This is a genomic window from Bacillus sp. IS1 (assembly GCF_032461585.1).
Lineage (GTDB): Bacteria > Bacillota > Bacilli > Bacillales > Bacillaceae > Bacillus > Bacillus velezensis.
The window spans coordinates 917,496-972,486 of the sequence record NZ_JAWCWR010000001.1 but is presented as its reverse complement, the minus strand read 5'-3'; the positions used below and the strand labels follow the sequence as shown (position 1 = coordinate 972,486).

Here is a 54,991-nt window from a genome sequence, read left to right as displayed (position 1 = left end):
GTGCACGTTCATTCCGGGGATAAAAGGATCGAGATCCGTTTGTCAGAAATGCCTTTAGACAACGGCATGTATGTAAAAGCGGATAAAATCAATCTCGACACGGATGAAATTGAATTTTCCTATTATCATCCGAAACAATAAGTTTTCATAAAAAAACACAGATCCTTTCAGGGATTTGTGTTTTTTCGTGTCAGCGTTTTTTGTCTAGCTTGCTGAACAGTTTGATTAACGTTGCAAGCTCTTCATCAGAGTAGCAGTCAAACCGTTTAAAAAAGTATTCTGTTTTTTTCTGGTTGAAATGATCGACAATTTTCTCCCCGGATTCCGTAATATGGATTCTGATAATTCGCCTGTCCTCTTTAGAACGGATGCGGGTGATCCATTCCTTTTCTACTAAAGCATCGGTCACTGCGGTAATGTGGCTTGCGGAGACCTCAAGAATGGGGGCGAATTCCGTTACTTTTTTAGGCCCTTGTTCACTGAGAATCCGCAAAATGGTGAATTCGTTCCTGGACAGCTCTTTATCTAGAATTTCATTAACTTCATTTCTGATTTGTTTAAACACTTTTCGAAGCAAAGCTTCCATATCATACATCATTTGTGTCCTTACTTTCAAATCATGAACCTCCAATATGTAGTCAGCGTGGCATTCGTTTAGCTTCCCCTGAAAGCAGAATTATTTTTATTCTGTTTATACATGCTATAATATAATAATACCACGTATGAACAAAGGAGGGCACCCGTATGTCAGAAAAAAAAGAAATCGCCACATTTGCAGGCGGCTGTTTTTGGTGCATGGTGAAGCCGTTTGACGAACAGCCCGGAATTGAAAAGGTGGTATCCGGCTATACAGGAGGCCATACTGAGAATCCGACTTACGAAGAAGTGTGCAGTGAAACGACCGGACACAGAGAAGCCGTTCAAATCACATTCCAACCTGACATTTATCCGTATGAAAAGCTTGTCGAGCTGTTTTGGCAGCAGATCGACCCGACTGATGCAGGCGGGCAGTTTGCAGACCGCGGAAGTTCATATCGGGCGGCGATATATTACCATAACGATGAACAAAAACAAATCGCTGAAGCCTCAAAAAAACAGCTTGAAGAAAGCGGCATATTTAAAAAGCCGATCGTGACAGACATTTTAAAGGCTGAGCCTTTTTATGAAGCGGAAGGCTATCATCAGCACTTTTATAAGAAAAATCCTGATCACTACGGGCGCTACCGTGTAGGTTCCGGACGTCAAGGCTTTCTGGATGAGCATTGGAGGGACAGATAGATGGCTTTTAATAAAGAAGAAAAAATCAAATCATTAAACCGCATGCAATATGAAGTCACACAAAATAACGGAACGGAGCCGCCGTTTCAAAATGAATTCTGGGATCACAAAGAAGAGGGGCTGTATGTTGATATCGTATCGGGAAAGCCCTTGTTTACTTCTCTGGATAAATTCGATTCTCATTGCGGCTGGCCCAGTTTTACAAAACCGATTGAGGAAGAAGAGGTTGACGAAAAACTGGACACAAGCCACGGGATGATCCGCACGGAAGTGAGAAGCAAAACAGCTGATTCCCACTTAGGCCACGTATTTAATGACGGTCCGGGGCCAAGCGGTCTCCGTTATTGCATTAACTCTGCGGCACTCCGGTTTATTCCGAAAGACAAGCTGAAGGAAGAGGGCTATGAAGCCTGTCTGAATTTATTTGAAAAATAGAGCTCAGCAATGAGGCCTGCCTATCAGACAGGCCTTTTTTCTATGTTTTTTTTTCTTCATGTAATCGTTCAATAATCTTTACGATTGTGTCTTTTGTGATGAGCGGCGCCTGATCGGATTGATATCTGGGGAGATTGACCTTCCGAAATTCCGGATGTTTGGCGGGTTCCGGCAATATTGCGTAAAGATTGCCCCATTCATATAAAGATTCCGTCTCATGAGGAGAGGTCAGTTCTTCATGAAGCTTCTCACCGGGGCGTTTTCCCACTTCAACAGCGGCGGGGCGCGGCAGTCCGTGCCGGAACGCATATTCTTCAAACCCGTGAAGCAGTTCTTCGAGCCTCAGGGACTCCATTTTAAAAATAAACGTTTCTCCGCCCTTTGTGATCGCCGCAGATTGCAGGGTGAGCGTTGCGGCATCATCAATCGACATAAAAAACCTCGTCATGTTTTTATCCGTAATGGTGAGCGGGCCGCCTGCCATCAACTGTTCAAATAAAATAGGAATAACAGAACCGCGTGAACCGAGCACATTGCCGAAGCGGACCGAACAAAACACCGTACCGCGGTTTTGAACATGATGATTTGCCTGATGAAACAGCTTCTCGGACAACAATTTCGTAGCTCCCATTGTGTTTACCGGGGAAACGGCTTTATCGGTTTTTTAAGATATTTACTGTATTTTGAGGGACTATCAGTGACGGTGAGGTCGAAAACGAAAAATTAAACCTCAGGATAGGGGTGATTTCAAACTGAGCCGGATTTGGCCCTTTTCTTTTTTGTGTCATAGTAACGATAACATCTTTAAAGACCATTCTTAATAGCGCGTTCTTTTTCTCTGTGCTTGATTCAATGTGATATTGATCAATTATCTTATTTATGTTGTTTCTGACTGTATTACTGTCTATTTCAGATTGCGCTTCTTGAGTTCCATTGAGCTCATGCTTGGCAATCTGGAGTTCTTTAAATGCTTCATCTAAAACAGCTTTTCTTTTCAAAAAAAGTTCATCAGTGTAAATGCCGCTTTCATATTTCTCGAAGATAAAATTCTCTTTGTTTTTTAACTCTTGTTCTTTTTGTGAAAGATGTTCAGACATTTGCTTTTTTGTTTTCACATTACTATTTACGTCTTCGTATTTAGAAATCATTGAAATGATATGTTTTGTTAAAGTCTTATTATCTAAGTTGCTTAAAGAAGAGAGGTAATCCAAAATGGCATTTTCAACATCGTTATATCTCACATAAGTGCATTTATTCTTTTTGCAAGTGAGTGATTTAACGTGATACACACTTTTCGTGCCGTTTTTGTTTTCTCGCGTTCGCCTAGTTTCATATTTAGATAATGGTTCACCGCACTTAGAACAAGTGCATACGCCTGCCAATTCACTTAATTCCAATGCATTTTTATTAGGCAGCAGGGGGACTTTGTTTGCAATTTTCTCTTGTGATTGTTGAAATTGTTCTTGATCTATTATAGGGGCATGTGCATCCGATACTACAATTTGTTCCTTTTCAGGTCTAATTGTTCGTTTACCGTCTTTTGTTTTTTCCCTAACCTTATATTTAACAGTTCCGATATACGCTTCGTTTTGCAGAATTGCTTTAATTGTGTATTGATTCCAGCGCTTTTTTCCTGATGGAGTAGGTATTTGTAATTTTGTTAAGTGAGAAGCAATCGCTGTATAACTATAATCTTTTCCATTCAACCCATTTAAAAAGATGTTAAAGATGAATTGAACGACTTTTGCTTTTTCTTCGACTGGGACTAGTTTGGATGTTTTTTTGTTTAACCGGTATCCATAAGGCGCTAGTCCGGAAATCCATTTACCTTGTGCCGCATATGTGTATTTAGCGCCTGTCATACGCTCTCTGGTCATTTCAAATTCTTCTCTGGCCATAAACAATTCAAAACGAATCTGACGCATGTCTGCAGGGTTCCGGGGGTCATAAACTTTATATGGTGTAATGATAATCAATCGCTTGCTTTGAAGAAGGTTAACAATTTGTCCCGCATCACTGTAGCTCCCGCGGCTGAGTCTTGTTATTTCTTTAACAGCAATTGCCTGGTACTTGCCTTCCTCGAGGTCTTTAAGACATTCTTTAAAAACAGGGCGGCCCTCAATGCTTTCCCCAGACCCGATTTCCATTTTTAATTCATAGGGGATTTCAATCGACTTCAGTATTTTATTCATGAGTTCATTTTGTTCTGTTAGCGTATCTTCGCCTGTTCTTTTTTCCCGCTCCATATCCTGACGAGAGCGTCTGAGATAACCCAAAATATTTGTAATGTTGTAAGAATGAACGATGTTTTTTAACTCCAAACAATCAGCACCTCCTTTTTATTATATTTGCTGTAAAAACAGAAGTATTCGTACAATATTCTGTCTGACATTGAATACGAAAATAACCTAAATTCTGAAGATGAAACTTTTCTCGTCCAGTTGTCAGGTGCATTTTGTAATTATGAAAATGATAAAGCGAAAGAAATGAATAAACAACTATTCATTAACCGATACGGTGAAGAGCTTGGAATTAGCTCAATTAAAGGAGATAATCGATCAGAATATGAAGAAATTATTCGTACTTATGAAAAGAATAATTACAAGCAGAACGAAATTAATATAGATGAACTGCTGCAAGCATTATTTGAGACAGAGATGATGTTATCTTTAAAAGAAAAGTTTTGATAAAATCCCAATTGGTGTATCATAGGGGTTTAATCAGCCACTATAGGCCACAGAGTCCCTCACGCGCGAATGTATCCAAATAAAAAAGAAGCCTCAGAGGACTTCAAAATAATTAATTCTTCTCACATGCAAAGTTGTCATTATCCCGATCCATCTTAGATGTATAAGCAGGGTGAGTGCTTGGTACACCATGCGGATATTTCTTTCTCAGCTCTGTGCAGTTTGCAAAGTGTTCTGTTCCTCCAGCAGAATGAAAGTGAGCGAATTTAAGTCCGATGACAATTACAAGAATCTTTCAGAAGCAATAAGGATTTCACAAGGCATTATACATAAATCCTCTCACGATATGGTTTCAACCGACAGGAGAAAGGATTTCATGAAAGCTACTATTGAATTAAATCCTAAGCCTATTGGAAATCCGATAAATGAAAATAATAAAGCTGATTTCAAATAAAACAGCAGTTTTAATTAGATAAGATCTCGCTGTATAATAAAGGAAACGGTAAGGTGGGGGAGTCATGAAAATCTTAAACTTTAAATTTGATAATTCTTTCTTTGAATTACATGCAGCGTTTACTACTAATTTGGATCTTCTAACTGATTATGATATCCAGATGGATATGCTCATGATGAGTAAAGCGATACTCAAAACAGCCGGCTATAAGATCAGCTTCTTAATCCAAGATACATACATTAGAGATGAAGATAACAACTCAGTTTATTGTTCTTATCACTTTGAAGATTAAAGAGGACATATTCCCCTAGAATTGGAAGATTTTTAATAAAACTTAATTGGAGCGAAAAAATGAGTAGTTTATTTATTATAGGCAATGGTTTCGACTTAGCACATGGTTTACCGACAAGGTATAAAGATTTCTACAATTATTTATTGAAGACATATCCTGATGCAGAAGGCTTAGATCCTTCATTTGGTATTCAAACGATCCAGATGCCTGATGGTTCAGAGGAGTTTAACACAGATGAACTTGTTGCTTTTCTTATCAATGTCATCTCAGAAGTTAGTGGAGAAGACTGGAATGACTTTGAATCTAGCCTAGGTAGACTAAATTTTGATAACGACTTATACGTTATGGAAACTTTATTCGAAGATGAAAATGATGACTCTTCTCTTTTTAGAATGGCTTATAGAAATGAAGATGCTGCCGCCAACTTTTACTTGGCAAGTTTAAAAATAAAAGACTTGTTTTCGGAATGGATTAATACTATTGATGTCTCTGATGTAGAACCAAAAGATTCTTTTGAATCTCTGATAAACTCCTTAGAAGACACTTTTTTAACTTTTAATTACACGCCAGTGTTAGAAGAGGTATATGAAGCCTATGACGTATACCCGATACATGGGCAACAAAACAATGAAATAATAATTGGACACGGGGAAGATGATAAGGAAATAATAAATTCATTTGTCGGTTCTGAATATTCATTGGCCCAAATTCATTCAGCATTAAGAAAAAATACAAAAGAAATAATAGAACGTGCACAAGAAGAATTCTATGAATTGCTGCCTGGTGATATAGAAAAAGTATACTCATATGGTTTTTCTTTTTCAGATGTTGACCTTCCATACATTAGAGAAATTTGCAAAAGGTTAGATACAGAGAATATTACATGGTTTTTAAATGATTTTAATTACGAAGAAACTGGAGAATTATTTAAGAATAAAATTAAAGAATGTGGTTTTAAAGGTGAATTTAGTGTGTTCAGTGTAAAAGAAAACTCACCTTTAGAGAAAACTAAATCTAAATAAAACATGGATTTTAAAGTGATTTTAAGGAGGCATCTAGATTGATGTTGAAGAAGCTTTTAACATGAAAGGGGTTATAAACATGCAACTTTTAAGGATCTTTATTGTTCATATCTTGTCTGCGTTAATAGCTGCAGCTGTTTATGTTTACTGTATTGATTATGATGGTTACTATCCATATATCTTAATAAGTGCCATTCTCTTTATCTTTTATTTAATCTTTGCAACACCTGTTCAATACTTTTTAAATCGTAAGCCAAAAAGATTTCACCTGAAATATTTATTCATATACTTATTCTTTTCCTTTTTAGTATGGTTAGTCATCGCTATAATCACTGATCCAAAGAACACATTAGGAATTTTATTAGGATATGAAATTTATTTATTTAGTATCTCATTTGCTCTGGTCTTTTGGATTTTGGATTCTATTCTTGTTCAAAAGGGTGAAGTTAAGAAAAATTAGTTTGTAATACCCTTTTCGCAAATGAAAAATCCCCCGCAAAGGGGGATTTATTACAAGGAACCCCAGATGGATCGTCCACCAGTATGCCCAGTCTTTTTATGAATGTTCTTATCTACTAGCTGAAGCCTTCCTCTGTTTTCATGATGATGCCATAAGTAGCCTCTAGGGGTCTTTCCATTTTTAATATCTTGTATTTGGTATTTGTTAAACTTTTTTGCGTGTTCCCAAGTGTTAATTGCTTGTTTCAAAGCATAATTTGCATTCTTAAACTGAACAGCGTTTGATGATTTAATTTGCCCTAATGTCAAATTATAATTATATTTTGCTGCAAAAACAGGAAAACCTTTAGAATTAAATTTCACTCCGGTTTTTGGATGCTTTTTGCCGGCCAACTTACCATTTCTTACAGTTATCTTCTTTGTTGTGGATTTGAGTGTCTGTTTAACTAATAATTTACCCCCAACACGGCTAACAATGGCAATTGCCGGAGGAAGTAACCAACCGAACTGAGCATGAAGTTCTTCATCAGTTCCGGTTGCATCCACTTCGGGAGCAGTCTTTTCTTCAGTTCCGTTAACAATGTTTTCATCAAAAACTTTGTCAGATACATCCTGGGCTTCTTCAGATATAGAATCATCAGATAAATCATCTTCTAAATCACCCTCATAGACGGGTGCATTAGCTAAATCTGAATAATAAGGATCTTCTATTACATCTGAATAGTCTTCATAGTTTTTTTCTTCATAGCCAGCCTCATCATCTGAAATATCATCAGTGGAGGTATGTACAATGTCTGGACTATGATTTTCTTTGCTGTTTGTTGTGTGTGCTTCTGCAAAATTAGGAAGGACGAATGAGGTAAATAGAAGCAGTGGCAGAACAAGACTTATAATTCTTGTTAAATTTTTCGTATCTCTCCTCTTTCTGTTAGTATTTTCTTCACTTAACATCTTAATATATTTTCAGGAAGAAATAAACAGAAAGAGGATAAAAAGTAAAAAAATTAAAGGAAGTCCTTGATTTGTGTCAAAATATTATCGACATCTTCATTCTTTTGTTTGCTTAAGTTAGCTACAATCTCATCAATACGGTCTTTAAGAATTGTTGTTTTAATATGGTTATCATACGTTGTGGCTAGTGTCATTAATAAATCTGCTAGTTCAAAAGCTTGTTCTTCGTTTAAGATATATGATGACTCTTTAATCTGATTTATGACCCATTCTAGGTCATCTGTGTCTTTTATGGGGGAGTATGCCACCCTATAAATATCCAAAGGGTTCTTTTCTTTTAATATTGTTGCAACCTCTTTACTTGTTATTGACTCAGAATTACTCAATGAGGCATTTTGAATTTCTGAGTCTTCATTGTTAGCTATTTCAGTGTCCATATCGTAATGATGCGTATACAGTTTTGACAAAAATTCATCAAACGATTTTGCTAGTTTGAAATCCTGATCAACCTCCACATCGAAGTAGTGAATTGAAGGGTTTGAGTTTGTTTCTCGATAATCCATTGCTACCCAAGTATGTCCGTCTCCATGGATAAGGAGCACATTTTCAGGTAAATCCCATTCCTTTATTAGGTATGAACTGTCTAGTATCCCAGGGTCTTCACCTAGCCCTAGTAGGTAATCAAACTCAATGTGATCTTCTGCCCATGAATTTTGAACAGTTGTGGGGAATGCATTATAATTTATCATCCCTCCATTTTGCTCAAGTATAAGCTTCTTGTACGACTCAGGTAGAATGATATTTAACCTGTTCTCGGTATGTTTGATCATCTCTTCAGTTACACTATCAAGTTTATAAGGATCTTCCTCAGTTGCTTCCCAAAAATTACGCACTGTTTTTCCTCCTTAAAAGCAATACCGCAGTATAGTTCGCATAGCTATATATGTTTTTCGACATTAAAGTAGATATACCTGTAATATTGCGAAAAAATTATAAAGGGGAAACCACCTCCCGATGTGGTATTATTTGGAATAAGGGGGGAGGGGAAAATGAAAAAGCTAATCTTTTTGGCTGTAATTTGCTTTGGTTTTATATTGAGTTTTAACACACCAAGTACTGAGGCGAAGCTTACATTAGACTACAAAAATGTGAATTTTCACATGAGTGAGGATACAGAGAGTTTTTCAATGGCAGATTATTTTGATCGGAATTATGATCGCACTTGGCTCTTCTACAAATTCACAATTAGCAATGCTGAGGGGTGTACTCTAAATATGAAAATCAGTAGGATAACTCTTGCAGGCTGGGTATTTCCACGTAGTGAGAAGCAGTTTGTTGGGAACTATGCTGACTATACTGCTACAGATAGAGTAGAAGGAGATGCCAATCGCAATCATGTGTTAAAGATTACAAAGAATCCAGGCTGTGGAGATGTGTGGATTAAAGGTGTTTATGGATTTGAACATGAAGATTCATTTGACTGGTAAGTTTAGTACATTGTCAAGGTATATCCTTGACCTTTTTTATGCATATGATGATAATTTAAAGTGATCATACATAATGAATGTGGGGTAGTTAAATTGATTAAATCAAATTTAAAGCCGATAATAGACGAAAGGAATATCAGTATTCGAAAGCTGTCCAATGATATTGATCATGGTTTTAACACAGTCAGGAAGCTGTATCATGACGAAATGGAGCGGTACCCAAGGGATCTGTTGGATAAAGTCTGTACATATTTAGACATTGAGCTGCATGAGCTGTTGATTTACAAAAAAGATTAAAAAGATATTGATCACTTAAAATGATCATGGTATACTAAAGTTACAACAAAAGTAAATACTTACAAATTTTCTAGGTCTACATAAAATCATTCTTTTAACGACTACGAGGGATAAGATGAACAATAAAGCGCTTATTAAAAAAAATATTGTTGAAAGTATATTTTTTGCTTTTGATGAATCTGGGACAAGAATGGGAGACGCATGCGTTTACACCTCTTATCTAACAAAGGATTTATTAAAAGACAAATATAATATTAATGCAAAATTAAAAGCAGGATCAGTTAGAATTCCATCATTACAAGTTCATTACAAGTGGAATCCTCCATTTGAATTCCATATGTGGGCATTTCTATACGGCGAGATAATAGACATCGCAGCCTCTAAGATAACAGAAAGAGAAAAATTTTAAAAAATTAAAAAATCTAAAAAACTTTCAAACTTTAAACAAATTCCGGTTATTTGGCAAGCGTATCCCAGCGATGGAAAAACCTATACTGCTGTAAAGAACGGTGTAGAATTAATAGAGTCTCCAGTTAATGAAACGGCATATAAAGAGTTATACCGATATGCAAGTGAGTTTATTGATCAACGACATAGTTAATGGAGATAAATTATGACCTGGGACTTGCTTTATTGTTTTTTCAAGCACTATAACAATTAACTCAGCTTTTTTGTATAGCGATGTATGCGGTGTTTTTCCATTATTGTTTTCCCTCTAGAATAGCTTTTGCATATGTGTCCACGAAAAGAAAAACATGGATCGAGTAGTGTATTTTATTTAAATCATGAATTTGATAATGTTCACGGTAAGTATTAAGACAGATGTTCCAAAGAAGATATATCCATAGCTCTTTTGCTTCTTTGAAAGTAATTCCAACCCGACTATGATAAAAAGAACTGCAACTAATACCTGAAGAGAAAATAACAGGATTCCACTTTGATTAAACAGGGAATACACGGCTAGTAGTAATGCCATAAATGAAATGAAAATTTTTGAAGCCTTTAACATGAAAACACATCCTTAGGTAATTTGATTAACCTTAACACGTTACGGACTTTTTTTGGAGAGGCGTATGTATCAAGAACAAAGAAGTATTTTTGGAGGGGAGTGTACATGATTAAGGTTTACACAATAGGTCATGAGATACCAGAAAAGATTAAGTCCTACATCACTGAATGGAATTATTGGTCTTGGATTGCTGCATCAAATAGTGAAAAGGGCAATAAAAGTGCAAAGCGGCTTATTGAAAAGATTGAATCGGATCCAGACAAAATTGCGGAATATAAAACTGAAGACGGAATTGAAGTATATGTAAGCTACATGAATCCAGTGAAATAAAAAAGAGCATTTAGATACTCTTCTTCATACCACACACCTACGACACTCGTGTAAAAATACACCACTCTTCACTGAACTCTTGAATAAAGTATAATCACAGTTGTCACAGCATCTTATTTAACATCGGGATACTCCTTATAATCATACACAACTGTTACATCGTAGCCATTAGTCTCAAACTCTTTCTTTTCCATTAAATTTCACCTCACAAAGTATTTAACACTACTATAATACCAGACGATATATATAAGCAGGGTTTTAATTTGATTGGAATAGCATATTTCTTAATACTCTGGCTTGGTGTTGGCTTTCTAACGGGATTTAAGGCCTTATTTGTTGATCAGGTTTATGATGAAGAGTTTAAGCAGGAACTGATTGATTCATTTTCACCGGGTATGGAGCAGAATATGATTGAACTGTTCTTTAAGAATAAAATAAATATCATGGTGTTTTACATATTAATTGGATTGCTGCCACTGGCCATAAAAATTGAGGGTCTGCTGGAGAGGAGTTAGCTATGCCGGTTATCGATACCTTTTTTGTATTCAATTTGAAAATGATGATTACTTCAAGTCATTTAAATTAGAAGGCAGTGGTTATACTCAAATCGCTGCTGATAAAGGTCTTTCAGGATTGCGGCCCATTACACCGGGACACTCCTCACCTAGTAATAACTTCAATTTGTCTTATGGCGGAAGTGGCTTTAAACTCTGTATGTAGCTCGTTTGATATCACTTATGTTGAATGGAAGAGACTTTAACCAGATATAAGGAGATGACAGATGGAAAAAATATTCAAATGATGATAGAGTAAGGCATAGGAAAAATTAACTAACCAAAAGTGAGGGGTTTAAATTTAGAAAAAGTGTCAAAATTGCTCCAGGAGTTAAACTGAACATTAACTCAAAAAGTGTCGGCATCAGTGCCGGTGTTAAAGGGGCACGTATATCAACAAACACTAAAGGTAGAACCACAACCACTGTAGGAATTCCAGGTACGGGTATTTCTTATAGTAATACCGTGAATTCTAAAAGGTCTAAAAATAAAACAATATCTTCAGATCAGGCAAGAGTTCAAGCTACTTCATTCCCAAACCCTATTCAGGAAGTCTATAGTTCCTTGAGTAAAAAATATAAAAAACCATCTAAAGATCTTCAAAAAATATTTAGTCATGCAGCCAATCGAATAAATCAAGATCAAATAGTGACTTTCGTTAGAGGGAATCTAAATGGTTTCATGGGAAATGCCGGCGTTCTTTTTGCAATGCCAGATAGGTTATTGCATTATGGTGATAAATATGCAAAGTACGAGATTGTGGAATTTGATTATAATCTGATTGATCATGTAAAAGTTAAAAGTGGGCTAACGGGTTATAAACTAATCTTTGATTATGCCGGGAAAGAAATTTCAGTTTCAACAATTGATGAAGGAAGCATTGACGAAATTTTCGCATATATCCAAGAAAAGATAGCAGAGCAATCAAATCAAAATATGAATGATGTGTCTTTTTCAAGCTCGAATGTCCCTGAACAAATTAGACAATTTGCTGAGCTTAGGGATCAAGGAATAATAACCGAAGAAGAGTTCGCGAAGAAAAAAGAGCAACTGCTTGATATTAACTAATGAATTTTTAAGTGAACTTAGACTTTAAAGTAAAGTAGGTATATATTCAATGGATGAAATAAAGCAAATAGGCTACCAAGATTTTTTTGATGTAATAAAAAACGAAAAATTTGGTGTGGGTTCATTTAAAGAGTTTGTCAATTCCTTATACGGGGAGACAAATTTTCTTGATTATAAGGAGAAGATAATTGAAGAATTTAAATTAGCAAAGCTTCTCCTTGCAATGGCGAATTCAGGTGGAGGAATGATTGTTTTTGGTATTGAAGATAAAGAATATAAGCCAGTTGGGCTACAATTAGATGACAACTTTAGAAGAAATTGAGGAATTATGTACCTGATGAGCTTAAGTTTTTTTCTCAACTTTTAAAATACTCCGACGAAGATGTTTACGGTGATTTGAAAGGAAAAGCTTTTTTGGTTGTATACATTCCAAAGCAATTGAGATACATTCCATTCTTAGCAAAGAAAGAAACAACAGGAATCAAAGTAAACAGAATTTATGTTAGAAGAAACACGTCTGTTGAAGAGGCAAACAGCCATGAAATAGAGGAAATGGTCAAAAAACGAGTTCATAGTACGTATCACGATCTTTCATCGTTAACTTTGAATGAGCATATAGAACAATTGAGATGTTTATATGGGAATATTAATAAATATAACAACAAAAGTTATGCTTTTACATCTCTCGCACAAACATTTGCAGCACAGCTTTACACTAATAGAAAAAATCCACATTATCCGGCTGAATCTTTTGATAAGTTTATAGCAACAATGATTGATAAAAAGAAAAGAAGAATTGAAGGTATTTTGGAAGTAGCAGAGCAATTAAATTTTTGGAGAAATTAGTACAAAAAATTGAGGGGACAAGAGAGTGCCGTAGTCTTGTCTCCTTAAAATACGAATTTAATTAGAGGGATCTGAATTTTTCTTAGGGAGAAGACTTATGGATTTACTTAATTTACATTATATCTACAATTATAGGAGCTGCTGGGTTCATAAGTTTAGCAACTACGTTTACAATTTAGAAGGGTATAACGAGAAAGGATAGAAAAAGATGGTCTCTTTCTTTGTTGAAAAGCCTTATCAAGAAGGGGATATTGTACGTGTGCCGAGGAGCCATGACGGATATACTGGAGAACCTGAAGCTATTAAATCCGATAAAACTGCCAGAAAAGATCAAAGACCGATTTAATCTAGAGAAATAACAACGACCCGTATTAAAGGAATGATGAAATTGAACAAAGAGAATATCAATCGGAACTTTATTCCGATCAGGTCAAAGGTCGGAACACTCTTCCGAATCTAGTGCGCTGCTGTCCACTCTATATATTGTATATAGTGTATCTCCTTAGAGCAAACGAACAAATTGCCTTTTGGATCAAAACAGACATTTCCTTTTGCTGGGTGAAGAATCGTTCAGTCTACAAAAATGCAGAGTGAGACCAAGGTGAGCGATACCTAAATTTTCGAAGTCGCGTTTTTCGAACTAACTCAATTTGATTTTAGTCAATGAAACGGTTCTTTTGCATACCCTCAGGTGAAGGTATGTTGATTTGTAACACTACTTTAATTATGTCGGCAATGATGGAGTCTTGTTTTGTTACTCCATAACTAATTGTTCAGCGGGTCTTTTCGTGTACCATGGAGTCACACAAACATTTTAAACTACTTAGAAACAACAAATATCAATCAGAAAACTAAATCCCATGAAGTTTGATATGACAAGGGTTTGGGCAATTATTTAGGATTGTTAAAGATTAGTCAGAATACGTGTCTCGTCCTTAACAGGGTAGAGGTCTCTGGTTCGAGCCCAGTCGGAATCATCCATGGCGGTTAGAGGCGTTATATCAACGTTTCTAGCCGTTTTTTATTGCGTTGACTTAGTCGATGACTTAGGCGTATTAAGGCACAGGGTAGCGGTGGGCCGTTACCGTGTTTGAACGTTTCTTATTCTATTAAACTGGAATAGGAGGCGTTCTTTTTTTATGGATGATGTTCGGAAGGGGAAACCGATTAAACGAATATGCAGGCGTAAACTTCGTGATTTCGGTGAATTAGACATAAAAGATAAATTACTGAATAAGTCCTTCGCTCTCCAAGGTGTTATACATTACTCGCAGTGTTTTTAAGGCGTATTTATCGTGCTATCTGATAGACCTCGCTTCTTTTCCTCATCCGATATATAAACGTTCCCCTTAAATTGCACCCAATCATCGCGCATATAGTTTTTTTGTAGTGCCGTAATCTCGATCAATAGCCGTAGGAGTCGGACTATGGGTTGAGTAAAAATAACTATAGGAATAGCATTAACTCTCCTATACTATGGTAAAATTTAGAGTGTTGAGCGTCGGAAAAAGGAGAATGATATGAAGGTGTTTGAAGCGAAGTCATTACTTTCTGAAGTGGATAAAAGAACCAAAGAGTACAAGGAACTAAGAACGCAATTTATCACTCTCAGGAAAGCCTATCAGTGAATGGCTGACTTAGACGATAGTGAGTTTTCAGGCAAAGGCGCTGACAACATTAAAGCCTTTTTTCAAGATCACGCCGGCGTCACAGACAGCTGGCTTGATCTGATCGATATGAAAATCGCATTTCTCACAAGCCTTCCCGGCAAGGTCGAAGACGCCGGACTTTCCAATTCGCATGTGGAGGAATCATTTCTGGAGCATGAGCTCACCCACGCCCTCAGTAAATCAAAGGCGATTATGGAAGAGCAGAAAAAGGACATGCGCTCCATCCTCGGAGAGATCGAAGGCATCATCTCGCTCGAATTGTTTTCAACCGAAAGCACAGATCAGAAGCTTTCTTCAGCTGACAAAAAAAGAAGCGAAACGATACATAAGCTCGGCAAACTTGATCACGATCTAACGAAAGAATACGCAGAAACCGAAGCAAACGAACAGTTCATCCAAGCCGACTTTCAGCAGCTCCAAAACGCCACGGGCAAAGGAAAAAGCGCCACGCCGCTTCACTACAACGCCAAGGCGTACCGTGAAAGCGACATCCATAAGAAGAAAGGCGATATCGCAAGACATTCGGATGCTTATTTGACGATTAAAAAGGAAGAAGCGAAAGAGCGGGAGATTAAGGACCTAAAGAAAAAGCTGGCCGATGGTGTGACCGATCCGGATGAGTATTTGGAAATCGCGAAGAAGATCGGATATGAAAACCTTGAACCTTCTCAGCAGCAATATGTGATCCAGCTTGAACAAGCAAAACAGATGGAAGAAGCCGGAGAAGTGACTTGGGATATATTAAAAGGAGCTGGCGTTGGTTTATATGATGTCGGGAAAGACACGGTCAGCGCTGGGTAACGCAGTAATTCACCCGGTTAAAACATATGATGCTGTTAAAGCGGCAATTGAAGAGTCGTATCAAAAGGATATGGTGAACGGGGATGCTTACTCCAGATCAAGATGGGTGACATATGCAATTGGTTCAGCAGCTGTGGCTGTCGTCGGAACAAAAGGCGCAGGAGCCGTTAACAAAGCTGATGCGGCGGGGAAGGTTATAAATAAGGCAGGACAGGCAGGGAAGAAAATTAAAGACGTTAAACTTCCAGATCTGCTTCCTTATAACTCTAAGTATGACCTTGCTCTGACCGATAACGTACCATACAATGTGGTTGACAGCCAAAACCTTAAAAATGAACTATTAACTAATGCGAAGAAATTAGATGAGAGCAGAAAGCCATTTACAGGTAAGGAATTAACTCTCCCTTGGCTAAATAAAGAGAAGTATGGCGCCTTTGAAGTAAGGGAAGGTAAAAGCTTCAGGTAAAACTAAAGATGTAAGTCGAAGAGTATACACGTTGAAAGATATTGATATAAACAAAGTTGATGCTGAAAGCGGAAAAACAAATTTACAACTTATGAAAAAAGGTGACGCTCCTTTTGCTAATGATGGCACAAAAATCAACTTACATCATTTAATTCAAGAAGAGCCAGGAACGATGGTGGAAATTCCAGCTTCTGTTCATCAAAATAATAAAAAAGTTCTCCATGGATTGAAAAAAGGTGGGGAAAGTTTTAGAAATGACAGGGAGTTGCGGAATCAGTATAAAAGCTTCCAACGAAGATATTGGAAATGGAGAGCGAGCCAATTTGAGAAAGGAGAAATGTAACAATGACTTATCATGAAATTGAAGAATTTATTAAAGAAAACGCTGAAGATGATGACTTTACAGGCGGAATAACTGAAGAAAAAATCAAAGAGATACAAAATCGTTTAAATGTAAAACTTCCCGAGAGTTATAAGTGGTTTTTAAATAAATATGGCTCCGGTGGAATTTACGGGGTAAATATACTTGGCCACGGAAAAGTTTCTGCAAGGGTTGTTACAGTTACTGAGGAATATAGAACTCATTATAATTTAAGTGACGGTATTATCGTTATAGAAGATGTAGATGAATTCTCTTATTGCCTTGATACAAACAAAATGGAAAACGACGAATGTCCAATAATTGTTTGGGCAAATGAAGCCGGTTATGGTGACAAGGTTGCAGATAACTTTCTGCAATTTTTCTTGGAAGAGCTTGAAGAAGCAAAAGAAAATTGGGAAGAGGACGAAGATTGGGACGATTAAGTAGAAGTATTGCAAAGTTAAGCTCTCTTTTTGAGAGCTTTTTTTGTATGAAATAATGAAATAAGATACTGTTGATTGAAAAGAAACTGTTTTTCCATCTATTATATTTGGTGGAATTTAAGTTGAATATCTCGCTGGAATTACCGATAAATAACATGTGAAATAATACCAAACGGAAGGAGTTTGTTATACAAAGGTGAAGCAAACATATACAAATATGATGCTATACTTGGGCAAAACAGGATAGTGATAGGATGGGACAAATACATTGAAATTCCAATGAACGAACTTCCTTCAAATGAGATTCAAGTTGAAGGTCTTGGGGAAAACATGAAAATCATTTATAGCAACGTTGTAAAATTCGAGAGAGGATGAATGTTATGGAAGGTCTAAATAACTCTTACAATATCACGAAAGATCCGAAATTTTTAGCGTTTTGCAGTTTAGCGACAGAAGGTGCAGGAATTAGTTCGAATCAGCAATGTTCAATTGGTTTTAATGAATTCAAAGAAGCGCTGGAGAATGGCAAAGTAGTTGATAATAAAAACCTTAAAAGCAGTTCAGAGTTAAATCACCAGTTTGATTACTGGAAGTCCAGAATAACTGGGGGACGAGCTGTAACTGAAACTGATAATCAAGTGTTAGATATCATCAAACAAGCATACAATCTTGGAATGGTGACGAAAGATAATATGCTTTTGAGAAATCAAGCCATTAACGCGTATAAAACATCTATTTAATTTAAAATTAAAGCCCCTTATTCAGGAAGGGGCTTTTGCTTTGCAACTTATTCTTTATGTTTAATCTAAAACCATAAAGTCCTGCACTTTTGTTTCTTCTTCAGGCAAATCAAATTCATTAAGTTTCTTTTTAGTACGGATATCAAAAATCCCCATATAGCCACCAATGCCTTTTTTATTTTCCTCTTGTGAAATCACATAAAGTTTTTGATCTTTAAACTTTGCATTCATATACGGAAATTGTAAATCGAATTTTTCAAAAGAAAAATCTTGATCGTACTCAAGTAAGCAGGCGTATCCGGATTTATTAATATATGTAACGTAAAATTTACCGCTTTTTTTGTCGTAATACACAGCGTCCGCTTGTTCGAGATCATCAGGATATTTTATGGATTTTGATTTCCATGATCCTTTTTCGATTACAGTTAGTTCATGTTCTGAGCTAGCCACAACATATTTTTCAGAGTGATCAAATACATCTCCATAGGAAGCTAATCCAATCGTTTTAATAATCTCTTCTGTTTTTCTATCAATGACGTACAAAGACATTCCTTGAATGACGTAAATATACTTATCATCGCTTTCTCCCATGGTTACGAGGGAGGGCAAAGTCAGGCTGTATTTTTTATTGAACTTTTTATCATTTACTTTCAGTTCATTTCCATTGGTGTCGACATTATAGGCTTTTACAGAAATATCTTCTCCTTGATACCAAAAAGCAAATGGATTGGATAATTTATGTTCTTTAATGGTGTTGTTTTTTAATGTGTAATAATATGGTTCATGTTCAGCTAACAAGACGATATCGTCTGAAGAGGGGGTTTTTTTCTGGATATATGGTATATCCGGTCGTTTATTGAATTTTTCTCCTTGTGATGTGGATATGAGTACGCTTTTTTGATGAGTGGATTTGAATAGATAAAAAAGATTTTATCCTCGGTTGGATTAATTTTAGAAGTACTTACAGAGTGTTCACCTTTATTTATAAAGAATGCATTGATCAACAATATAACTATTGCACCAACTAGAACTCCTGAAATCCCATATAAAACATAAGACTTTTTCATATAACGCTCCTTATCTTTTATATAAAATAAAAAGACACTTGCAGAATAAATCTGCAAGTAAAATGATTAGTAGCTAACAGTTTTTGATGAACGATCAATATCTGCAGGTGTGACAAGTGCGCCTTCATTACTGTCTAGGTCGGTTCCTTTTGTGTTTTTGTATGATTGCCACACAAGTTTAGAGCAATAGTATTTATTTGTGCTTTTTTGGTTGCAGCCACTGAATAAGGCTTACCTGTTTTACTACTAGCATATCTCTGAGCCTTTACCTTATCATAGATATCTGCGCCCTTAACATACTGTTTCTTTTTGCTTTTGAATCGCTTACTCCAATTGTTCTGATAATTCCTTACACCCTTTCCGGCCCATGCTTCCATAATTTTGTTATGGACGGGATAAGAAACAAATACGGATCTAAAGCGATCTTACGAGCTGTTTCTTATAGCAGGTTTGACGGGGGAACACAAATCATAAAATAAAAAGCCACTCATATGAGTGGGCTAAGTTAATTAATTTTTAACCTCCGACTGGCCTTTCAGCTACCTGGATGTTAGATGGTGAATCAGTACTCAATTGCGTTAAAGCTACTCCACTTAAAATTACAGTTAAAATAGATACGCAAAGCATAATTTTTTTCATAAGATTCCCTCCACCTGATTCATTTTCTGTTCAGCCCAAATTTTTTCATTGAAAAAGCTTGTTGCTTCTTCAAAAGCACCTATTGATTCAAACCTTTTTGCAGCTATGTAGGACAATTCATCTACACTTTCAAGGTCATTTTGTTGTTTTAAAAACTCAATGTAACGGATGCAATTATTGAAGTTGTTTTTTAATTCACCACAATATAGGTTGTATAGGATGCTAATTTTGGCTTCGTATACCTTATTCTCCATTAATATGAGTCTTTCCTGTGCTTTATTGTAAAAATTAATGGCTTTCATTTTTTCGTCAATTTTAAATAGCTCCTTAATCATCATGAATAAAGAATTTATATAATAATTTGAATTCATCCAAGATTCATTTCCAATAGCTTTTTCGAGAGATTTAATGCACTTATCAGGTTTGTCCCAATCAGAATACACGATACTAAGGTTGTGATATAACTGAGCTTCCAAATATTCATCCTTTGTTTCTTGTAAAATGTCTATTGCTTCTAAATAATATGTTTCTGACTCTTCAAACCGTTTCATATCGGAATAGTTTGCAGCCGCAATCATTGTTGAAGTTGCCAGTTTGCATTTATAGTCAGGGTGTCGCTTATATATTGCAATTGCATTCTTGATATAGTGTTGTGCCACAATGCTTTGTTTAACAAGAGTGTATAAGTAGGAGACCTTGGAGTAGAATTCAGCTGCTTCAATTTCATCCGGAATTTCTGCAAGCTTTTTCTCAGCTAATCCATATAAGTTAATTGCTCGATCATAATTTTTGTTGTATGCCTCGTACATTGCTTCAAATAAATAAAAGTTATATTCCAATTTATCGTTCGTTCTTTTTATGAAATTTTCATTCTCTTCAGTGAAATAAGTGTGCTTTTGTAATGGCTCTCCGCGTGAAGAATGTAGCAACATTTTGTGTCTTTCTTCTAATAAACTGTAATATGCAAGAACTTCTTGATCTTCTTCCATGTCATCGAACAGGCTTTTTATCTCTGAGTAATATTTTATTGACTCATTTACCTTTTGTTTCTTTATAGCAATGTACCAATCATTCAGTGTAGTAGCGACAACTTCTGAAGCGATCTTGCTCATCCAAACCCCTCTTTCTGAAAATTTCCAAAATCCCTTGAAAATAATCATAACATGTCATTGAAAAAAATGTAAAAGGATGTAGAGTTTTTGTGGTTTCTAATTTGAAAAAACGGAAAAAATACACTCCTCGTTAGAGAAGGGTACGTGATCAGTTTGCTGTTGCTTTCAGAGAAGCAAGCCACTCATCTAATGTTCCGGAGAAACCTTGTTGAACAGCTAATTCATATGCTGATTTTCCATCTTTACCGGCAGCACCAGTAGCTCCAGTAATGCCTTTTTCACCTTTTAATGAAGATAACCATTCAAAAGTGATGAATATTCAAGGCGGGAGTAAGGGAAATTAACAAAAAAATGTGAGGGAATGTAGATGAAACGATTTACCTTGGTTATACCTTTATTGGCTGCTGTTATCGCCTCTCCAACTCAAATGAAAGCAAGTCCAATGCCTTGTACTGCAGTACTCGAACCGGTGAATCAAAAACTGAAAAATGCGAAGGGCGCGGCACTAATCTATAAAGTGCAGTTATACCCGCCAAGTGCTGCAAGAACGAATATGAGTATTCTTGCTGTCCACCTTCCTCAACCATCTTATTATGGAAGCTACGACGGTTATGAAGGATTTGCCGCCAAAACAGGGGAAATCAGTTGGCGATTTAAACTATATCCGACTCCCGAGGAAGAGAGCCCTAATTGGGCTGGAAGGATTGATTCCATATCAGCTGAAATGACAAATGTTAAAGTGCAAGTACGCCTTTCAAATTCTAAGACACAAAAGTTGGGGCCGAGTGTATTAACAAACAATATTCAATCTTGCTATTAGAAATGTAGAGCTCTTATCAAAGAGAGCGATGCGACTGGATCTTTTGAAAAAATTCTGGTGAAAAATGAAAAAGATTCCATAAAGGTGGAGTGCAAAAGGCAACGGTATGAATGATGAGGAATTAAGAATCGTTCTGAAATCAATTCATCATTGACAGAACAGAGCCGGTAAAAGTCGATATTGCGTTTGATTTTGTACAAGAAAGACGGCATAAAAAGAAATGGTTAGCTAAAAAAAGGCAAAGAGTCAACGCTCTTTACCATCAGGTGTTTTCCTTAAGCGGTCTGCAATATGCTTAATTAAACTCAGCGCAGCAGTCACTAATCCAATAACTAAAACAATTTCAAGTAAGAGGATAAATCCAAAATTTAAACCGCGACTTTCAAAGTAATCACCAGTAAAAGAGAGCAATTGATAAATACCAAGCATTAGCACAATAAAGGAAGCGCCTATAATCGCCAGAGACTTTTTAGAGAACTCCTTAGTATGGTTAAAATTATAAACCAATAAGAACAAAAATAGACAAGCCATGGCGATCTTATGAGTCAATGAATCACTTGCTGAAAACCCTTGCACAAGTAAGGAGATAATTAATCCGGTCATTCCGATTATTTTGTTCAATATATCACCTGCTTTGTATAAGTATGACTTAGATGTCAGCTTACCAATTAAAGGTGATATTCTCAACATAATGCAGTTTAAAGTTAACTTAAAATGTGATTATTTTAAGAAAGAGGTTGAAATATGCTCGGTTGTCAAAAAGGGGAGCAAGTAAGGTCTTTGAGAATGGAGAAATGGGAATTATATTGTGGACGACAATTCGAGGTTCTGTAGGTGTTGAATGGGACTCTGGTGAATATGGTGAATACAATGATAAAGTCGATGAGCTATTAATGTTAGCAGATTAATATGTTTTCCGAAAGTTAAACGAAAGCAGTTCATTAAAGGAAGGGTTAGACAATGATTAAAATACCGCTATTCCAAGATGAATATTGCAATGGTGAATGGTTGAAATTGATAGGCTATTAAATGGTTTCATAAAAGCAGAGTTAATTAATATTGAAGTGATTGATATCAAATACATTTCACTAAATACTGTGTGAACTCATAATACAGCTCTGCGTATATATAGAGAAAGGACTTAAGATCACTAGGACGTGAAGATGAAATCATGATTTTAAACGGAGTAAGAAGAAGAAATGAAAACCTATGTAGCAACCAAGGAAACTGAGTACTTTACCAATGAATCAATTAAAGAGGTGCTTTATGCTGGTGACAATAAAGAAGCTGTCTTTAGCAAAATTGATGGCACTTCAGGCAACAGGATAATTTTAGATGTTTGTTTTGATGGCTTGAGGATTAAATCTTTTATCAGAATTCATAATGATGATTGGCGAGTAGCTTTTGATAAATTGGGCAGCACAAAGAAAGAAGTTGAAGACTACAATGCCAAACTAATTGAGGCAAAATTTCTTTTAAATGTTGGAGAGAGCTGAACAAGTCTAGATAAAAGAAGAAGGATTTTATCTAGACTTGTTTTTTGTGTGGGAGCAGCCTTGAATATTCGATTGTATTACCAATATATCATAATTTTTACAAATAATCCATTTCTGTCTTACGATAGTTTTTAACGAATACAAAAAAGCCCCACGAATGGAGCTGCTAAATTACGTTTTATTGAACATAGCCAGAAAAGTCGCTCGGAGCAGAGAAAGATAGATAGTAAAGCGCATTGGCATCTAGATTTTTTATTGTTCCTGTAGCTGTACCATTAGCATTTACAGTTAGTGTTTCAGTAGCAAAAATCCAGTCGGAATCATTCCAAACTTTCACAGTTAGTTTAGTTCCAATATTGTTTGTAATTGAATAGCTTATCGTAGATTTGCCTTGAAAATAACTGTTTGAATATAATGTATTGCCAGTTGCTTGTCCAGCGAATGTCAATTTGTTTTTCGTAAGATTTACAACGCTATTTGAATTAGGAGGGTTAAGACCAAAAGCTTTAAATTCACCTTCGACAGAGCTAGTAAGCTTAGTTGAAAACCTAGAATTGTCGGTCTCAGCAGATGCGGCAGTGGCAATGCTCAGAGAAAGAATGGCCACCATGGTGCAAATAATAAAACTAAACAACTTTTTCAAATTAAACACTCCTTTATTTGTAAATTCAAGTAAATAATAACACTTAATTTTAGGAGGTCAATAGGTTTATTCAAACTGGAATGAATCTGTCACAAAATATGAAGAGCATTTTGGTGAATTACAGCTAAACGATTTGGATAACTTATTGTATTACGTACTTGACTTTAAAAGGCTAAGCATTAAGGAGTTATGTAATGGAGAGATTATACTCTCCAAGATTCAAAGGAATGTATGCGGAGTTCCATGTAGTCCTTAAATCTATAATCACTTTCAGCCAGCTATAAGAATGTTTATTAATCTCATATGGGGAGTTAGCTTTTTTAATACGATTCCTTCAAGATGCTTTTCTTTGGCAGATTAAAGTAAGCTAAACCGTTTCCCTGCAGACCTTCAATAACAAATACATTGTAATGTTCAAGGTTAATGTCTAAAAGCATGTTTTTTCGTTCAGTGAGCGGCTTATTAGCAATTGAATGCCCATTAATATAAATTACATCGACTACACAGTAAACGACCTTATGGGCAGATTTTTTAGACATAAAGCGTCCCATTACAGTCTCAAAGTCAGGAACACCACCTTGGGCTGCAAAAACAACAGTACCATTGAGCATATCAAGATTCGAGAGTTCTGGGAACTTGTTTGTTACTTTATTGTTGTGACGAAGTATAAAGCTGGAAGGTTCAGTGTGAGCTTTAGGGGCTGAATTTCTTAGAGAAAGCACTGTATGAAGAGGGATTTTAATTAAATAAAGCAGACATTAAGCCTGCTTTATCTTTTTGAACATTAATATGCATTATGTTCTCACCAAATGCCCGTCCTTAAGATTTTAAATTCTGGGCACGATCAGACTTTTTAGGGAAAATACATTCTAACAAAAGAAAAAATAAAGTTAATCCTAATGATAATTTAAAATTGTCGCTGTTCCCAATTGAACATAAGATACCCACTATATAAATGAATAAAAACCTAAACAATGAGGCAAATATAAACTTGAAGAAGTTATCCCCAATGAGATGCCTTCCAACAGCCACAAAAATATTATCAAAAGTAAAAGAATAAACAACCATACACACACTTGTTATAACAATCTGTTTAAATTCTATTTCTAATTCAAAGAAGCTTACAAGCACATTTGCTGATCCTGTTGCAAATAAGATTATCACCATTATGACTGCAGTAGGAATGAGTGATAAAACCAAAGCTCCTATTACTGTAGATAATAAAAATTTTTCATTTGTGTTTTTTTCTGCAGCTTCTTTCTTTTCTCCTCTGTACATAAAAATAAAAAAGACGATGAGAGATAAAAGATAAATTGATAACGTCATAACAAGCAGATTCATGGTGATCTCTCCTTACCTAATTAAAACAAAAGAGTGAAGGTTGTAAGCCTCACTCTCTTGTTTTTAATGTATAGTTATACCAAAAAGAACACAACAACCTTCGCAATTAACTGTGCATCAGCTAATGGAATTCCGGCTTTCACTAAGGCCACAGTAACAGCTGTTTCTCCGAAATTTGTAAGTTCATCTATAACGTCCGCCGCTTTGTGTCCCCACTTAGAACAAGCATCACCAGCTTTTTGAGCCCATTTATATGGGATCTTTTTAATAAGGTTTCCTAAAGCGGGGCCACCAACCCTAAGTGCTTTTACTAATATTTGTTTAGCGAAAGGAATGCCCTGTGTATGTACTTCAGAATTTGAAGCTAAAGGAGCCTGTACGCTATTTTGAACTACAGGTGCTTTTTTACTTTCTGCTGCACTTGCATAGCCAGGAGAAACAACTGATATAGCCAGCACAGTCAACGTGAACACCATGATAAATGAAATAAGTTTTTTCTTCATTTCTTCACCATCCTTAAATAACCATTAGTTTAATATATTTACAACTATATTGGATATTTGTAATAAAATCAATATATTACCTAAAAATTTTCAGTTATAAAAGAAGGAACAAGAATTTTAAAAACATACTTTTGTTATTATACGAGACACAACTTTTTTAAAAAAGAACCGAAAGTCTCATTGGGGATGCCCATTTTATGCCGTGGAGAAGATTCAATAAAACTGTAGTTTTAACAAAAACAAATATTTTCAGGGTAACGTCTGAGTGTAATATCATTAAAACACTCAGAGGGGGAATTAGGTTTGAGAAACACCATTGACAAGATTGGAATTTTACTGAAGTGGTTTGCTTTATGATTTTGGGGCAGGAGTTTATGCGAAAGAGCTAACTCAGACTAGGAATGATACTGAAAGCAACGTCTACCATCAATCAATATACTTAAAACCGCCTCAATTATTAAGACCCCTAGTTTTTCGACAACTGCAGATGATTGGGAGGATGCCGGAACTACATACAGGATACCAAATTTGACAAGTACTCAACTGCCGCTCTCGTTCAAACATAGGATTTGCTTTTAAAGTTGCCTACAGGGGGATGGTCATCTTATTTAGCTAGATTAGCTAATATGATCATTCTAGGTGAATATAAAATTGTTTACTTTAAGGATAAGAAGGAATTTAAGATGGCAGTGGCAATTTTAATGACAAAACACCATGTAACGATTTATGAAGATAAGGATAGAAAGAAAAAATCGGGAGTGACAGCTTTATCATCACAGACAAAAGCGGCTCAAAAGCTGCTGCAATGTGATAAAAAATAATCCTGCCTTAGGTGGGAGGATTATTACATGCTGTTTATTATGCTGTAAACAAACGCAACAATAAATAATGGATAAGAGATAATAGCAATTAGTTTTGAAGATTTGCTCTTTTTTTCAAATGTGTATATTAGTGCAAATCCTAAAAAGAATATTGTGATAAACCAAGAAGAATAGGACGGGTACAATGCAATATGTAAGACAATAAGAGTGGATAACCCAAAAGAAGAGTTTAGTTCTGATCGTTTTTCAAATAAACCGCCTCCTTACACATATTCTCCCCATATAAAAACACTTAAACATTATATTAAGTCAGCATATGATTAAATGATAAACATTTTAAGTAAAGAACAAGATAAAGTAATCCGGCATTTCAAGGACAAGCTGAACATGTCTGAAAAACTGTACAAATCCTTAGTACATTTAAACTGCTTATAGATAAGCAAAATGATTAAGCGGAAAGGCTAGATAGACTTATAAGTCAGACCTTACCTAAACATTAGATCGCTTAAAGAAGGTGATGTGGTTGATCAGCCAATTGAATATTTCATGATGCAATTGTGCGGTTCTATAATGGTGAAGACCTCGCCGTGTTCCATTTGTCTAGGGGGAATTTGTTTAAATTCATAAACATGAGGCGTTTTAGTCTGTCATTTCCTAAAACAGTGTTTTATCCTTGTTACAAATATGCAAGAAGGGCGGTTTGAACTTGTATAGAGTGTTTATAATGCTGTTAGTTTTGTTATGTATAACATTAGGGTGTCAAAACCAATATAGCAAACATTTTATGGAGGCTGAGCAAACCATGGTCGGCTATGTCATTTTAAAAGGAGAGAATCAAGCAATTCTCATACCTAATGAAAAAGCTGATGTTAAAGACTATGAAAATCTTAGTGAAAAAGAGATTATTGAAAAGTATAGATCGGATATAGTTTTACTGGGACTTAGTGAACTTAACAATAAAGATGACTTGAGCAAAGGACAAAAAATTCGTATTTGGTATAAAAAATTAAATGAATCTTCACCTCCAAAAACAAACATCTCAAAGTTTGAAAGTATTTAGTACATATTCTTTCATTCCTAGGAATGCCGCTGCAAAACTGAAGCGGCATATTGAACAGAAATTAATGTCTTCAAACCTCACCTCATTCGCGGTGGCTTAATCCTGCGCCAAGATTTATTTGACGATTGTTGACTCAGGTGCAGAGAAGGCACATGTCAAGAATTCATTTTTGAATTACTGGGCACCTTGAATAAAACCAGCATTCCCGTATTCATATGCGAAGAGATCGGTACTGAACGCTGGATAAAGAAAAAAGTTAACCATACATTTGAACAAGCTTGCGAAGCTTTGATAAAGAAAGAACAGTCAAGAGACGAACCATTACATACATATAATACTCCTGTGAAAGCGGGGGTGTAGTTTTGGAACCTTACCAACGTTATGAGGAATTAAAGAAGAAAACAATAAAGGTTGTCCATAAAGATAATTACAGTATCCGCTATATAGATCAGGATGAAGCGAGTAATGACTTAGATGAATTTTATAAACAATTTGCTCAGCATTTATTGGAGGCTGCTTTGGAAAGGAGTGCAGAGTAAGCTTCTTTTTTTGATTTGTTTGTAGTAAGTATCTTAATAAACGGCTTTATCGGTACTGATATTAATCACATGCGTCACCTCTTGCAGCAAAGCGGCTTCTGCGACATTTTGTCCGCCGATAAGGTTGGTTTGAATGGCTTCAAAGGGATTATCCTCACATGTCGGAACCTGCTTCAGCGCAGCTGTGTGAAAGACAATATCAACACCTTTCATCACTTGGTTGACTCTTCTGTAGTCACGAACATCGCCGAGCACAAACGACAGTCTTTGTTCATCCGCGTATTTTTGTTTCATCACATATTGTTTGCTGTCATCTTTGCTGAACACAATGACTTCTTTAGGGGTTAAGAGCAAAAGGCGTTTTACTATTTGGCTTCCGATTGATCCTGTCCCGCCTGTGACGAGAACAGTTTTATCGTGAAAAAACGGTTGTAGCTCTACTGCTTGCTGTTTAGGCATGGCTTATCCTCCAACTCTCGTTTCTCTACCATGCATCATATGTTGAACAATTTCAGCGAGTTAATGAAAGAAACCAATAAATCAAAAATTAGAGAAAAACATTAATCTGATGCGCTTTCACTTCGCTTTACCCGATTAATAGAATAGAAATACAAATAAAACATTGTACTAAATATTCATTTTAAATATTTGCTCATGTCAATTTTTTCTCTCCATAAATTCTCATATTCGTACAATCTTCACAAAAACTTAACACTGAACTTCCTGTATGTATTTTACAATTAAAGTGAACGTTCATTAAAAGGAGGAAGGAAAATGAATCATTCAAAAACACTTTTGTTAACCGCGGCAGCCGGATTGATGCTCACATGCGGTGCGGTTTCTTCCCAGGCCAAGCATAAGCTGTCTGATCCTTATCACTTTACCGTGAATGCGGCGGCGGAAACGGAGCCGGTTGATACAGCCGGTGATGCAGCTGATGATCCTGCGATTTGGCTGGACCCCAAGAATCCTCAGAACAGCAAATTGATCACAACCAATAAAAAATCAGGCTTAGTCGTGTACAGCCTAGAGGGAAAGACGCTTCATTCCTATCATACCGGGAAGCTGAACAATGTTGATATCCGCTATGATTTTCCGTTGAACGGAAAAAAAGTCGATATTGCGGCGGCATCCAATCGGTCTGAAGGAAAGAATACCATTGAGATTTACGCCATTGACGGGAAAAACGGCACATTACAAAGCATTACAGATCCAGACCGCCCGATTGCATCAGCAATTGATGAAGTATACGGTTTCAGCTTGTACCACAGTCAAAAAACAGGAAGATATTACGCGATGGTGACAGGGAAAGAAGGCGAATTTGAACAATACGAATTAAATGCGGATAAAAATGGATACATATCCGGCAAAAAGGTAAGGGCGTTTAAAATGAATTCTCAGACAGAAGGGATGGCAGCAGACGATGAATACGGCAGTCTTTATATCGCAGAAGAAGATGAGGCCATCTGGAAGTTCAGCGCTGAGCCGGACGGCGGCAGTAACGGAACGGTTATCGATCGTGCCGACGGCAGGCACTTAACCCCTGATATTGAAGGACTGACGATTTACTACGCTGCTGACGGGAAAGGTTATCTGCTTGCCTCAAGCCAGGGTAACAGCAGCTATGCGATTTATGAAAGACAGGGACAGAACAAATATGTTGCGGACTTTCAGATAACAGACGGGCCTGAAACAGACGGCACAAGCGATACAGACGGAATTGACGTTCTGGGTTTCGGGCTGGGGCCTGAATATCCGTTCGGCCTTTTTGTCGCACAGGATGGAGAAAATATAGATCACGGCCAAAAAGTGAATCAAAATTTTAAAATGGTGCCTTGGGAAAGAATCGCTGATAAAATCGGCTTTCACCCGCAGGTCAATAAACAGGTTGACCCGAGAAAACTGACTGACAGAAGCGGAAAATAAACATGAAAAAAGCAGCTTATCCAAGCTGCTTTTTTTGATGTGAAGAGCGTTTCATGAGAAAGTCCTGGAACGGATAGCCGCAAGCACAGCCGGCAGCCGGTCATACGTGTACGCCGGTACTGTCTCTTGGTAATTAAGCGCCGCGATTTGTTTACGTTCACCCGGGTTTGCCATATAAAAATGGATCTTATCCGCAAAATCCGCAAGCCCGCTGTAAGAAACAAAGGATGAAAACGGGGGCGCGGGAGAAAGGTCTGTCAGCTGAAAGGCCTGACAAGCCGCAATGTCTAAGCTTCTCGTATTTAAACTGATATTTTCGATGCCGCGTCCGTTCTGATTGAGCGCAAACCGATAAGAACGGTGAGGGTTTAAGACCACGTCTGCGCTGTTGTAATATAATGCGGCATGTTCGGGTGCAATCCATTCATCCATTACGAGCACATTTTGCTGCCTGGCGATTTTTTTAGGCAGATGTCTGCGCCATCCCTTCCCGATAATACGAAGCGTATACGGAAGCTTCGCCGCTGCTTTCACCAGTTCAACGCGGTTCGGGTAAGGGTATCCGATCAGAAGCAGATTTGTGTGAAGAGAGGCTTCAGCAGGTTGTTTCTTAAAAAGCCGCTGATTAACGGGGATCGGGACATAATATACGTGCTGTAAGCCCATTTGCCGGTAAGCATCAAGCGCGTTTTGTTCTATCGTCAAAACGGCATCGGCGAAAGGGGCGATTGTCATGCTCACATCGAAATAAAAAGGATCCTCCGTCATCCATAGATAAACGGGAATCTGTTCTGTCTTCAGCCATTGAAGCCATTCAGACGGAATACGGTCTCCCGTCATCATCAGACTGATGTCTGGTTTGAATGCCCGTATACTGCGGATGGTATCTTCCTCAAACTCAGAAACAGAAAAAAAGCGGACGGAAGACTGTAAAAAGCCTTCCTCGATCCAGCGGTCAAAATACGTGTATATGCCTTTATATCCTGAACGGATATATAAAACGTTCATATGCTGTTACGAAGTGAACGTGACACTTTCAACTTTGTCGACGTCAAGCAATGTTGTAGCAGAGCCTGCCGGTGTAACGGAATTTTCCTGCGTAACAAAAACGATTCCGTGAATTTCGTCAAAGGCAACAAATTGAACCGGGCCGATCATGTCTCCTGAATCCATCACAATGCTGATGACAGTGCCGGGCTGAATTCTTGCAAAAATCCATCTCGCCGCTAATGAAATACCGCTTCCCAATACAGATTGTGCGCTGAGACTGTCTTTCGCCGCTGCTTCATCTACTTTTGCATCAATTGCCGATTCCAATAAATCTTTTACTTTGTTTTCCACATTATCTCCTCCATCTGTGCCGCCAGATAAAGCGCTGTTGTCAAATACAGGGGCTAAAAGAGTTTTCAATAACTCCTTTTTAAGCTCCAAACGATCCTCGCTCATGCGAACATACACCTCCTTTAACAATTTCAACCTCACGTTTATTCATATTCCTGATTGAAGAGATTGGTATAAGTCGAATGCCGTTTTGCTTGTGTTTTTTTCAATATTTAATCAAACAGCTGAATTTTCGAATCAGGCTTTGTTTGCCTATGCGGATTGTAAGAGTATGACATACGTTGTATAGATTAAAAAATGAAGGAGAGGAATACTTTGGATTCAGAAGAAACTGTAAAACACGGGGGTTTTGAGGAGGAATTTCAGCTCGTACTGCTTCTTCTTCTTTTGTTATCCCGTCAGCCGTCCGGAGATCATTCAGATTTGCGGCGTCAGCTTGTAATGGCAAAAGAGCTTGGGGTTCCTGTATCACGCGTCAATCTGATTAACGGCAGCACACTGCAAAACGTAATTGTCAAAGAAGTGCTGTCAGATTTGGCCGTTTTTCAAAATCCGCTCAATAATACGAGATCAAACGTCGCGATTTCAAGCATCGTCAGCTGGGGTGCTTTTTAATAACGGATATCAGGCTCTGTCTCTTTCGGAGCCGTTTTTTACGTTTTACAGAAGGGGTGACGGGATGGAAAAGAAGATCTCAATTATCTTAACGAGTTACAACAAACCGGATCTTGTGAAACAGGCGATTGAAAGTGTTTTGCATCAGACCTACAGCAACTGGGAGCTGTTTGTGATGGATGATCATTCAAATGAAGAAACCTCGGCTGCCATCAGTACGTATATAAAAGATCCTCGCATATATTATGACAACAGTTTTATCAATCCTGCCGAACGGCTGAAGTCGACCCGGTATGCCGTTTTGATTAATGATGCGCTTTCACGGGCTAAAGGCGAATACATCACTTATTTGACAGACGACACCGTATTTCATCCGGATAGGCTCAGCCGCATGGCGGAAGCGCTTAATCAATGCAGCGGGTTTGATGCCGTCTATTCCAGCCAGAAGGTGATACATGTAAACGGGCGCGGAACAGAACAATTCCACTTCTATCGTTTTGCTGAAGAGGTGCTTGATCAGGCCGCTTTTCTCGTTGATCACTGTTCAGTGATGCACCGGAGATCATTGCTTGAGCGTGTGAAAGAGAAGTTCGGCAGCTTTTGGGACGAAGATGTTGTGCATTGGAATCACGGAGACTCTGTTTTTTGGAGCAGGCTCAACACATTTACATCATTTCTGCCGATAAAAGAAGTGTTGGATACGACCTATAAAACACCCCACTCATTTCAGAACACGTATCAATCGCTTCCGTCTGTCCTGATCGACGGGTCCTTTGTAAAGGGGACGGATCAGAAAGTATATCAGCTTGACCGAAATAAAAGGAAGCCTGTAAACGAGCGCTGGCATACGTTATATGAAGGCAGAACCGTCGTCATTCCGGATCCGTTTTTATTTCAATATGAGGAAGAGAACTCCGTCAGTATTCCGAATTTTCAGCTCGTCAGGGATCAGTTTCATGTTTATTTTATAGAAGACGGGGAGAAAAGGCTGGTTGATCATAGCGCATTTCGCTTTTACCGATTTAAACGGCATGACATCCCGGCTTTAGAACGGGACGAAATACAAGCGCTTCCGGACGGTCCGCCGATCAGCCGGGGGGCATCGGGCTGTATTCAACATCTGCCCGGGAGAATGCTGTTTCGCATTGAACGGGAATTTTATGTTTATTTGAGAGGGGTTCTCCATCCGATCAGTCATGACGTAGCGAAACGCTTTTTTGCGAATCAGAAGGCGATACCCATTTCCTTTCAGCAAATTAAACAATTACCAATTGGAATGCCGTTCTATCCGGTGTACGATGAAATTATGAGAAATCTCAATATAACAAAAGGTTGAGAGATGCAGTTGGATGTGTAAGGAAAAGGAGAGCTTTTATGACCGATCAATTTGATAAAACCGAGAAGCAGTATATAGAGCTTACTTCCGGCATTCAGAGGTTCGAGCATTTCAGTGTATATACGGACCCTTTTTTGCCGCAGATTTTTTCGCATAACTTTGTTCAGCTGCACCGTACATTTCCGTTAGACAAACTCCTGCCGTTTTTTTCGTCCGTTCCGGGCATGCTTCAAGCCAATTATATTCATGTGAAAGCGGCTCCGGAGCACACGTTTCCGCTTCTTCTGAAACAAACTCTGGTAAAACAGGGCTGCGTAGTGGAAGATGAGCTGTTTTTTGCAAGGAAACTGGAAAATGGGGACCTGCAGGCCGGACACCCGCTCACTGCTTGGGGGACGGAAAAAAGCCTCGCCGACGGGTCGTCTATTATGAACATCTATGATGCCCTTTACATTGGCGAGGCGGCGGCCGAACAAAAGCTTGAGCGGAAATATCCTTTGTATAAGGACGGAACGGTTATGCTTGTCGTGTGCTACAGCGACGCCTCGCAAACGATTCCGATCGGCTGCGGAGAGCTTTTCATCAACAAAGCAGATAAAACCGCAAAAATAGAAGAAGTCGCAATTCTGGATCAATTCCAACGAAAAGGCTACGGATCGATATTGATGAATGAGCTGATGGCGGCGGCAAAGCTGAACGGCATGGAAACCGTATACCTTGTGACGTCCGGGATGGACGGTGTAAACCGCTTTTATGAAAAACTCGGCTTCAAAAGATTTCGGCGCGTGCATACAATTTTTCATTATTTTCTTACATAGTTGGGCATTCGCATAAACCAATTGGGAGTTGGCCCGCATACAATGCCGTATATCGTAAGAAGAAAGGATGATTTGCGTATGTACGGATACGGATATGGCTACGGCTGCGGCAGTTTTGGCTATGGTTACGGGCACGGCGGCTGCGGAGGCGGAACCAGCACTTTTGTGCTGATCGTGGTATTGTTTATTTTATTAATCATCGTCGGTGCGGCTTTTATTTGTTAGACTGAAAAAAATCCTATAATGAAAATCAGCCTGCAGAGAACATCACTTTCTGCAGGCTTTTTGTTATTTCCATGCTGAAAAATCAGCTTGAAAAACATTTTAATACATATTACCTTTCTGGAGAAGGGGGCGAAAATGTGAACATAACGATTGAAGAATTACCTGAATCAAGAATTGCTTATTTCCGAAACGTCGGAGAGTATGGCGGAAAGCAAAACAAAGAACTGATGGAGTCATTTAAAAACTGGGCGCAATTGAATGGTCTGCTTGATCATTCTGTCATTTTAGGAATTCCGCAAGATCATCCGAATCGTACTCCTAAAGAGAAATGCCGCTATGATGTTTGTCTTGTTATCAATCAAGACCATGTGCCTGAACCAGCCCGGATCGGTACATTTTCCGGAGGGAAGTACGCTGTTTTCTTGCTTGATCATACAAAAGAGGCAGTCAGTGGATTTTGGAACACTGTTTTTTCTGAGATCGAAAAAAATAATTTATCAATCAGAGAACAGCCCATTATCGAAAGGTATACTTTACAAAAGGTGAATCATCATTTGTGTGAAATATTGATTCCCATACAGTAAAGAAGACGGGAATTTTCCGCCTTCTGCTTATACTGATTCAGATCAAAAATGATGTGATGATGAGCTGAGCAAAGAATAAAATCAACAATAGGAATAGAATTTCCAGAACGCTCTTCAGGCTGTCGGACATCTCCGGCAGCCTGTTTTACAGAAAGGTATTTTCTGCAAAAAACTTTCTGAAGGATAAGAATGCGGTTATTCATCTGTTCATACAATGAAGCAAATGGGTTTTCGAGGTGGAAAGATATGGGGAGCTATTTAATCAAACCGGAGCTTGACGGGAATTATCCGTCAGTCAGTCATGGAAAGGGATCATATGTGTATGATCAGGAGGGGAACAAGTATCTTGACGGAGCATCGGGGGCGGTCACTTGCAATATCGGCCACGGCACGGAGGATATTATACAAGCTTTAAAAGAGCAGCTTGACTCCGTTTCGTTTGTGTATCGCTCGCAATTCACCAGTACTCCGGCAGAAGAACTGGCTTTATTCCTGGCCGATCATCTGCCGGGCGGGCTGAATTGGTCATTTTTTGTAAACAGCGGCTCAGAGGCAGTCGAAACAGCGATGAAAATAGCCGTTCAATATTGGCAGGAAAAAGGGCAATACCAAAAATCCGTCTTTCTATCAAGATGGGGCAGTTACCACGGTATTACTTTGGGAGCGCTTTCATTATCGGGATTCTACGAACGGAGATACCGCTTCACCCAACTGCTTGAACGGTTTCCGTCCGTTTCAGCGCCTAATATGTATCGTTCTGAGCTGCAGGGAGAGGAATTTGTGAAGGCTGCGGCGGCTGAACTGGAAACGGCTGTTCAGCGGGTCGGTTCCTCATTTATCGCGGGATTTGTCGCAGAGCCGATTGTCGGAGCAGCCGGGGCGGCCATCACTCCGCCGGCAGGTTATTATGAAGCGCTTGAGGATGTCTGCCGCCGGCACGGTATTTTGTTTATCGCGGATGAAGTCATGACGGGGCTCGGGAGAACAGGGCGGATGCTTGCTTCTGAGCATTGGAGGATCGCACCTGATATCGTGGTGCTCGGAAAAGGGTTAGGCGCTGGTTACGCTCCGATAGCGGCAGCTGTTGCGTCTGATGACATCGTTGAAACGATCAAGCGGGGCTCCGGGGTCATTATGAGCGGACATACGTACAGTGCCAACCCATACTGTGCAAGAGCGGCGCTTGAAGTGCTTCGCTATGTTAAGAAACACGAGCTGCTTCGGCAGTCAGAGGAAAAAGGCGTAATGCTGAAGCGGAAATTAGAAGAAATCAAAGAGCGCAGCGGGGTGATTGGGGATGTCCGCGGTAAAGGCCTCCTGATCGGGGTTGAATTCGTTAAGAATAAAACGACGAAGGACGTTTTTTCGAAAAAACAGGCCTTCACCGAAAAAATCATTAAAGCGGCAAAAAAACGGGGCCTGCTTATTTACCCTGCAAAGCCCGGTATTGACAGCGGAGAAGGAGACGCCGTCATCATCGCCCCGCCGTTCACGATTTCATATGCTGAGCTGGATGAGCTGTCAGATCTATTTTCCCAGGCCGCAGAAGAAGTTGAAAAAATGATGAAGAAGGATTGAGCTGATATGTCTATTTTTCATAAAAAAATCGATATTCATGAAGCAATTGCCGATGTCAAGGACGAATCTGTCATTATGTTCGGCGGTTTTGGGGGAGTGGGTTCACCTCCGTCATTAATCGAAGCGATTTTGGAAAGCGGCGTTAAAGAGCTGACCGTCATCTGCAATGATGCCGGATTTCCGGAAATCGGCATCGGCCCGCTTATCGTTCATAAACGGGTAAAAAGGCTGATCGCTTCCCATATCGGCTCAAATCCTGTCGCGGGCAGGCAAATGACTGACGGAACGCTTGAGGTGGAATTTTCGCCGCAAGGGACGCTTGCTGAACGGATTCGCGCAGGCGGAGCGGGGCTAGGCGGTATTTTAACTGATATCGGCATTGATAACGCAACCGTTTGTGAAAACAAAGAAACCGTAACGATTGATGGAAAGTCCTATTTAGTTGAAAAAGCGCTGACGGCTGATTTTGCTTTTGTGTCGGCACATATTGCTGATGAATTTGGGAATCTGACGTTTGACAAAACGGCGCGCAACATGAACCCTCTGATGGCTGCGGCGGCCGAAAGAACATTTGCTGAGGCGGCAGAGATTGTGCCTGCCGGCGAACTTGACAGCGAGCATATTGTAACGCCGGGTGTTTTCGTGGAGGGTGTCGTGCAAAGTGAAGGAGTGAAGTGGAGATGGGCTTGGGAATAGCGGAAAGAGAGAGTATCGCGAGGCGGGCCGCCAGTGAAGTTACCTCAGGAATGATCGTCAACTTGGGGATCGGCATTCCTTCTTTAGTGCCGAATTTTCTGCCGGACGGCATGGAGGTTATGCTGCAGGCGGAAAACGGCGTCCTCGGGATCGGCGGAAGTCCGGAGCGCGGAGAGGAGGATGAGCTTTTATGCAATGCGGCCGGATTTCCTGTCAGTACAGTTAAGGGTGCTTCCTATTTTGATTCAGCTCTGTCTTTTGCCATGATCAGAAAAGGGCTGATAGATATTACCATTTTAGGCGCGCTCCAAGTCAGCAGGACAGGTGATCTCGCCAATTGGCTCGTGCCGGGGAAAAAAGTGCCCGGAATGGGCGGGGCGATGGAGCTTGCCCAAGGCGCGAAAAAAGTGGTTGTCGTCATGAGCCACACCGATCAGAAAGGCCGGCCGAAGCTGGTCGAAAGCTGTTCATTGCCGCTTACAGCAGCGGGCTGTGCAGATCTCATCATTACAGAGAAAGCCGTCATCAGCATAGATGATGGGGCTTTTGTTCTTGAGGAACTGCTGAATGGCACGACCATAGACGATGTCATTCAAACAACGGATGCCGAAATCAGATTGGGAGAATGTTTTCTTAAAAGGGGGTCTGTCCATGGATCAATTAGAAAAGAAAGTCACTGAGTGGGCGGAAGAAAACACAGCAAAAGCGGTAAGCTTGCTGAAACGGCTGATCGGGGAAAAAAGCACGTTCGGCCATGAATTTAACGCACAGGCAGTCGTTTTAGAAAAACTGAGACAGTTTGACATGGATATTGATGTATGGGAGCCGAGTGTCAAACATTTAAAAGAGCATCCTTATTTTGTATCAGAACGCGAAGATTTCCATGAAAGCCCGAATATCACAGCCGTAAAGAAAGGGGCCGGGGGCGGAAGATCACTGATACTGAACGGACATATTGATGTTGTCCCGGAAGGAAATCCCGCCGCATGGACGTATGAACCGTTTACCGCTGTTGAAAAGGACGGCAAAGTTTACGGCCGCGGTTCAACGGATATGAAAGGCGGCAATACAGCCCTCTTGTTTGCGTTAGAAGCGCTTGAAGCCTGCGGGATTACGTTAAAAGGAGATGTCCTGTTTCAAAGTGTCGTAGATGAAGAGTGCGGCGGCGCGGGAACGCTGTCGGCTGTTATGAGGGGCTACAAGGCTGACGGGGCGCTTATTCCCGAACCGACTAATTTAAAGCTGTTTGTTAAGCAGCAAGGGTCTATGTGGTTCCGCATTACGGTAAGAGGATTGTCCGCACACGGCGGCACCCGCTATGAAGGGGTGAGCGCCATTGAAAAAAGCCTGCATGTCATCACAGCCCTTAAAGAGCTTGAACACGTCCGCAACGCCCGTATCACAGACCCGCTTTATCGGGACGTTCCGATTCCGGTTCCCATTAATATCGGCACCGTCCAAGGGGGAACGTGGCCATCATCGGTAGCTGACCGTGTGGTGATAGAAGGCAGGTGCGGAATAGCGCCGGATGAAACGCCCGAAGCAGTAAAAGAAGAACTGGCAAGCTGGCTGAAAGATTTGGAGTACCGGGATGAATGGTTTAAACACCACCCCGCGGAAATAGAATGGTTTGGGGCTCAGTGGCTTCCGAATGATCTCCCGGATGAGCATCCGCTGATTTCCGCTCTGGAATCTTCTTTTGAGAAAATGAAAGGGGCAAAACCGGTTCGTGAAGCGTCCCCGTGGGGAACGGACGGAGGGCTTTTGCAGCACGCGGGACAGACGCCGGTCATCGTCTTCGGTCCTGGAGAAGTCAAGGCGGCGCATCAGGCGAATGAATACATTGAAATCCGGGCGTTAATCGATGCCGTCAAAATCATTTCTCTTTTTATCATGGAATGGTGCGGGGTGGCAGATGGGGGTGACGGAGCTGATAAAGGAACTGAGGGCTGAAAAGGGAGCGGCCGAGATTGATGCAGACCGTTTCAATGAGCGGCTCAGAGTCATTCGTTATGACGGGCAGATTACGGCGCTTATTCCGGCCGTTTTGGCAGAAGCAAAGCAAGAAGGAGCCCAAAAGGTAATTTTCTTTGCCAAGCGCGGCGATGAGCCGGAATTTGTCAAGCATCTTTTTATTGTTGAGGGTGTCATAGACGGGTATTACAACGGGCATGAGGCTGTTGTGATGGTGCGCTATTTAGCAGAGGAACGGAGACGGTCAGATTCATATGTATCAGAAGATTCGACTGTTGACCGTTTATGTGAGACTCCGCGGCGGGGACTGACTCAGGCAGAAAGCGCGCTGATGTTCAGAAAAGCGGACGAAGATGATGCAGACCGCTTATCGCACTTATATAAACATGTTTTTCTTACCTATCCGACTCCTGTCTTTAATCCCCTTTATATTAAAAAAACAATGAGAGAAAACACCATCTATTATGCCGCATTCGATCAGGATCGTCTCATTGGGGCGGCAAGCGCAGATATCAATCCGGTATTGGGGCACGCTGAAATGACCGATTGCGCGGTTCTGTCAGATTACAGGGGGAACTCCGTAACGGCACACTTGTTTAAAGCGTTGGAGCAGGAACTCGCGGGCCGGGGAATCATCCATCTTTTTTCCTTGGCCCGTGCAGCGTCTTACGGGATGAATGCCGTTTTGTACCATGCGGGATACGGCTACAGAGGCAGGCTTGTGAACAACTGCCGCATTTCAGAAGGGCTCGAAAATATGAATATATGGTGTAAGACTTTACGTTTGGCCATTCATAAGGAGGAATTCGTTTGACAAACAAATGGTTTCAGCCAAAGCGTCATTGGAAGGAGATTGAATTGTGGAAAGATGTGCCGGAAGACAAGTGGAATGATTGGCTGTGGCAGCTCACCCATACTGTAAGAACCGTCGATGACCTGAAAAAAGTCATTCATTTGACCGAAGAGGAAGAAGAAGGCGTCAGGATGTCTGTAAAAACCATTCCCCTGAACATTACGCCTTATTATGCTTCTTTAATGGATCCCGATAACCCGAGATGTCCGATCCGCATGCAGTCCGTGCCGCTGTCAGAAGAAATGCACAAAACGAAATATGACCTTGAAGATCCGCTGTTTGAAGATGAAGATTCACCGGTTCCCGGTCTTACGCACCGCTATCCCGACCGCGTTCTTTTTCTGGTGACAAATCAATGCTCGATGTATTGCCGATACTGCACCAGAAGGCGTTTTTCCGGACAGATCGGAATGGGGGTGCCGAAAAAACAGCTTGATGCGGCAATCGCTTACATCCGGGAAACGCCGGAAATCCGTGACTGCCTGATTTCCGGCGGAGACGGGCTTTTAATCAACGATCAGATTCTGGAATATATTCTAAAAAACCTTCGTGACATTCCCCACCTTGAAATTATCCGGATCGGAACGAGAGCGCCCGTCGTATTTCCGCAGCGGATAACGGATAACCTTTGTCAGATTTTGAAAAAATATCATCCGGTCTGGCTGAACACTCATTTTAATACGAGCATCGAACTGACGGAAGAATCGGTTGCGGCGTGTGAAAAGCTCGTTAACGCAGGTGTTCCGGTCGGTAACCAGGCCGTTATTTTAGCAGGCATTAACGATTCGGTGCCGATTATGAAAAAACTCATGCATGATTTAGTGAAAATCCGCGTGCGTCCGTATTATATTTATCAATGTGATTTGTCAGAGGGAATCGGCCATTTCAGAGCGCCTGTGTCAAAAGGGCTGGAAATCATTGAAGGACTGAGGGGCCACACAACGGGCTTTGCCGTGCCGACCTTTGTCGTCGACGCCCCGGGCGGAGGCGGTAAAATCGCCCTGCAGCCGAACTACTTGCTCTCCCAAAGTCCGGAGAAAGTTGTGATCAGAAACTTCGAAGGGGTGATTACATCTTATCCCGAGCCGGAAAACTATATCCCGAATCAAGCCGACGACTATTTTGAATCTGTTTTTCCGGGAACGATGGCCAAACAAGAGCCGGTCGGACTGAGCGCCATTTTCGCGGACAAAGAGGTTTCGTTCACACCGGAAAATGTATCGAGGATCGACAGGAGGAAAACGTTTACATCAAACCCTGATCATGAAACGCTGAAAGACCGCAGGGAAAAGAGAGATGAATTGAAAGAAAAGAAATTTATTGCACAGCAAAAGAAAGAGCAAAAAGCAGGATCGGAAGTCGGAGGTGAATCGCCGTGAAGCCATGCGAGTGGTGCGGCAATCAGAAGGCGTCAGCTTGTCAGGCGGCTGTGTACTGGGAGCTTCCTGACGGTACGAGGGCCATAGAAATTACAGAAACACCTGCATTCGCCTGTTCCTCCTGCGGCATGACTTATCAGGAGGAAGCGGTCATAGCAGAAATCGAAAATCAGCTTTTTTTAGTCAATGCAAAAAAATTACCGGAAACACTCACATATCAAGAGCTGATGGAGACAGAACGGATCTTGAAACGGAATTATTTTGACTTCTCCTAGTCTTCTTTTGTTGTAATTTCACACTTGAATTGTATAATAGTACAACAAAAGACAGTCATCAGGAGGGGAAACCCATGAAATCCTTTTATCACTATTTGATGAAATACAGGCATCCCAAACCGCAGGACGCAATCAGCCGGTTTGCGAATCAGGCATACGAAGATCACGGCTTTCCGAAAACGTCAAGCGATTATCACGAGCTCAGTTCTTATTTAGAACTGAGCGCCGACTATTTAGAAACGATGGCGACCTTTGATGAAGCTTGGGAAAAATATGAGACCGAGGTCCATCACGCCTGACGAAAAACCGCACATTGTGCGGTTTTTTTCTGTTGAAATCACTCGCTTATGAGGTGCCGTATGATCAAATCCCGCGACGCCGTCCGTTTTGATCAGCACGTAAACAAATCTACCTGACGGCACATATCACAATCAGGCAGGAGAAGGTATAGCTGCAGAGTTCACCGGATCAGCCTGCTGCCGGCGGGGTTCCGTGTAAGGAGTCTCTTTTCACGGAGAAATAATCAAACAATTAAAAATGAAGTGAGGGGAATCAAATGATCCATTAGGTAAGACAGATGAGGAACTAACGTTTGGACGGAAAAGGGGATTTTATGTGACAAGGTTGAAGCGGTTTGAAGTTGTGGCTTCATTGAAAGCCGAAACGAGTTTGGTTCTTCATGATACACAAGCCATTGCAAATATGCAGCCGGAATGGGAGTTCCATACTCCTACGGATCTTGAACATCACTGCGGTGATATTGTCAACATGCCTTCGGGCCGGGTATTTTCCTTTGCGTCATAGATAAAAAATAGAAGCTTTTTGTCTCAGCATTGTTACTGCTCATTCGATCGAGAGCGGAATGTCATCGGACGCTTCTGTTACGGTAAGTGAAAAAACGCACAAGCATGTTGCGGTTTTTGACATTTTGAACAGGTGCAGAAATAGATATTTCCTGTGGTTTTCATGCCCATGCGAAATTATGGCGGCCGGCATACGATAGCGTATGACAGTCCGCGGCAAGGGGGAGACAGCATGAAGCCAGATAAACCGAAATTTCAAGTGGGAGACATCGTGGTCGTCGTGATGTACGGAACCGTCGGCACCATTACGAAGGTTCATCAAATTGATAAACATTATCTTTACGAAGTCAATCATAATGAAGTGCTTTATTTTGAATCGTCCATCCAGCTTTATAAAGATTATGAGGGCGTGATCGTCGATATGGAGAAATTGGATATTGAATATGAATTTCTGATCGGCGACGTCGTATATGTAAAGGACTACGGAAAGGAATTATTCCGTGTCATCGGCCACAGAACTGAAATATGGAGATATTTAGAGGATGGCTGGGAGGATATTATTTATGAGCTGACTCGGCTGAAAGACGGAGAGTGGCTTGAAACGGAGGAAGAGGATCTCACGCTGGTTCTGAGAAAATATGAAATGGATCAGTTTGTGCATCAGCTGCTGTTTGTCCACTATGTTGGGGAAGCATCTCATGAGATCGGCGAGGATACCGTCGCGTCTGCTCTTCTTCAGTTTGAAGGCGATGCTGATGATCCCGATACCCTGCATGTGCTGGCGGTATCGATTGTAGATGAGCTGCTTGATATTTATAACGATTATAAGATTCTTTATCATTTGTTCGGTGACGAAGAATATAAAGATATGATGAATTTTGTGCTGGAAAGCCTGCGGGAGCATTTCAGCTAGCCGGCAAAAAAACGGACGGTGACATATAAAAACCAGGGCAGACAGCCGGCAAAGATTACAAACGACATTCCTTTCAGCACTTTTTCCAATACGATATCAAATCCATCTCCGTCCAAAAAAGCCATCATTTTCGTCATCATCTTTTCTCCCTCCGGGGCTTGTTTTTTAAAAGTATATGAGCGGACAAAACGTTTAGAACTTTCGGGTATAATTTGAACGGTTTTTTCATAAAACATAAAAAAGGAGGCGGTGTTTGCATGAAAGAAATAGATCTTGTGATTGACACAGAAGAAATAGCTGATTATTTTTACAGTCAGCTTGCTATGCGCGGGTACATACCGAGTGAAGAGGAAATCTTCGAAATAGCCGACATCACCTTTGATTATTTATTAGAAAAATGTATGATAGACGAAGAGCTTGATGAAGACTGAAACTGCGGAACCGAAGTGAAAAAGCTTCGGTTTTTTCAATCGGCTCGGGAGAATGAAACATGGGGGGAAAACGTTGTACAAGCCAGCAAGTCTTTTCGCATTGTTTATTCTGCTCGCAGCAGCGATCCGGATAGAAGCCGTCCGGGCTTTTGATGAGCGCGTGATAGAAGCGGCTGTCAGGATCAGGTCTGCCTGGCTGAATGAATTGATGTTATGGATAACGGAGCTCGGCACGACCGCGGTGCTTTTGCCGCTTCTTCTTTTGACAGGCGCGGCTCTGTATATGTACAAAAAAACGCCGGATGTTGTTTTTTTGCCGCTTCTCTTTCTCATTGAACGGATTGTAAACATAAAAATAAAAGAATTGATTGAAAGAGCCAGACCCGCTTTTGAACCGCTCGTCCATGAAACCTCATACAGTTTTCCGAGCGGCCACTCCATGAATTCGGCAGTGATGTATCCCGTCATCGCTTACTTTTTGATTAAGCATGTTCCGTTTTTTACGAAAAGAAAACGGGCCGTCACCGTCTTTACCGGAGTTCTCGTCATTCTGATCGGACTCAGCAGAATTTATTTGGGCGCGCATTTTCCGACGGATGTCCTTGCCGGATTCAGTCTCGGACTTTGCCTCGTTTCGCTTTTTGCGCTCTTTGACGAAAAGTATCATCCGTTTCGACAAAAATAGAGACAGGAAAAATGAGAAAAAACGCTAATACTATTAAGAAATAAGAGGGAGGGATCTTGATGCTGTTATCGCTGCCCGTGTTTAAAAAAAAGACTTGCGCCTATGATGTGACGATTTTTCAAACACCCCGCTACGGCGAGAAAAAGGGATACAGGGTCGTCTATCGGACAGAGCTGGCCGCTGACAATCATCAAGACGCACTGGAAAGGGCATTTTCTGTTTTTAATGTGCCTGATACGGTCCCAAACGACTATCAAGCCAGATTCATAGCGACCGGAGATGTCATACTCATAGACGAAGGAAGAAAAGGAAAGACCTATTACAGGCTTAACCCTGCGGGATGGAGCAAAATTAACCGGCTGCTCGTCCAGCCGAGGTAAGACGGGGCCGGCTGAATCTTCAGCCGGCTTCCGTATTGTCTGGGAAAGACAGTGTTAAGGCTTCCGTTTAGCGGCGGAATGCTCTTTTCCATGCGCTTCATCAGCTGCAATGACGTCGGAAACGGGCACGTGATTGTTCTTTTTCTGGCCGGTCACCCGGTTGCGCTGTTTTTTGCCCATTATGTTCACTCCTTTTTCTTTAGGCTTGTCATCCCGCATATTCTGCCCAAGATCGCCCTGATCATGCTGATGATTGTCTCTTACCGTTATTCAGTGTACAATGGGTGGGAGTTTGAATAGGCAGGAGGAAAAGGAAATGAGTGTACATATAAACGCAGAAAAAGGCCAAATTGCGGATACAGTGCTTTTGCCGGGAGATCCGCTCCGAGCGAAATTTATTGCGGAAACTTATCTTGAAAATGTGGAATGCTATAATGAAGTCAGAGGAATGTACGGATTTACGGGTACATATAACGGCAAAAAAGTATCAGTCCAAGGCACGGGCATGGGTGTTCCGTCTATCTCTATTTATGTGAATGAACTGATTCAAAGCTATGATGTTCAAAACTTAATCAGAGTCGGCTCATGCGGAGCCATCCGTAATGACGTGAAGGTGCGTGACGTGATTTTGGCTATGACGTCTTCAACGGATTCACAGATGAACCGTGTCGCCTTCGGCAGTGTAGATTATGCTCCTTGCGCAGACTTCGAACTGCTTCATAAAGCGTACCAGGAAGCGCAAAAAAACAATCTTCCCGTAGCGGTCGGAAGCGTATTCACCGCCGATCAGTTTTACAATGAAGACTCCCAAATCGAAAAGCTTGCCAGATACGGCGTGCTCGGCGTAGAGATGGAAACGACTGCTTTATATACGCTTGCCGCTAAATACGGCAAAAAAGCGCTGTCTATCCTGACTGTAAGCGATCACGTATTAACGGGAGAAGAAACAACGGCAGAAGAGCGTCAAACGACTTTTCATGATATGATTAAACTGGCGCTGCATACTGTATCGTAAACTTGAGATGAGGGTTATGCTGATTAAAGCAGCCCTCTTCTTTATGCATCGTCCTGATTCAAAAAAAGAAAGGTAAGGGTAAAATGAAGAAATCCACTAAATGGTTCTCGCTCGCTGCCGCTCTCAGCGTAACCGCAATCGTGGGAACCGGCTGCAGCATTTCAGGCGGCGACAGCCACAAGGACACAAAAACAGCAGCTGAAACAAAACAATCCGATGACACATCAAGCAAAAAAACAACGAAGACAGAAAACAGCGATTTTGTATTGGAGAGTAAATATTTTAATGATATTAAAGAAGTGAACGGGCTTGAGACCATTCAAAATCCGACAAATACACTTGCGCTCGTGAATAAGACATACACGCTGCCGGGAGATTATAAACCGAATGATCTCGTGATCCCGAAAGTCGAATTTTCTTTTACTGAGAAAATCGAGAAACGATATATCCGCAAACCTGCCGCCGATGCTTTGGCGGAACTATTCAGCGCCGGGAAAAAAGAAGGTTATGACCTGGTTGCCGTTTCAGGATACCGCTCTTATGACAGACAGAAAGTTATTTTCGATAATGAAGTCAGTCTGAAAGGTGAAAAAAAGGCCAAAGAAGCCGTCGCATATCCGGGGCAAAGCGAACACCAGACGGGGCTTGCCATGGACATTTCCAGCAAAAGCAACGGATATGAGCTGAATGAAGCGTTCGGAAACACGGCGGACGGCAAATGGGTGAAAGACCATGCGTATGAATACGGCTTTATCATCCGCTATCCTAAAGGCAAAGAAAATGTCACAAAGTATGAGTATGAACCATGGCATTTACGCTATGTAGGCAAAAAAGCGGCAAAAGCCATCCATGACCATCAATTAACGCTTGAAGAATATTTTAATGAAGTAAAGAAAGTGTAATGAGAAGAAGCCCGCTTGAAAAATAGAAAGCGGGCTTTCTTTATTACCAGAAGAGTAAACCTCCAAGCGCAAATCCGGTAATGAAACCAAGTCCGATACCGTAGGCTGCTCCCCAGCCTCCCCAGCCTCCCCAATAGCCGAACCCGTATCCTCTGTGACGGCCGCCGACAGGGGCGATATACACTTTGCTGTTAGTCACCCGTACGATTCTTCCGACGTGGACTCTGCCGTTTCGTTCTGTAATTCTTGCTACTTTTCCCTGGTGCTGCCGGCAAAGATGATAATAGTTTTGCATCTTTTCTCCTCCTATCCAACCTATCTTTCTATGTCAGCTTATGATAGAGTGCGGTAAAAAGGTTGGACGAAAACAGGAGGACAATCGCCGTTTTACTTGTAAGCGACAAAAGCGCAGTGTCCCATATATTCACGGTACGTCTGCATAAGCTCGTAATGAGCCGTCAGCGTATCGTAGTGAACCGGCTGAATAACGGGCGATAAATCCATTTCTGTAGTCGGCTCCTGCGCATTGTTTTCATAGACAGCGGGAATGAAATCCGCTTTCTGAAAGCCTTGCTGAAGCAATCTCTGTTTCCATGCCGTTTCATCCTGCAATACGGTAAAACCGTAGAAGTCTTTTATCTGCGTGATGGCGTTTTCCGGCATGGGCTTTTGTAAAGCAGCTTCAATGCCGATCAGCATACCCCCGGGTTTAAGGACCCGCAGGATTTCAGACAGCGATGAATCAAGATTTGAAAAGGTGAGAACTGATTCGGAAAGAACGGCGGAAAATTGATTTTCAGCAAACGGAAGCCGCTCAAGCTCCGCCAAATAGCCCGGAATGGTTAAGCCTTCAGCGGCAAATCGTTTTGCTGCTTTTTCAAGCATAAGGGGGTCCTTATCAACACAGGTGACGGGATACAGCAGGTGGCCGAGATAAGCGGCCGTCTGTCCCGTTCCGCAGCCGGCGTCAAGAATCGGTTCGCCAGGAGGAGGAGCCGCTTTTGTGAGAACGGCTTTGGAAAAAGCGAGTCCGCCGGGGTGAGCCCCTCCGACTCCGAATAAGGACAGCATTTCTAAATATTTGCTCAAAGGCCGAATCCTCCTTTTTTCCTCAGCATATGTTGAGAGAAAAGCATAGGTTTAGGTAAACGGGAAAGAAGGGCGCCTCACGTTTGAAGTTGACGAATGAGCGTTCGTCTATGATAATAATGTAAGAATAAAAAGGTGGTGTTTTCTTGAAGCGGCAATTTAAACTGTTTTTTATTATATTGATCACTGCGGTCGCAGCCTCGGCGCTTACGCTGTTTATCACGGGCAATACGACCATCTTCGGACAAGGCTCGGCTGCTTTGACGAACAGCAAATTTGAGAAATTCAATAAAGCCTACGAGCAGATTAAAAGTGATTACTATCAAAAAACAGATGACAGCAAATTAGTAGACGGAGCGATAAAAGGCATGATCAGTTCCCTGGATGATCCATATTCTTCTTATATGGACCCGCAGGAAGGAAAGTCTTTTGAAGAAACAATTTCCGCTTCGTTTGAAGGCATCGGCGCACAAGTGGAAGAAAAGGACGGCAGCATCCTGATCGTATCGCCGATTAAAGGGTCACCCGCGGAAAAAGCGGGGGTTAAACCGAATGACCAGATCTTGAAGGTCAACGGCAAAAGCGTTAAAGGCCTTAATGTAAACGAAGCCGTCGCATTAATCCGCGGCAAAAAGGGAACAAACGTCAAGCTTGTGCTGCACAGAGCGGGTGTCGGCGATCTGAACCTGTCGATCAAACGTGACACCATTCCGGTTGAAACGGTGTACTCTGAAATGAAAAAAGGAGACATCGGCGAAATCCAAATCACATCCTTCTCCGAATCGACGGCAAAAGAGCTGAATTCAGCCATTGACAGCCTCGAAAAACAAGGAGCGAAAGGATACATTCTCGATTTAAGGGGCAACCCGGGCGGACTGATGGATGAAGCCATTAAAATGAGCAACATGTTTATCGATAAAGGGAAAAATATCATGCAGGTCGAATACAAAGACGGCACGAAAGAGGTCATGAAAGCGACGAAAGAGCGCAAAGTGACAAAACCGACAGTCGTCCTCGTCAATGACGGCACCGCGAGCGCCGCGGAAATCATGTCGGCTGCGCTGCATGAATCATCGGGCATTCCGCTGATCGGCGAGAAAACGTTCGGAAAAGGAACCGTGCAGACGGCAAAAGATTACAGCGACGGTTCTACCGTTAAGCTGACAATCGCAAAATGGCTGACAGCAGACGGAGAGTGGATTCATAAAAAAGGCATCAAACCGCAATATCAGGTTAAGCTTCCTGAATATGCGAACCTGCCGTATTTAGATGTGAAAAAAACATACAAATACGGGGATTCCGGAACCACCGTCACCAATGCGCAAAAAATGCTGAAAGCGCTGGGGTACAGCGTGAAAGTAAACGGCACGTATGATAAAGCATTTGAACAAGCCGTTAAACAATTCCAAGCAAAAGAGAAACTGAAACAAACAGGCATTGTAACGGGAGACACAACGGCAAAATTGATGACGGATCTGCAAAAACAGCTTGCGGACAACGATACACAAATGAAAAAAGCCATTGAAACATTAAATAAGAATATGAAATAGTAAAAAACACCCGATGCGTCGCTCGCGCATTGGGTGTTTTCTGTTTGCGAAAAGCCCGTCTTATGTCGTTTCCTGTTCAAAAAGGTGGCTGTTCGCCTGAATGAAAAACTGTGATTGCTCATAGTGATAGGTGACTTTTGAGTAGTCAAACGGCTGGCCGTTGGTTAAATGAAAAATCGTTTCAACGCAAAGCTTAGGCGCTCCTGTAAACAGACCTAAGTACTCCGCTTCTTCCTCATTTAACATCCCCGCGTACAGATATAAATCTGAAAAACCGCGCTTTAACCCGAGACCTTCTCTAATATAATCAAATATTGATTCTGCCACGATCTCTTTATTCAAATACGTAATAATCGATTTGTTGTAAAATGACTCTTCGATACACAATGTCAGCCCGTCAATATATCGGATTCGCTTGACATAATACACGTCGCCGTCAGGCGGCATATTCAGATTTTGGGCAGCCTCAGGCGTGGGTTTTCTCACTTCCAGCGCTAATAATTTGGAAGTGACATTAAAATCTTCAAGTGATTCTTTAAATCCCTGATTAGAAAGCAGACTAATATACCCTTTTCTTTTATTCCGTCTGACAAAAATGCCGCTTCCCCTCACTTGAAACACAATCCCTTTTTTTTCTAATAAATCCAAGGACTTGGTGATCGTGCTTTTGCTCACGTTAAACCGGCTCATTAAGGTTTGCAGCACAGGCAGTTTATCCCCTTGCTGCAGCTGATGTTCTTCTATGTATTTTTCAATTTCTATCGCGATTTGCTGGTATTTTAACATATACATTCCTCATTCATTTATTGTCCCGCTTCTTTCAGAATTATAGCATAATCGTTTTTAAAAGCCATTTCGTAAATTAACTATAATTGTTTATGTATTGATAAATTATACCGGTACAATTATAATGTAAACGTATAATATGAAAATAAAGGCAGGAATTCTTCTACACTATCGAAGCGGCTGCAGTGCATTTATTCGGCATGCAAGCGGCAGTCAAATAAAGGAGGATATAAACGATGGGGACATTGCCAAAAGATTTTTTATGGGGAGGCGCTCTCGCCGCCCACCAATTTGAAGGGGGATGGAATAAAGGCGGCAAGGGGCCGAGTGTAGTGGACGTCATGACGGCAGGCGCGCATGGTGTGCCCCGGAAAATAACAGATACAATTGAAGAGCGGGAATTTTATCCGAATCATGAAGCGATCGATTTTTATCATCGTTATAAAGAGGACATCGCATTATTCAGCGAGCTGGGTCTGAAATGTTTAAGAACGTCCATCGGCTGGAGCAGAATTTTTCCTAAAGGTGATGAAGCGGAGCCTAATGAGGAAGGATTGGCTTTTTACGACCGGGTGTTTGATGAATTGCTGAAACATGGGATTGAACCGGTAATCACGCTGTCACATTTTGAGATGCCGCTGCATTTGGCGAGGGAATACGGCGGTTTCAGAAACAGAAAAACAGTCGGATTTTTTGTGAAATTCGCTGAAGTGTGTTTTGAACGCTATAAACATAAGGTGAAGTATTGGATGACGTTTAACGAAATCAATAATAAGATGGATGTGAATAATCCGATCTTTTTATGGACGAACTCGGGCGTCGCCGTCAAAGAAAACGAAAACGCAAAAGAAGTCATGTATCAGGCCGGCCATCACGAACTGCTGGCAAGCGCATTGGCTGTTTCGAAGGGAAGAGAAATCAATCCCGAGTTCAGGATCGGCGCGATGGTATCACATGTTCCGATTTACCCGTACTCATCTCACCCCGATGATGTGATGCTGGCTGAAGAAACGATGAGACAGCGTTTTTTCTTCCCGGACGTGCAGGTTCGCGGATATTATCCAAGCTATGCGTTAAAAGAATTTGAAAGAGAAGGCTATCAGATACACTTTGAAGACGGTGATGAAGAGATTTTGAAAAACGGCCGGGTGGACTATCTCGGATTCAGCTATTACATGTCTACAACCGTAAAAAGTGATGTATCAAACGATAATACCGGGGATGTCGTAAACGGAGGATTGCCAAACGGCGTGGACAATCCTTATATTACAGCGAGTGATTGGGGCTGGGCGATTGACCCGACCGGTTTACGGTACACATTAAACCGCTTATACGACCGCTACCAGATTCCATTATTTATCGTGGAAAACGGATTCGGCGCCATTGACACATTAGAAGAGGACGGTTCAATTCATGACGCTTCAAGAATTGAATATTTATCGGCACATATAAAAGCTTTGAAAAAAGCAATCACATATGATGGTGTGGATGTAATGGGCTATACACCATGGGGAATTATTGATATCGTGTCATTTACAACCGGAGAAATGAAAAAACGCTACGGCATGATTTATGTTGATCGGGATAATGAAGGCAACGGTTCAATGAGGCGGCTTAAGAAAGACTCATTTGAATGGTATAAAAAAGTGATTGAAACAAACGGCTCATATGTATCCTAAAGGTGTAAAAAGGGAAGGCTTCACCGTTGTGTGAAGCCGGCTTTTTATCAGTATTTTTGAAAGCGCATTCATTCAAGCGGGAAGGAGGTGACTGTCCGGCTTTTCATTTAGGATCGCTTATAAAAATAAGGAAAGGGATGGTGGTTCATGTTTTTTAAAAAAGGTCTGCACATGACGCTGGTTTTTCTTATGTTTTTCTTTTTCATATCAAGCAGCATGACCGAAGTGTATGCGGCTGATCGGAAGGCTTCAGACAAAAACAAAGTAAGGGTGTGGTTCAGTTCTGAAAAAGATCCGGCTTCCCGTACGTGGTATGACGGGCCGCAGGAAGTGAAATACGCCTTAGACGAACAAACACCGCTTACATTGACAAAAAAGAAGGCTTCTGACACCGCCGCCGTGTATATTGATCCGTCGCGCCGCTATCAAAGTGTGTTAGGCGTAGGATCGTCCCTGGAAGAATCCACAATCCATAATTTATCAAAAATGACACCCGCAAAAAGAAAAGAAGTGCTGAAAAAACTGGTTGATCCCAAAGATGGTATCGGCATGGACGTTATGCGCATAACAATCGGGACATCTGATTTTACGGCACAGGAATTTTATACGTATGATGATATGCCTGAAGGCCAAACAGATCCTAAGCTCCGTCATTTCTCGATCCAAAAGGATATTGATTTACACATTACAGCAACCATCAAGGAAGCGCTGGCGATAAATCCGGAACTGAAAATCATTGCCTCACCGTGGAGCCCGCCGGCTTGGATGAAAACGAATGAAAACCTTAAGCGGGGAAAGCTGAAAGATAAATATATCGGCGAACTGGCCGTTTACTTCCGCAAATTTATTGAGGCGTACGAAAAGCAAGGAATTCCGATTTATGCCATGACCCTTCAAAATGAACCTTTGCTGGAAATCGACTATCCGAGCATGTATATGCCGCCGTCTCAGCAGCGCAAACTGGCACTGGCCTTAAAAAAAGAAATGAAAAAACACGTAATTGACACGAAAATTTGGATTTATGATCACAATGCGAGCGGGGCGTGGAACTATATTCCGCCGATTTTAGATGATAAAAAAGGAAACCGGGCGGCAGACGGCATCGCTTTTCACGATTATGACGGTGACCTTTCCGTCATGTCGGAGATCGGAAAGAGATATCCTGATCAATCTATTCACTTAACGGAGCGGTCTGTCTGGGGGACGGCAGGGGCGGACCGGATCGCGCAGTATTTCCGCAACGGCGCGTCGAGCTACAATGCGTGGGTGACGATGCTCGACAGTCAAATCAAGACGCATCATTGGATAGGCACCCCAGACCCGACGCTGTTTATTCAGGATGCTAAAAACCCTGACCGCTATTGGAATATCCCGATCTTTCATATGACAGGCAACTTTTCAAAATTTATCGACCGGGGAGCAAAGCGGATAGAAAGTAATTACGGCTCCAAAAACACAGTCTCGAATGTATCGTTCCTTAATCCTGATCAATCCATTGTGACAGTCGTAATCAACCAGACATCCGCCGACCAAAAATTCCATGTCGTTTCAGAAAATCGGCAGTTTGAAGCCGTCATCCCGGCTAAAACCGTGGCTACCTACAAATGGAAGCAAAAAAAGTAAAAACCGGCACATTTACGTGCCGGCTTCTTTCTGTTAAGCGCCTTTTTGGTTCAGTTGATCAGAAGGCGCTTTATTGAATAAACCGTCTTTGACGGCGTTTGAAGCCGCTTTTTTTACAAAAAACGGGTTAAGGATAATAACGGCTGCCATGTTAGCGGTCAAACCCCAAAAGCCTTCATATATACCGTGGGCGGATTGGGTGATATTTACCGTGAATGTCACGATAAGACCGACGAGAAGACCGATAATTGTCGCTTCTTTCGTTTGATTCTTCCAAAACAGACTGACGGCGATAGCCGGAAAGATCTGAACCATGCCGGAAACACCGAGAAGCTGAAGGGTAACGAGCGCAGTCGGGAACAGCATGCCGAATAAAAGCGCGAGCCCGATGACGACAAATACCATTGAACGGGTGATCATCGTCAGCTTGCTTGGTGACACATTCGGGTGAATCAAATCCCGATATAAGTTATTCGCAAATAAGTTTGATGCTCCGATGGCCATGATAGAGCAGGGAATCAATGACGCAAGGGCAATCGTGGAGTAAGCAAAGCCCTGCGCGACTCCGCCGTAAGACGTTTGAATCAGCTTCAATAAAGCGAGCCGCGGATTGGTATCTTCCGGCAGGACAAGAAACGCGATAAAGCCGAGAAAAATAACAAGAATCAAAACAATATTATAAAGCGGCAGAAACATGCTGTTTTTGCGGACGGCATCTGCGCTTTTTGCCGTAAATACGCCGGTTGCCGCATGCGCCCACATAAAGAGCGCCAGCGCAGATACGATGGAAGCTGTGATAAACCAAGGAATTCCTTTCGGCCCCGAGTCCGGGATCGTCAGCATTTGCGGCGCTTTTTCAGCCAAAGTGTGAATCATCGGCGTCCAGCCGTGAAAATGGATCAGCGGGAGTGAGACGACCATAAACAGCATAATCACCCACACGAGAATGTCTTTAATAATCGCCGTAAACGTCGGCCCTTTAATTCCGCTGAAAAAAGTATACAGCGCTACAAGAATAAAAGAGATGATGACGACCATATTGACATTAATGACACCCGTTCCGGCCACCTGAAGCGTATCTTGAATTCCGCTCAGCTGGAGACAAATATAAGGAATGAGCATAAGAACGCCGACAATCGCGACAAGACTGGCCAAAAGTTTACTGTCAAAACGCTCACGGGCATAATCGGCAAGCGTCGTTAATTTGTGTATTTTTGCCACTTTCCACAGCTTCGGCAGAAAGAAATAAGCGATAAAATACGCCAAAACAGAATACGGGATTGCAAAAAAAGCAACGCTTCCCCCTGTGTAGGCTGTGCTTGTTAAGCCTAAAAACGTATAAGCCGTATAAAGATCCGCGCCGACTAAAAACCAGACGAGGAGCCCCCCGAACCGTCTGCCGCCGACAGACCATTCCTCAACAGAAGTGCGTGATGATTTGTCTCTCCCGGCTATAAAGCCGATGCAGACAACGGTTAAAACGATGACGGCTGTAATGATCAATGCTGTTATATTTGCGGGCATCAGTCCAGTCCTCCTTGTTTCTTCTGCAGCCTATAAATAAGAAACGAACATAATGGAGTGACTGCGATCCATAAAAGCAGCCAGAAATGAAAAAAAGGCAGCCCGATAATGATCGGATGAACCCGATTAGCGACTGACAGCAGGGCCAGCTGGCTGAAAGGGATTAAGATGAGAACGAAAATTAGTGCTTTTCTGACCATTTACTTTCCTCCTGAAACTTGATAATGCTCCTTATCATAGCAGGTGTCAGATAAGATCACAAGATATTTTTCAGAAAAAAAAGAATTCTATTACTTTTTTAACTGAAACACTTTAGTTGC

The 54,991-nt window shown here is 40.8% G+C and carries 68 protein-coding genes and 11 pseudogenes (1 of these 79 running past the window's edge); 53 read left to right on the top strand and 26 right to left on the bottom strand.

Annotated elements, in window-relative coordinates:
• On the top strand, positions 1–141 hold the end of the coding sequence (locus RUW00_RS04280; protein ID WP_280145443.1) for a YpmS family protein. Its footprint begins 423 nt before the window's first position; only the last 141 of its 564 coding nucleotides appear in the window; the start codon falls outside the window, past its left edge; the stop codon is at positions 139–141.
• Positions 142–190: 49 nt separating this feature from the next.
• On the opposite strand, the gene RUW00_RS04275 is transcribed toward RUW00_RS04280, so the two are convergent.
• A complete protein-coding gene (locus tag RUW00_RS04275; protein ID WP_025649777.1) occupies positions 191–616 on the bottom strand; it encodes a MarR family transcriptional regulator in 426 nt (141 codons plus the stop codon).
• A gap of 128 nt (positions 617–744) precedes the next feature.
• Here RUW00_RS04275 and msrA point away from each other — a divergent pair, with 128 nt between their 5' ends.
• Together msrA and msrB are read left to right on the top strand one after the other, a co-directional pair.
• Positions 745–1,278 carry a peptide-methionine (S)-S-oxide reductase MsrA gene (msrA, locus tag RUW00_RS04270; RefSeq protein ID WP_003153641.1) on the top strand — a complete coding sequence of 178 codons (534 nt, stop codon included), beginning with the start codon at positions 745–747 and terminating at the stop codon, positions 1,276–1,278.
• Complete coding sequence (gene msrB / locus RUW00_RS04265; RefSeq protein ID WP_095272820.1) at positions 1,279–1,713, top strand: peptide-methionine (R)-S-oxide reductase MsrB; 435 nt, start codon at positions 1,279–1,281, stop codon at positions 1,711–1,713.
• Positions 1,714–1,753: 40 nt separating this feature from the next.
• Here msrB and RUW00_RS04260 read toward each other — a convergent pair.
• A pseudogene (locus RUW00_RS04260) lies at positions 1,754–2,374 on the bottom strand (polysaccharide biosynthesis protein); the annotation flags it as partial.
• Positions 2,350–4,034: pseudogene (locus tag RUW00_RS04255) on the bottom strand (recombinase family protein). The pseudogenes RUW00_RS04255 and RUW00_RS04260, both read right to left, overlap by 25 nt.
• A gap of 165 nt (positions 4,035–4,199) precedes the next feature.
• Here RUW00_RS04255 and RUW00_RS04250 point away from each other — a divergent pair.
• Positions 4,200–4,400, top strand: coding sequence for a hypothetical protein (locus tag RUW00_RS04250; RefSeq protein ID WP_223255059.1), 201 nt, complete (start codon positions 4,200–4,202; stop codon positions 4,398–4,400).
• Positions 4,401–4,512: 112 nt separating this feature from the next.
• On the opposite strand, the pseudogene RUW00_RS04245 reads toward RUW00_RS04250, so the two are convergent.
• Positions 4,513–4,647, bottom strand: a pseudogene (locus tag RUW00_RS04245) (excalibur calcium-binding domain-containing protein); the annotation flags it as partial.
• 9 nt (positions 4,648–4,656) lie between these two features.
• On the opposite strand from RUW00_RS04245, the gene RUW00_RS04240 reads away from it, so the two are divergent.
• The 4 genes from RUW00_RS04240 to RUW00_RS04225 all read left to right on the top strand — a co-directional run bounded on the left by RUW00_RS04240 (position 4,657) and on the right by RUW00_RS04225 (position 6,628).
• A complete protein-coding gene (locus RUW00_RS04240) occupies positions 4,657–4,854 on the top strand; it encodes a hypothetical protein (RefSeq protein WP_095272819.1) in 198 nt (65 codons plus the stop codon).
• A gap of 64 nt (positions 4,855–4,918) precedes the next feature.
• On the top strand, positions 4,919–5,146 hold the full coding sequence (locus RUW00_RS04235; protein WP_095272818.1) for a hypothetical protein: 228 nt from the start codon (positions 4,919–4,921) through the stop codon (positions 5,144–5,146).
• A gap of 59 nt (positions 5,147–5,205) precedes the next feature.
• Positions 5,206–6,168 (top strand): bacteriophage abortive infection AbiH family protein, encoded by a 963-nt coding sequence (locus RUW00_RS04230; RefSeq protein ID WP_095272816.1) that lies wholly within the window; start codon positions 5,206–5,208, stop codon positions 6,166–6,168.
• A 79-nt stretch (positions 6,169–6,247) separates the two neighbouring features.
• A complete protein-coding gene (locus RUW00_RS04225) occupies positions 6,248–6,628 on the top strand; it encodes a UPF0715 family protein (protein ID WP_176464760.1) in 381 nt (126 codons plus the stop codon).
• 50 nt (positions 6,629–6,678) lie between these two features.
• Here the strand turns inward: RUW00_RS04225 and RUW00_RS04220 are convergent, their stop codons facing one another.
• On the bottom strand, positions 6,679–7,578 hold the full coding sequence (locus RUW00_RS04220) for an HNH endonuclease (protein ID WP_095272813.1): 900 nt from the start codon (positions 7,576–7,578) through the stop codon (positions 6,679–6,681).
• 53 nt (positions 7,579–7,631) lie between these two features.
• Positions 7,632–8,471, bottom strand: coding sequence for an SMI1/KNR4 family protein (locus RUW00_RS04215; RefSeq protein WP_095272811.1), 840 nt, complete (start codon positions 8,469–8,471; stop codon positions 7,632–7,634).
• Positions 8,472–8,627: 156 nt separating this feature from the next.
• Here RUW00_RS04215 and RUW00_RS04210 point away from each other — a divergent pair, with 156 nt between their 5' ends.
• From RUW00_RS04210 to RUW00_RS04195, 4 genes are all read left to right on the top strand, one after another.
• Positions 8,628–9,065 carry a hypothetical protein gene (locus RUW00_RS04210; RefSeq protein ID WP_095272810.1) on the top strand — a complete coding sequence of 146 codons (438 nt, stop codon included), beginning with the start codon at positions 8,628–8,630 and terminating at the stop codon, positions 9,063–9,065.
• 93 nt (positions 9,066–9,158) lie between these two features.
• Positions 9,159–9,362, top strand: coding sequence for a helix-turn-helix domain-containing protein (locus RUW00_RS04205; RefSeq protein WP_095272808.1), 204 nt, complete (start codon positions 9,159–9,161; stop codon positions 9,360–9,362).
• A 115-nt stretch (positions 9,363–9,477) separates the two neighbouring features.
• Positions 9,478–9,771: a hypothetical protein gene (locus RUW00_RS04200; RefSeq protein ID WP_223204381.1), complete on the top strand. Its 294-nt coding sequence runs from the start codon at positions 9,478–9,480 to the stop codon at positions 9,769–9,771.
• Positions 9,772–10,476: 705 nt separating this feature from the next.
• A complete protein-coding gene (locus RUW00_RS04195; RefSeq protein ID WP_095272806.1) occupies positions 10,477–10,701 on the top strand; it encodes a hypothetical protein in 225 nt (74 codons plus the stop codon).
• A gap of 10 nt (positions 10,702–10,711) precedes the next feature.
• Here RUW00_RS04195 and RUW00_RS04190 read toward each other — a convergent pair.
• Positions 10,712–10,895: pseudogene (locus tag RUW00_RS04190) on the bottom strand (DUF8096 family protein).
• A gap of 69 nt (positions 10,896–10,964) precedes the next feature.
• On the opposite strand from RUW00_RS04190, the gene RUW00_RS04185 reads away from it, so the two are divergent.
• From RUW00_RS04185 to RUW00_RS04140, 10 genes and pseudogenes are all read left to right on the top strand, one after another.
• Positions 10,965–11,216 (top strand): hypothetical protein, encoded by a 252-nt coding sequence (locus tag RUW00_RS04185; protein WP_095272804.1) that lies wholly within the window; start codon positions 10,965–10,967, stop codon positions 11,214–11,216.
• A 357-nt stretch (positions 11,217–11,573) separates the two neighbouring features.
• Positions 11,574–11,654: pseudogene (locus tag RUW00_RS22955) on the top strand (DUF4236 domain-containing protein); the annotation flags it as partial.
• A gap of 165 nt (positions 11,655–11,819) precedes the next feature.
• Entirely contained in the window at positions 11,820–12,323 is a 504-nt protein-coding gene (locus RUW00_RS04175; protein ID WP_141235122.1) for an SHOCT domain-containing protein, read from the top strand.
• Positions 12,324–12,372: 49 nt separating this feature from the next.
• The gene (locus RUW00_RS04170; RefSeq protein ID WP_095272800.1) at positions 12,373–12,645 is read left to right on the top strand and encodes an AlbA family DNA-binding domain-containing protein; all 273 of its coding nucleotides are present in this window, start codon (positions 12,373–12,375) and stop codon (positions 12,643–12,645) included.
• Positions 12,646–12,737: 92 nt separating this feature from the next.
• Positions 12,738–13,169, top strand: a complete 432-nt coding sequence (locus tag RUW00_RS04165; protein ID WP_021493950.1) for a CDC55 family protein — start codon at positions 12,738–12,740, stop codon at positions 13,167–13,169.
• A 157-nt stretch (positions 13,170–13,326) separates the two neighbouring features.
• Positions 13,327–13,528 (top strand): annotated as a pseudogene (locus RUW00_RS04160) (DUF1093 domain-containing protein); the annotation flags it as partial.
• A 1,161-nt stretch (positions 13,529–14,689) separates the two neighbouring features.
• A pseudogene (locus tag RUW00_RS04155) lies at positions 14,690–16,449 on the top strand (T7SS effector LXG polymorphic toxin).
• A 2-nt stretch (positions 16,450–16,451) separates the two neighbouring features.
• Complete coding sequence (locus RUW00_RS04150) at positions 16,452–16,910, top strand: SMI1/KNR4 family protein (RefSeq protein ID WP_021493947.1); 459 nt, start codon at positions 16,452–16,454, stop codon at positions 16,908–16,910.
• 183 nt (positions 16,911–17,093) lie between these two features.
• Positions 17,094–17,285, top strand: coding sequence for a hypothetical protein (locus RUW00_RS04145; RefSeq protein WP_280145183.1), 192 nt, complete (start codon positions 17,094–17,096; stop codon positions 17,283–17,285).
• 5 nt (positions 17,286–17,290) lie between these two features.
• Positions 17,291–17,650: a hypothetical protein gene (locus tag RUW00_RS04140; RefSeq protein ID WP_021493945.1), complete on the top strand. Its 360-nt coding sequence runs from the start codon at positions 17,291–17,293 to the stop codon at positions 17,648–17,650.
• A 60-nt stretch (positions 17,651–17,710) separates the two neighbouring features.
• On the opposite strand, the pseudogene RUW00_RS04135 reads toward RUW00_RS04140, so the two are convergent.
• Positions 17,711–18,717 (bottom strand): annotated as a pseudogene (locus RUW00_RS04135) (YncE family protein).
• A 380-nt stretch (positions 18,718–19,097) separates the two neighbouring features.
• Between RUW00_RS04135 and RUW00_RS22950 the strand changes: the two are divergent.
• Positions 19,098–19,191, top strand: a pseudogene (locus tag RUW00_RS22950) (DNA polymerase); the annotation flags it as partial.
• 42 nt (positions 19,192–19,233) lie between these two features.
• On the opposite strand, the gene RUW00_RS04130 reads toward RUW00_RS22950, so the two are convergent.
• Both RUW00_RS04130 and RUW00_RS04125 read right to left on the bottom strand, forming a co-directional pair.
• A complete protein-coding gene (locus RUW00_RS04130; protein ID WP_109567019.1) occupies positions 19,234–19,356 on the bottom strand; it encodes a PhrK family phosphatase-inhibitory pheromone in 123 nt (40 codons plus the stop codon).
• Positions 19,353–20,468 carry a Rap family tetratricopeptide repeat protein gene (locus tag RUW00_RS04125; protein WP_182071768.1) on the bottom strand — a complete coding sequence of 372 codons (1,116 nt, stop codon included), beginning with the start codon at positions 20,466–20,468 and terminating at the stop codon, positions 19,353–19,355. Before RUW00_RS04125 ends, RUW00_RS04130 begins: the two co-directional genes overlap by 4 nt.
• Positions 20,469–20,835: 367 nt before the next feature.
• On the opposite strand from RUW00_RS04125, the gene RUW00_RS04120 reads away from it, so the two are divergent.
• Complete coding sequence (locus RUW00_RS04120; RefSeq protein ID WP_021493940.1) at positions 20,836–21,288, top strand: YoqH family protein; 453 nt, start codon at positions 20,836–20,838, stop codon at positions 21,286–21,288.
• A 246-nt stretch (positions 21,289–21,534) separates the two neighbouring features.
• Here RUW00_RS04120 and RUW00_RS04115 read toward each other — a convergent pair whose 3' ends face one another.
• Complete coding sequence (locus tag RUW00_RS04115) at positions 21,535–21,909, bottom strand: YoqO family protein (RefSeq protein ID WP_021493939.1); 375 nt, start codon at positions 21,907–21,909, stop codon at positions 21,535–21,537.
• 578 nt (positions 21,910–22,487) lie between these two features.
• Between RUW00_RS04115 and RUW00_RS04110 the strand changes: the two genes are divergently transcribed.
• Entirely contained in the window at positions 22,488–22,784 is a 297-nt protein-coding gene (locus RUW00_RS04110) for a hypothetical protein (protein WP_095272784.1), read from the top strand.
• 178 nt (positions 22,785–22,962) lie between these two features.
• Here RUW00_RS04110 and RUW00_RS04105 read toward each other — a convergent pair whose 3' ends face one another.
• The 4 genes and pseudogenes from RUW00_RS04105 to RUW00_RS04090 all read right to left on the bottom strand — a co-directional run bounded on the left by RUW00_RS04105 (position 22,963) and on the right by RUW00_RS04090 (position 25,271).
• Entirely contained in the window at positions 22,963–23,427 is a 465-nt protein-coding gene (locus RUW00_RS04105; RefSeq protein ID WP_095272782.1) for a hypothetical protein, read from the bottom strand.
• A gap of 262 nt (positions 23,428–23,689) precedes the next feature.
• Positions 23,690–24,089 (bottom strand): annotated as a pseudogene (locus RUW00_RS04100) (ATP-dependent DNA ligase); the annotation flags it as partial.
• A 157-nt stretch (positions 24,090–24,246) separates the two neighbouring features.
• Entirely contained in the window at positions 24,247–24,768 is a 522-nt protein-coding gene (locus tag RUW00_RS04095) for a hypothetical protein (protein ID WP_021493934.1), read from the bottom strand.
• A gap of 74 nt (positions 24,769–24,842) precedes the next feature.
• Complete coding sequence (locus tag RUW00_RS04090) at positions 24,843–25,271, bottom strand: hypothetical protein (RefSeq protein WP_021493933.1); 429 nt, start codon at positions 25,269–25,271, stop codon at positions 24,843–24,845.
• Between the two features lie 581 nt (positions 25,272–25,852).
• Between RUW00_RS04090 and RUW00_RS04085 the strand changes: the two genes are divergently transcribed.
• Positions 25,853–26,092: a hypothetical protein gene (locus tag RUW00_RS04085; RefSeq protein WP_315956501.1), complete on the top strand. Its 240-nt coding sequence runs from the start codon at positions 25,853–25,855 to the stop codon at positions 26,090–26,092.
• Between the two features lie 23 nt (positions 26,093–26,115).
• Here RUW00_RS04085 and RUW00_RS04080 read toward each other — a convergent pair whose 3' ends face one another.
• Positions 26,116–26,295, bottom strand: a complete 180-nt coding sequence (locus RUW00_RS04080; protein ID WP_095272779.1) for a hypothetical protein — start codon at positions 26,293–26,295, stop codon at positions 26,116–26,118.
• Between the two features lie 521 nt (positions 26,296–26,816).
• Here RUW00_RS04080 and RUW00_RS04075 point away from each other — a divergent pair.
• The 3 genes and pseudogenes from RUW00_RS04075 to sprB all read left to right on the top strand — a co-directional run bounded on the left by RUW00_RS04075 (position 26,817) and on the right by sprB (position 27,691).
• Positions 26,817–27,152 (top strand): DUF3221 domain-containing protein, encoded by a 336-nt coding sequence (locus RUW00_RS04075; RefSeq protein WP_280145182.1) that lies wholly within the window; start codon positions 26,817–26,819, stop codon positions 27,150–27,152.
• Between the two features lie 186 nt (positions 27,153–27,338).
• Positions 27,339–27,512 (top strand): annotated as a pseudogene (locus tag RUW00_RS04070) (hypothetical protein); the annotation flags it as partial.
• 2 nt (positions 27,513–27,514) lie between these two features.
• A complete protein-coding gene (gene sprB / locus RUW00_RS04065; RefSeq protein WP_007612049.1) occupies positions 27,515–27,691 on the top strand; it encodes a recombination directionality factor SprB in 177 nt (58 codons plus the stop codon).
• A 33-nt stretch (positions 27,692–27,724) separates the two neighbouring features.
• On the opposite strand, the gene RUW00_RS04060 is transcribed toward sprB, so the two are convergent.
• Entirely contained in the window at positions 27,725–28,150 is a 426-nt protein-coding gene (locus tag RUW00_RS04060) for an SDR family NAD(P)-dependent oxidoreductase (protein ID WP_003153663.1), read from the bottom strand.
• 315 nt (positions 28,151–28,465) lie between these two features.
• On the opposite strand from RUW00_RS04060, the gene phyC reads away from it, so the two are divergent.
• The gene (gene phyC, locus RUW00_RS04055; RefSeq protein WP_094295957.1) at positions 28,466–29,617 is read left to right on the top strand and encodes a 3-phytase; all 1,152 of its coding nucleotides are present in this window, start codon (positions 28,466–28,468) and stop codon (positions 29,615–29,617) included.
• Between the two features lie 51 nt (positions 29,618–29,668).
• Here phyC and RUW00_RS04050 read toward each other — a convergent pair whose 3' ends face one another.
• Positions 29,669–30,625, bottom strand: a complete 957-nt coding sequence (locus RUW00_RS04050) for a CgeB family protein (protein WP_094295956.1) — start codon at positions 30,623–30,625, stop codon at positions 29,669–29,671.
• Positions 30,626–30,631: 6 nt separating this feature from the next.
• Complete coding sequence (locus RUW00_RS04045) at positions 30,632–31,063, bottom strand: hypothetical protein (RefSeq protein ID WP_014418148.1); 432 nt, start codon at positions 31,061–31,063, stop codon at positions 30,632–30,634.
• A 210-nt stretch (positions 31,064–31,273) separates the two neighbouring features.
• Between RUW00_RS04045 and cgeC the strand changes: the two genes are divergently transcribed.
• From cgeC to RUW00_RS03970, 15 genes are all read left to right on the top strand, one after another.
• The gene (gene cgeC / locus RUW00_RS04040; protein WP_007407929.1) at positions 31,274–31,573 is read left to right on the top strand and encodes a spore maturation protein CgeC; all 300 of its coding nucleotides are present in this window, start codon (positions 31,274–31,276) and stop codon (positions 31,571–31,573) included.
• Positions 31,574–31,637: 64 nt separating this feature from the next.
• The gene (locus tag RUW00_RS04035) at positions 31,638–32,909 is read left to right on the top strand and encodes a glycosyltransferase family 2 protein (RefSeq protein WP_280145181.1); all 1,272 of its coding nucleotides are present in this window, start codon (positions 31,638–31,640) and stop codon (positions 32,907–32,909) included.
• A 38-nt stretch (positions 32,910–32,947) separates the two neighbouring features.
• Positions 32,948–33,727 (top strand): GNAT family N-acetyltransferase, encoded by a 780-nt coding sequence (locus RUW00_RS04030; RefSeq protein WP_031379008.1) that lies wholly within the window; start codon positions 32,948–32,950, stop codon positions 33,725–33,727.
• 78 nt (positions 33,728–33,805) lie between these two features.
• Positions 33,806–33,952 carry a YjcZ family sporulation protein gene (locus tag RUW00_RS04025; RefSeq protein ID WP_014418145.1) on the top strand — a complete coding sequence of 49 codons (147 nt, stop codon included), beginning with the start codon at positions 33,806–33,808 and terminating at the stop codon, positions 33,950–33,952.
• A gap of 137 nt (positions 33,953–34,089) precedes the next feature.
• Positions 34,090–34,536, top strand: a complete 447-nt coding sequence (locus RUW00_RS04020) for an AraC family transcriptional regulator (protein ID WP_043867216.1) — start codon at positions 34,090–34,092, stop codon at positions 34,534–34,536.
• Positions 34,537–34,782: 246 nt separating this feature from the next.
• Positions 34,783–36,114, top strand: a complete 1,332-nt coding sequence (locus RUW00_RS04015; protein ID WP_280145180.1) for an aspartate aminotransferase family protein — start codon at positions 34,783–34,785, stop codon at positions 36,112–36,114.
• Between the two features lie 6 nt (positions 36,115–36,120).
• Positions 36,121–36,810 (top strand): CoA transferase subunit A, encoded by a 690-nt coding sequence (locus RUW00_RS04010; protein ID WP_095272771.1) that lies wholly within the window; start codon positions 36,121–36,123, stop codon positions 36,808–36,810.
• Complete coding sequence (locus tag RUW00_RS04005; protein ID WP_065180610.1) at positions 36,795–37,490, top strand: 3-oxoacid CoA-transferase subunit B; 696 nt, start codon at positions 36,795–36,797, stop codon at positions 37,488–37,490. The genes RUW00_RS04010 and RUW00_RS04005 overlap by 16 nt, the downstream gene beginning before the upstream one ends.
• Positions 37,462–38,763, top strand: coding sequence for a peptidase (locus tag RUW00_RS04000; RefSeq protein ID WP_007407937.1), 1,302 nt, complete (start codon positions 37,462–37,464; stop codon positions 38,761–38,763). The genes RUW00_RS04005 and RUW00_RS04000 overlap by 29 nt, the downstream gene beginning before the upstream one ends.
• Positions 38,726–39,598, top strand: coding sequence for a putative beta-lysine N-acetyltransferase (ablB, locus tag RUW00_RS03995; RefSeq protein ID WP_095272769.1), 873 nt, complete (start codon positions 38,726–38,728; stop codon positions 39,596–39,598). Before RUW00_RS04000 ends, ablB begins: the two co-directional genes overlap by 38 nt.
• Positions 39,595–41,016, top strand: coding sequence for a lysine 2,3-aminomutase (gene kamA, locus RUW00_RS03990; RefSeq protein WP_022553216.1), 1,422 nt, complete (start codon positions 39,595–39,597; stop codon positions 41,014–41,016). Before ablB ends, kamA begins: the two co-directional genes overlap by 4 nt.
• The gene (locus RUW00_RS03985; protein WP_012117773.1) at positions 41,013–41,291 is read left to right on the top strand and encodes a YokU family protein; all 279 of its coding nucleotides are present in this window, start codon (positions 41,013–41,015) and stop codon (positions 41,289–41,291) included. The genes kamA and RUW00_RS03985 overlap by 4 nt, the downstream gene beginning before the upstream one ends.
• Before the next feature lie 74 nt (positions 41,292–41,365).
• Complete coding sequence (locus RUW00_RS03980; protein WP_003153684.1) at positions 41,366–41,590, top strand: YozE family protein; 225 nt, start codon at positions 41,366–41,368, stop codon at positions 41,588–41,590.
• A gap of 316 nt (positions 41,591–41,906) precedes the next feature.
• Positions 41,907–42,095, top strand: a complete 189-nt coding sequence (locus RUW00_RS03975; RefSeq protein ID WP_095272766.1) for a hypothetical protein — start codon at positions 41,907–41,909, stop codon at positions 42,093–42,095.
• 231 nt (positions 42,096–42,326) lie between these two features.
• Positions 42,327–43,007 carry a hypothetical protein gene (locus tag RUW00_RS03970; RefSeq protein ID WP_014418138.1) on the top strand — a complete coding sequence of 227 codons (681 nt, stop codon included), beginning with the start codon at positions 42,327–42,329 and terminating at the stop codon, positions 43,005–43,007.
• On the opposite strand, the gene RUW00_RS03965 is transcribed toward RUW00_RS03970, so the two are convergent.
• On the bottom strand, positions 43,004–43,147 hold the full coding sequence (locus RUW00_RS03965) for a hypothetical protein (RefSeq protein WP_014418137.1): 144 nt from the start codon (positions 43,145–43,147) through the stop codon (positions 43,004–43,006). The two genes, RUW00_RS03970 and RUW00_RS03965, sit on opposite strands and share 4 nt — an antisense overlap.
• Before the next feature lie 117 nt (positions 43,148–43,264).
• On the opposite strand from RUW00_RS03965, the gene RUW00_RS03960 reads away from it, so the two are divergent.
• The 3 genes from RUW00_RS03960 (at position 43,265) to RUW00_RS03950 (ending at position 44,503) form a co-directional block, all read left to right on the top strand.
• Entirely contained in the window at positions 43,265–43,438 is a 174-nt protein-coding gene (locus tag RUW00_RS03960) for a YozD family protein (protein ID WP_003153696.1), read from the top strand.
• A gap of 73 nt (positions 43,439–43,511) precedes the next feature.
• The gene (locus RUW00_RS03955) at positions 43,512–44,123 is read left to right on the top strand and encodes a phosphatase PAP2 family protein (RefSeq protein WP_014418136.1); all 612 of its coding nucleotides are present in this window, start codon (positions 43,512–43,514) and stop codon (positions 44,121–44,123) included.
• A gap of 59 nt (positions 44,124–44,182) precedes the next feature.
• Positions 44,183–44,503 (top strand): YodL domain-containing protein, encoded by a 321-nt coding sequence (locus tag RUW00_RS03950; protein WP_003153700.1) that lies wholly within the window; start codon positions 44,183–44,185, stop codon positions 44,501–44,503.
• Between the two features lie 54 nt (positions 44,504–44,557).
• On the opposite strand, the gene RUW00_RS03945 is transcribed toward RUW00_RS03950, so the two are convergent.
• Positions 44,558–44,683 carry a hypothetical protein gene (locus RUW00_RS03945; protein WP_003153701.1) on the bottom strand — a complete coding sequence of 42 codons (126 nt, stop codon included), beginning with the start codon at positions 44,681–44,683 and terminating at the stop codon, positions 44,558–44,560.
• A 136-nt stretch (positions 44,684–44,819) separates the two neighbouring features.
• Between RUW00_RS03945 and deoD the strand changes: the two genes are divergently transcribed.
• The gene (deoD, locus tag RUW00_RS03940; RefSeq protein WP_003153702.1) at positions 44,820–45,518 is read left to right on the top strand and encodes a purine-nucleoside phosphorylase; all 699 of its coding nucleotides are present in this window, start codon (positions 44,820–44,822) and stop codon (positions 45,516–45,518) included.
• An 83-nt stretch (positions 45,519–45,601) separates the two neighbouring features.
• On the top strand, positions 45,602–46,420 hold the full coding sequence (locus RUW00_RS03935) for a M15 family metallopeptidase (protein ID WP_003153703.1): 819 nt from the start codon (positions 45,602–45,604) through the stop codon (positions 46,418–46,420).
• Between the two features lie 43 nt (positions 46,421–46,463).
• Here the strand turns inward: RUW00_RS03935 and RUW00_RS03930 are convergent, their stop codons facing one another.
• Positions 46,464–46,715, bottom strand: a complete 252-nt coding sequence (locus RUW00_RS03930) for a hypothetical protein (protein WP_007407946.1) — start codon at positions 46,713–46,715, stop codon at positions 46,464–46,466.
• Positions 46,716–46,807: 92 nt separating this feature from the next.
• Complete coding sequence (locus RUW00_RS03925) at positions 46,808–47,509, bottom strand: class I SAM-dependent methyltransferase (protein WP_007407947.1); 702 nt, start codon at positions 47,507–47,509, stop codon at positions 46,808–46,810.
• A 146-nt stretch (positions 47,510–47,655) separates the two neighbouring features.
• Between RUW00_RS03925 and ctpA the strand changes: the two genes are divergently transcribed.
• Entirely contained in the window at positions 47,656–49,059 is a 1,404-nt protein-coding gene (ctpA, locus tag RUW00_RS03920) for a carboxy-terminal processing protease CtpA (protein ID WP_095272764.1), read from the top strand.
• 60 nt (positions 49,060–49,119) lie between these two features.
• On the opposite strand, the gene RUW00_RS03915 is transcribed toward ctpA, so the two are convergent.
• Positions 49,120–49,845 carry a GntR family transcriptional regulator gene (locus tag RUW00_RS03915; protein WP_280145179.1) on the bottom strand — a complete coding sequence of 242 codons (726 nt, stop codon included), beginning with the start codon at positions 49,843–49,845 and terminating at the stop codon, positions 49,120–49,122.
• Positions 49,846–50,081: 236 nt separating this feature from the next.
• Here RUW00_RS03915 and bglA point away from each other — a divergent pair, with 236 nt between their 5' ends.
• Both bglA and RUW00_RS03905 read left to right on the top strand, forming a co-directional pair.
• Positions 50,082–51,524 carry a 6-phospho-beta-glucosidase BglA gene (gene bglA, locus RUW00_RS03910; protein ID WP_280145178.1) on the top strand — a complete coding sequence of 481 codons (1,443 nt, stop codon included), beginning with the start codon at positions 50,082–50,084 and terminating at the stop codon, positions 51,522–51,524.
• 147 nt (positions 51,525–51,671) lie between these two features.
• Positions 51,672–53,147 carry a glycoside hydrolase family 30 protein gene (locus RUW00_RS03905; RefSeq protein WP_280145177.1) on the top strand — a complete coding sequence of 492 codons (1,476 nt, stop codon included), beginning with the start codon at positions 51,672–51,674 and terminating at the stop codon, positions 53,145–53,147.
• A gap of 33 nt (positions 53,148–53,180) precedes the next feature.
• On the opposite strand, the gene RUW00_RS03900 is transcribed toward RUW00_RS03905, so the two are convergent.
• Both RUW00_RS03900 and RUW00_RS03895 read right to left on the bottom strand, forming a co-directional pair.
• Positions 53,181–54,671 carry a sodium:solute symporter family protein gene (locus RUW00_RS03900; RefSeq protein ID WP_012117763.1) on the bottom strand — a complete coding sequence of 497 codons (1,491 nt, stop codon included), beginning with the start codon at positions 54,669–54,671 and terminating at the stop codon, positions 53,181–53,183.
• On the bottom strand, positions 54,671–54,871 hold the full coding sequence (locus RUW00_RS03895) for a DUF3311 domain-containing protein (RefSeq protein ID WP_003153716.1): 201 nt from the start codon (positions 54,869–54,871) through the stop codon (positions 54,671–54,673). Before RUW00_RS03895 ends, RUW00_RS03900 begins: the two co-directional genes overlap by 1 nt.
• Positions 54,872–54,991 lie beyond the last annotated feature (120 nt).

What these genes read in the sequence shown, in the direction of transcription:
- msrA (WP_003153641.1), top strand. Translation starts at nt 745, where the DNA reads ATGTCAGAAAAAAAAGAAATCGCCACATTTGCAGGCGGCTGTTTTTGG.
- msrB (WP_095272820.1), top strand. Translation starts at nt 1,279, where the DNA reads ATGGCTTTTAATAAAGAAGAAAAAATCAAATCATTAAACCGCATGCAA.
- RUW00_RS04250 (WP_223255059.1), top strand. Translation starts at nt 4,200, where the DNA reads ATGAATAAACAACTATTCATTAACCGATACGGTGAAGAGCTTGGAATT.
- RUW00_RS04235 (WP_095272818.1), top strand. Translation starts at nt 4,919, where the DNA reads ATGAAAATCTTAAACTTTAAATTTGATAATTCTTTCTTTGAATTACAT.
- RUW00_RS04230 (WP_095272816.1), top strand. Translation starts at nt 5,206, where the DNA reads ATGAGTAGTTTATTTATTATAGGCAATGGTTTCGACTTAGCACATGGT.
- RUW00_RS04225 (WP_176464760.1), top strand. Translation starts at nt 6,248, where the DNA reads ATGCAACTTTTAAGGATCTTTATTGTTCATATCTTGTCTGCGTTAATA.
- RUW00_RS04220 (WP_095272813.1), bottom strand. Translation starts at nt 7,578, where the DNA reads ATGTTAAGTGAAGAAAATACTAACAGAAAGAGGAGAGATACGAAAAAT.
- RUW00_RS04210 (WP_095272810.1), top strand. Translation starts at nt 8,628, where the DNA reads ATGAAAAAGCTAATCTTTTTGGCTGTAATTTGCTTTGGTTTTATATTG.
- RUW00_RS04200 (WP_223204381.1), top strand. Translation starts at nt 9,478, where the DNA reads ATGAACAATAAAGCGCTTATTAAAAAAAATATTGTTGAAAGTATATTT.
- RUW00_RS04195 (WP_095272806.1), top strand. Translation starts at nt 10,477, where the DNA reads ATGATTAAGGTTTACACAATAGGTCATGAGATACCAGAAAAGATTAAG.
- RUW00_RS04170 (WP_095272800.1), top strand. Translation starts at nt 12,373, where the DNA reads ATGGATGAAATAAAGCAAATAGGCTACCAAGATTTTTTTGATGTAATA.
- RUW00_RS04150 (WP_021493947.1), top strand. Translation starts at nt 16,452, where the DNA reads ATGACTTATCATGAAATTGAAGAATTTATTAAAGAAAACGCTGAAGAT.
- RUW00_RS04140 (WP_021493945.1), top strand. Translation starts at nt 17,291, where the DNA reads ATGGAAGGTCTAAATAACTCTTACAATATCACGAAAGATCCGAAATTT.
- RUW00_RS04130 (WP_109567019.1), bottom strand. Translation starts at nt 19,356, where the DNA reads ATGAAAAAAATTATGCTTTGCGTATCTATTTTAACTGTAATTTTAAGT.
- RUW00_RS04125 (WP_182071768.1), bottom strand. Translation starts at nt 20,468, where the DNA reads ATGAGCAAGATCGCTTCAGAAGTTGTCGCTACTACACTGAATGATTGG.
- RUW00_RS04120 (WP_021493940.1), top strand. Translation starts at nt 20,836, where the DNA reads ATGAAACGATTTACCTTGGTTATACCTTTATTGGCTGCTGTTATCGCC.
- RUW00_RS04110 (WP_095272784.1), top strand. Translation starts at nt 22,488, where the DNA reads ATGAAAACCTATGTAGCAACCAAGGAAACTGAGTACTTTACCAATGAA.
- RUW00_RS04095 (WP_021493934.1), bottom strand. Translation starts at nt 24,768, where the DNA reads ATGAATCTGCTTGTTATGACGTTATCAATTTATCTTTTATCTCTCATC.
- RUW00_RS04090 (WP_021493933.1), bottom strand. Translation starts at nt 25,271, where the DNA reads ATGAAGAAAAAACTTATTTCATTTATCATGGTGTTCACGTTGACTGTG.
- RUW00_RS04075 (WP_280145182.1), top strand. Translation starts at nt 26,817, where the DNA reads ATGCTGTTAGTTTTGTTATGTATAACATTAGGGTGTCAAAACCAATAT.
- RUW00_RS04060 (WP_003153663.1), bottom strand. Translation starts at nt 28,150, where the DNA reads ATGCCTAAACAGCAAGCAGTAGAGCTACAACCGTTTTTTCACGATAAA.
- phyC (WP_094295957.1), top strand. Translation starts at nt 28,466, where the DNA reads ATGAATCATTCAAAAACACTTTTGTTAACCGCGGCAGCCGGATTGATG.
- RUW00_RS04050 (WP_094295956.1), bottom strand. Translation starts at nt 30,625, where the DNA reads ATGAACGTTTTATATATCCGTTCAGGATATAAAGGCATATACACGTAT.
- RUW00_RS04045 (WP_014418148.1), bottom strand. Translation starts at nt 31,063, where the DNA reads ATGAGCGAGGATCGTTTGGAGCTTAAAAAGGAGTTATTGAAAACTCTT.
- RUW00_RS04035 (WP_280145181.1), top strand. Translation starts at nt 31,638, where the DNA reads ATGGAAAAGAAGATCTCAATTATCTTAACGAGTTACAACAAACCGGAT.
- RUW00_RS04030 (WP_031379008.1), top strand. Translation starts at nt 32,948, where the DNA reads ATGACCGATCAATTTGATAAAACCGAGAAGCAGTATATAGAGCTTACT.
- RUW00_RS04025 (WP_014418145.1), top strand. Translation starts at nt 33,806, where the DNA reads ATGTACGGATACGGATATGGCTACGGCTGCGGCAGTTTTGGCTATGGT.
- RUW00_RS04015 (WP_280145180.1), top strand. Translation starts at nt 34,783, where the DNA reads ATGGGGAGCTATTTAATCAAACCGGAGCTTGACGGGAATTATCCGTCA.
- RUW00_RS04010 (WP_095272771.1), top strand. Translation starts at nt 36,121, where the DNA reads ATGTCTATTTTTCATAAAAAAATCGATATTCATGAAGCAATTGCCGAT.
- RUW00_RS04005 (WP_065180610.1), top strand. Translation starts at nt 36,795, where the DNA reads ATGGGCTTGGGAATAGCGGAAAGAGAGAGTATCGCGAGGCGGGCCGCC.
- RUW00_RS04000 (WP_007407937.1), top strand. Translation starts at nt 37,462, where the DNA reads ATGGATCAATTAGAAAAGAAAGTCACTGAGTGGGCGGAAGAAAACACA.
- ablB (WP_095272769.1), top strand. Translation starts at nt 38,726, where the DNA reads ATGGGGGTGACGGAGCTGATAAAGGAACTGAGGGCTGAAAAGGGAGCG.
- RUW00_RS03980 (WP_003153684.1), top strand. Translation starts at nt 41,366, where the DNA reads ATGAAATCCTTTTATCACTATTTGATGAAATACAGGCATCCCAAACCG.
- RUW00_RS03970 (WP_014418138.1), top strand. Translation starts at nt 42,327, where the DNA reads ATGAAGCCAGATAAACCGAAATTTCAAGTGGGAGACATCGTGGTCGTC.
- RUW00_RS03965 (WP_014418137.1), bottom strand. Translation starts at nt 43,147, where the DNA reads ATGATGACGAAAATGATGGCTTTTTTGGACGGAGATGGATTTGATATC.
- RUW00_RS03960 (WP_003153696.1), top strand. Translation starts at nt 43,265, where the DNA reads ATGAAAGAAATAGATCTTGTGATTGACACAGAAGAAATAGCTGATTAT.
- RUW00_RS03950 (WP_003153700.1), top strand. Translation starts at nt 44,183, where the DNA reads ATGCTGTTATCGCTGCCCGTGTTTAAAAAAAAGACTTGCGCCTATGAT.
- RUW00_RS03945 (WP_003153701.1), bottom strand. Translation starts at nt 44,683, where the DNA reads ATGGGCAAAAAACAGCGCAACCGGGTGACCGGCCAGAAAAAGAACAAT.
- deoD (WP_003153702.1), top strand. Translation starts at nt 44,820, where the DNA reads ATGAGTGTACATATAAACGCAGAAAAAGGCCAAATTGCGGATACAGTG.
- RUW00_RS03935 (WP_003153703.1), top strand. Translation starts at nt 45,602, where the DNA reads ATGAAGAAATCCACTAAATGGTTCTCGCTCGCTGCCGCTCTCAGCGTA.
- RUW00_RS03930 (WP_007407946.1), bottom strand. Translation starts at nt 46,715, where the DNA reads ATGCAAAACTATTATCATCTTTGCCGGCAGCACCAGGGAAAAGTAGCA.
- RUW00_RS03915 (WP_280145179.1), bottom strand. Translation starts at nt 49,845, where the DNA reads ATGTTAAAATACCAGCAAATCGCGATAGAAATTGAAAAATACATAGAA.
- bglA (WP_280145178.1), top strand. Translation starts at nt 50,082, where the DNA reads ATGGGGACATTGCCAAAAGATTTTTTATGGGGAGGCGCTCTCGCCGCC.
- RUW00_RS03905 (WP_280145177.1), top strand. Translation starts at nt 51,672, where the DNA reads ATGTTTTTTAAAAAAGGTCTGCACATGACGCTGGTTTTTCTTATGTTT.
- RUW00_RS03900 (WP_012117763.1), bottom strand. Translation starts at nt 54,671, where the DNA reads ATGCCCGCAAATATAACAGCATTGATCATTACAGCCGTCATCGTTTTA.
- RUW00_RS03895 (WP_003153716.1), bottom strand. Translation starts at nt 54,871, where the DNA reads ATGGTCAGAAAAGCACTAATTTTCGTTCTCATCTTAATCCCTTTCAGC.